This window comes from Phenylobacterium sp. (assembly GCF_030646615.1).
Taxonomy (GTDB): domain Bacteria; phylum Pseudomonadota; class Alphaproteobacteria; order Caulobacterales; family Caulobacteraceae; genus Phenylobacterium.
The window spans coordinates 1-57671 of sequence record NZ_JAUSLG010000092.1; the positions used below are offsets into that span (position 1 = coordinate 1).

Annotated in this window: 45 protein-coding genes, 3 pseudogenes and 2 riboswitches (1 of these 50 running past the window's edge); of the genes and pseudogenes, 26 read left to right on the plus strand and 22 right to left on the minus strand. The window is 70.3% G+C overall.

Translation table 11 applies throughout. From position 1 onward, the window contains the following. A partial coding sequence (locus tag Q7S93_RS16240; RefSeq protein WP_304715098.1) for a hypothetical protein occupies window positions 1-546 on the plus strand: 546 nt, incomplete at its 5' end. Window positions 547-716: 170 nt separating this feature from the next. Here Q7S93_RS16240 and Q7S93_RS16245 read toward each other — a convergent pair. The 3 genes from Q7S93_RS16245 to recF all read right to left on the minus strand — a co-directional run bounded on the left by Q7S93_RS16245 (window position 717) and on the right by recF (window position 5825). Continuing rightward, the gene (locus Q7S93_RS16245) at window positions 717-2144 is read right to left on the minus strand and encodes an amidase (protein ID WP_304715099.1); all 1428 of its coding nucleotides are present in this window, start codon (window positions 2142-2144) and stop codon (window positions 717-719) included. A gap of 89 nt (window positions 2145-2233) precedes the next feature. Then, the gene (gene gyrB / locus Q7S93_RS16250) at window positions 2234-4672 is read right to left on the minus strand and encodes a DNA topoisomerase (ATP-hydrolyzing) subunit B (RefSeq protein WP_304715101.1); all 2439 of its coding nucleotides are present in this window, start codon (window positions 4670-4672) and stop codon (window positions 2234-2236) included. 10 nt (window positions 4673-4682) lie between these two features. Next, the gene (gene recF, locus Q7S93_RS16255; protein WP_304715103.1) at window positions 4683-5825 is read right to left on the minus strand and encodes a DNA replication/repair protein RecF; all 1143 of its coding nucleotides are present in this window, start codon (window positions 5823-5825) and stop codon (window positions 4683-4685) included. A 110-nt stretch (window positions 5826-5935) separates the two neighbouring features. Then, a riboswitch (cobalamin riboswitch) is annotated at window positions 5936-6149 on the plus strand. A 285-nt stretch (window positions 6150-6434) separates the two neighbouring features. On the opposite strand from recF, the gene metE reads away from it, so the two are divergent. Continuing rightward, the gene (metE, locus tag Q7S93_RS16260; protein ID WP_304715104.1) at window positions 6435-8747 is read left to right on the plus strand and encodes a 5-methyltetrahydropteroyltriglutamate--homocysteine S-methyltransferase; all 2313 of its coding nucleotides are present in this window, start codon (window positions 6435-6437) and stop codon (window positions 8745-8747) included. Between the two features lie 4 nt (window positions 8748-8751). Here the strand turns inward: metE and dnaN are convergent, their stop codons facing one another. From dnaN to hrcA, 3 genes are all read right to left on the minus strand, one after another. Continuing rightward, window positions 8752-9870, minus strand: a complete 1119-nt coding sequence (dnaN, locus tag Q7S93_RS16265) for a DNA polymerase III subunit beta (protein WP_300574756.1) — start codon at window positions 9868-9870, stop codon at window positions 8752-8754. Between the two features lie 128 nt (window positions 9871-9998). Then, the gene (gene grpE, locus Q7S93_RS16270; RefSeq protein WP_304715113.1) at window positions 9999-10619 is read right to left on the minus strand and encodes a nucleotide exchange factor GrpE; all 621 of its coding nucleotides are present in this window, start codon (window positions 10617-10619) and stop codon (window positions 9999-10001) included. Window positions 10620-10629: 10 nt separating this feature from the next. Beyond that, window positions 10630-11700, minus strand: a complete 1071-nt coding sequence (gene hrcA, locus Q7S93_RS16275; RefSeq protein WP_304715209.1) for a heat-inducible transcriptional repressor HrcA — start codon at window positions 11698-11700, stop codon at window positions 10630-10632. Between the two features lie 158 nt (window positions 11701-11858). On the opposite strand from hrcA, the gene rph reads away from it, so the two are divergent. Continuing rightward, on the plus strand, window positions 11859-12575 hold the full coding sequence (rph, locus tag Q7S93_RS16280; RefSeq protein WP_304715115.1) for a ribonuclease PH: 717 nt from the start codon (window positions 11859-11861) through the stop codon (window positions 12573-12575). Window positions 12576-13074: 499 nt separating this feature from the next. On the opposite strand, the gene Q7S93_RS16285 is transcribed toward rph, so the two are convergent. Next, complete coding sequence (locus Q7S93_RS16285; protein WP_304715117.1) at window positions 13075-13317, minus strand: helix-turn-helix domain-containing protein; 243 nt, start codon at window positions 13315-13317, stop codon at window positions 13075-13077. 10 nt (window positions 13318-13327) lie between these two features. After that, window positions 13328-13859, minus strand: a pseudogene (locus tag Q7S93_RS16290) (DUF2975 domain-containing protein). Window positions 13860-14265: 406 nt separating this feature from the next. Here Q7S93_RS16290 and rdgB point away from each other — a divergent pair. The 7 genes from rdgB to Q7S93_RS16325 all read left to right on the plus strand — a co-directional run bounded on the left by rdgB (window position 14266) and on the right by Q7S93_RS16325 (window position 20911). Next, the gene (gene rdgB, locus Q7S93_RS16295; RefSeq protein WP_304715123.1) at window positions 14266-14868 is read left to right on the plus strand and encodes an RdgB/HAM1 family non-canonical purine NTP pyrophosphatase; all 603 of its coding nucleotides are present in this window, start codon (window positions 14266-14268) and stop codon (window positions 14866-14868) included. Continuing rightward, window positions 14865-16022, plus strand: coding sequence for a radical SAM family heme chaperone HemW (gene hemW, locus Q7S93_RS16300; RefSeq protein ID WP_304715124.1), 1158 nt, complete (start codon window positions 14865-14867; stop codon window positions 16020-16022). Before rdgB ends, hemW begins: the two co-directional genes overlap by 4 nt. 46 nt (window positions 16023-16068) lie before the next feature. Then, entirely contained in the window at window positions 16069-16944 is an 876-nt protein-coding gene (gene rsmI / locus Q7S93_RS16305) for a 16S rRNA (cytidine(1402)-2'-O)-methyltransferase (RefSeq protein WP_304715127.1), read from the plus strand. Then, window positions 16941-17339 (plus strand): YraN family protein, encoded by a 399-nt coding sequence (locus tag Q7S93_RS16310; RefSeq protein WP_304715130.1) that lies wholly within the window; start codon window positions 16941-16943, stop codon window positions 17337-17339. Before rsmI ends, Q7S93_RS16310 begins: the two co-directional genes overlap by 4 nt. Before the next feature lie 13 nt (window positions 17340-17352). Next, window positions 17353-18171 carry a SirB1 family protein gene (locus tag Q7S93_RS16315; protein ID WP_304715134.1) on the plus strand — a complete coding sequence of 273 codons (819 nt, stop codon included), beginning with the start codon at window positions 17353-17355 and terminating at the stop codon, window positions 18169-18171. A gap of 100 nt (window positions 18172-18271) precedes the next feature. After that, a complete protein-coding gene (gshB, locus tag Q7S93_RS16320; RefSeq protein ID WP_304715135.1) occupies window positions 18272-19219 on the plus strand; it encodes a glutathione synthase in 948 nt (315 codons plus the stop codon). A gap of 159 nt (window positions 19220-19378) precedes the next feature. Continuing rightward, a complete protein-coding gene (locus tag Q7S93_RS16325; RefSeq protein WP_370652189.1) occupies window positions 19379-20911 on the plus strand; it encodes a YifB family Mg chelatase-like AAA ATPase in 1533 nt (510 codons plus the stop codon). Here the strand turns inward: Q7S93_RS16325 and Q7S93_RS19085 are convergent. The 4 genes and pseudogenes from Q7S93_RS19085 to Q7S93_RS19090 form a co-directional block, all read right to left on the minus strand. Beyond that, window positions 20866-21312, minus strand: a complete 447-nt coding sequence (locus Q7S93_RS19085; protein WP_370652190.1) for a hypothetical protein — start codon at window positions 21310-21312, stop codon at window positions 20866-20868. The genes Q7S93_RS16325 and Q7S93_RS19085 overlap by 46 nt on opposite strands. A 97-nt stretch (window positions 21313-21409) precedes the next feature. Further along, complete coding sequence (locus Q7S93_RS16330; protein ID WP_304715137.1) at window positions 21410-21766, minus strand: hypothetical protein; 357 nt, start codon at window positions 21764-21766, stop codon at window positions 21410-21412. Between the two features lie 212 nt (window positions 21767-21978). After that, window positions 21979-22341 (minus strand): hypothetical protein, encoded by a 363-nt coding sequence (locus Q7S93_RS16335; protein ID WP_304715139.1) that lies wholly within the window; start codon window positions 22339-22341, stop codon window positions 21979-21981. 142 nt (window positions 22342-22483) lie between these two features. Next, window positions 22484-22669: pseudogene (locus Q7S93_RS19090) on the minus strand (response regulator transcription factor); the annotation flags it as partial. 110 nt (window positions 22670-22779) lie between these two features. Here Q7S93_RS19090 and Q7S93_RS16340 point away from each other — a divergent pair. From Q7S93_RS16340 to Q7S93_RS16350, 3 genes are read left to right on the plus strand one after another with little or no spacing between them, the layout of a single operon-like run. Then, window positions 22780-23175, plus strand: coding sequence for a helix-turn-helix domain-containing protein (locus Q7S93_RS16340; protein WP_304715140.1), 396 nt, complete (start codon window positions 22780-22782; stop codon window positions 23173-23175). Between the two features lie 49 nt (window positions 23176-23224). After that, entirely contained in the window at window positions 23225-24778 is a 1554-nt protein-coding gene (locus Q7S93_RS16345) for a response regulator (protein WP_304715141.1), read from the plus strand. Between the two features lie 35 nt (window positions 24779-24813). Beyond that, window positions 24814-26586 carry an AmpG family muropeptide MFS transporter gene (locus Q7S93_RS16350; RefSeq protein ID WP_304715142.1) on the plus strand — a complete coding sequence of 591 codons (1773 nt, stop codon included), beginning with the start codon at window positions 24814-24816 and terminating at the stop codon, window positions 26584-26586. 104 nt (window positions 26587-26690) lie between these two features. On the opposite strand, the pseudogene Q7S93_RS16355 reads toward Q7S93_RS16350, so the two are convergent. The 3 genes and pseudogenes from Q7S93_RS16355 to rlmN form a co-directional block, all read right to left on the minus strand. Then, window positions 26691-27512, minus strand: a pseudogene (locus tag Q7S93_RS16355) (S1 family peptidase); the annotation flags it as partial. A gap of 7 nt (window positions 27513-27519) precedes the next feature. Further along, window positions 27520-27948, minus strand: a complete 429-nt coding sequence (locus tag Q7S93_RS16360) for a DUF350 domain-containing protein (RefSeq protein ID WP_304715144.1) — start codon at window positions 27946-27948, stop codon at window positions 27520-27522. 68 nt (window positions 27949-28016) lie between these two features. Further along, window positions 28017-29204 carry a 23S rRNA (adenine(2503)-C(2))-methyltransferase RlmN gene (gene rlmN / locus Q7S93_RS16365; protein WP_304715147.1) on the minus strand — a complete coding sequence of 396 codons (1188 nt, stop codon included), beginning with the start codon at window positions 29202-29204 and terminating at the stop codon, window positions 28017-28019. A gap of 194 nt (window positions 29205-29398) precedes the next feature. Here rlmN and Q7S93_RS16370 point away from each other — a divergent pair, with 194 nt between their 5' ends. The 7 genes from Q7S93_RS16370 (at window position 29399) to Q7S93_RS16400 (ending at window position 39205) form a co-directional block, all read left to right on the plus strand. Then, a complete protein-coding gene (locus Q7S93_RS16370) occupies window positions 29399-30400 on the plus strand; it encodes an NADPH:quinone oxidoreductase family protein (protein ID WP_304715148.1) in 1002 nt (333 codons plus the stop codon). Window positions 30401-30531: 131 nt separating this feature from the next. After that, window positions 30532-31404 (plus strand): SDR family NAD(P)-dependent oxidoreductase, encoded by an 873-nt coding sequence (locus Q7S93_RS16375; protein WP_304715150.1) that lies wholly within the window; start codon window positions 30532-30534, stop codon window positions 31402-31404. 70 nt (window positions 31405-31474) lie between these two features. Next, on the plus strand, window positions 31475-32350 hold the full coding sequence (locus tag Q7S93_RS16380) for a DMT family transporter (protein ID WP_304715210.1): 876 nt from the start codon (window positions 31475-31477) through the stop codon (window positions 32348-32350). A 197-nt stretch (window positions 32351-32547) separates the two neighbouring features. After that, window positions 32548-34491 (plus strand): TonB-dependent receptor domain-containing protein, encoded by a 1944-nt coding sequence (locus Q7S93_RS16385; protein WP_304715152.1) that lies wholly within the window; start codon window positions 32548-32550, stop codon window positions 34489-34491. A 1-nt stretch (window position 34492) separates the two neighbouring features. Continuing rightward, on the plus strand, window positions 34493-38443 hold the full coding sequence (gene cobN / locus Q7S93_RS16390; RefSeq protein WP_304715154.1) for a cobaltochelatase subunit CobN: 3951 nt from the start codon (window positions 34493-34495) through the stop codon (window positions 38441-38443). Then, on the plus strand, window positions 38430-38900 hold the full coding sequence (locus Q7S93_RS16395) for a MotA/TolQ/ExbB proton channel family protein (RefSeq protein WP_304715155.1): 471 nt from the start codon (window positions 38430-38432) through the stop codon (window positions 38898-38900). Before cobN ends, Q7S93_RS16395 begins: the two co-directional genes overlap by 14 nt. Beyond that, a complete protein-coding gene (locus tag Q7S93_RS16400) occupies window positions 38900-39205 on the plus strand; it encodes a DUF2149 domain-containing protein (protein WP_304715156.1) in 306 nt (101 codons plus the stop codon). The genes Q7S93_RS16395 and Q7S93_RS16400 overlap by 1 nt, the downstream gene beginning before the upstream one ends. 50 nt (window positions 39206-39255) lie before the next feature. Here the strand turns inward: Q7S93_RS16400 and Q7S93_RS16405 are convergent, their stop codons facing one another. After that, window positions 39256-39690 carry a YkvA family protein gene (locus Q7S93_RS16405; RefSeq protein ID WP_304715157.1) on the minus strand — a complete coding sequence of 145 codons (435 nt, stop codon included), beginning with the start codon at window positions 39688-39690 and terminating at the stop codon, window positions 39256-39258. A 57-nt stretch (window positions 39691-39747) separates the two neighbouring features. Between Q7S93_RS16405 and Q7S93_RS16410 the strand changes: the two genes are divergently transcribed. Together Q7S93_RS16410 and Q7S93_RS16415 are read left to right on the plus strand one after the other, a co-directional pair. Beyond that, on the plus strand, window positions 39748-40530 hold the full coding sequence (locus Q7S93_RS16410) for an SDR family NAD(P)-dependent oxidoreductase (RefSeq protein ID WP_304715160.1): 783 nt from the start codon (window positions 39748-39750) through the stop codon (window positions 40528-40530). 92 nt (window positions 40531-40622) lie between these two features. Further along, on the plus strand, window positions 40623-42938 hold the full coding sequence (locus Q7S93_RS16415; protein ID WP_304715163.1) for a PAS domain-containing protein: 2316 nt from the start codon (window positions 40623-40625) through the stop codon (window positions 42936-42938). Window positions 42939-42955: 17 nt separating this feature from the next. On the opposite strand, the gene Q7S93_RS16420 is transcribed toward Q7S93_RS16415, so the two are convergent. Further along, window positions 42956-44449, minus strand: a complete 1494-nt coding sequence (locus tag Q7S93_RS16420; RefSeq protein WP_304715167.1) for a helicase HerA-like domain-containing protein — start codon at window positions 44447-44449, stop codon at window positions 42956-42958. Window positions 44450-44813: 364 nt separating this feature from the next. Here Q7S93_RS16420 and Q7S93_RS16425 point away from each other — a divergent pair, with 364 nt between their 5' ends. Then, on the plus strand, window positions 44814-49682 hold the full coding sequence (locus Q7S93_RS16425; protein WP_304715170.1) for an NAD-glutamate dehydrogenase: 4869 nt from the start codon (window positions 44814-44816) through the stop codon (window positions 49680-49682). 69 nt (window positions 49683-49751) lie between these two features. Here the strand turns inward: Q7S93_RS16425 and purH are convergent, their stop codons facing one another. The 4 genes from purH to Q7S93_RS16445 all read right to left on the minus strand — a co-directional run bounded on the left by purH (window position 49752) and on the right by Q7S93_RS16445 (window position 55298). Beyond that, a complete protein-coding gene (gene purH, locus Q7S93_RS16430) occupies window positions 49752-51365 on the minus strand; it encodes a bifunctional phosphoribosylaminoimidazolecarboxamide formyltransferase/IMP cyclohydrolase (RefSeq protein ID WP_304715172.1) in 1614 nt (537 codons plus the stop codon). A 25-nt stretch (window positions 51366-51390) separates the two neighbouring features. After that, window positions 51391-51473: riboswitch (ZMP/ZTP riboswitch) on the minus strand. A gap of 62 nt (window positions 51474-51535) precedes the next feature. Then, the gene (locus tag Q7S93_RS16435; RefSeq protein ID WP_304715178.1) at window positions 51536-53275 is read right to left on the minus strand and encodes a heparinase II/III family protein; all 1740 of its coding nucleotides are present in this window, start codon (window positions 53273-53275) and stop codon (window positions 51536-51538) included. A gap of 11 nt (window positions 53276-53286) precedes the next feature. After that, window positions 53287-53949 carry a ribulose-phosphate 3-epimerase gene (gene rpe / locus Q7S93_RS16440; RefSeq protein ID WP_304715181.1) on the minus strand — a complete coding sequence of 221 codons (663 nt, stop codon included), beginning with the start codon at window positions 53947-53949 and terminating at the stop codon, window positions 53287-53289. A gap of 65 nt (window positions 53950-54014) precedes the next feature. Continuing rightward, entirely contained in the window at window positions 54015-55298 is a 1284-nt protein-coding gene (locus Q7S93_RS16445; protein ID WP_304715186.1) for an RsmB/NOP family class I SAM-dependent RNA methyltransferase, read from the minus strand. Between the two features lie 116 nt (window positions 55299-55414). Here Q7S93_RS16445 and Q7S93_RS16450 point away from each other — a divergent pair, with 116 nt between their 5' ends. Both Q7S93_RS16450 and Q7S93_RS16455 read left to right on the plus strand, forming a co-directional pair. Continuing rightward, the gene (locus Q7S93_RS16450) at window positions 55415-55615 is read left to right on the plus strand and encodes a DUF1674 domain-containing protein (protein WP_304715189.1); all 201 of its coding nucleotides are present in this window, start codon (window positions 55415-55417) and stop codon (window positions 55613-55615) included. Window positions 55616-55724: 109 nt separating this feature from the next. Then, window positions 55725-56465, plus strand: a complete 741-nt coding sequence (locus tag Q7S93_RS16455) for a hypothetical protein (RefSeq protein WP_304715191.1) — start codon at window positions 55725-55727, stop codon at window positions 56463-56465. Between the two features lie 12 nt (window positions 56466-56477). Here the strand turns inward: Q7S93_RS16455 and pyrF are convergent, their stop codons facing one another. Beyond that, a complete protein-coding gene (pyrF, locus tag Q7S93_RS16460) occupies window positions 56478-57197 on the minus strand; it encodes an orotidine-5'-phosphate decarboxylase (protein ID WP_304715193.1) in 720 nt (239 codons plus the stop codon). 184 nt (window positions 57198-57381) lie between these two features. Here pyrF and Q7S93_RS16465 point away from each other — a divergent pair, with 184 nt between their 5' ends. Then, a protein-coding gene (locus tag Q7S93_RS16465) for a MarC family protein (RefSeq protein WP_304715199.1) crosses the window boundary here: on the plus strand, window positions 57382-57671 show its 5' portion. The gene runs 397 nt beyond the window's last position; the window shows 290 of its 687 coding nt (coding positions 1-290); its start codon is at window positions 57382-57384; its stop codon lies off the right edge, out of view.

Genomic DNA, 57671 nt, shown 5'->3' on the forward strand with positions numbered 1-57671 from the left:
GCCGCCCGCTCGCACCCGGCGCCGACCCGGCAGGCCCGGGCCAAGCCGGCGCCGCGCAGGCCTGCGCCCGCGCCGCGGGACTATGCCCAACGCGGTCCTGCGCCGTCGCAGGGCGAGGGCTATCGCCGCTACCAGGGTCCCGACATCGCCACCCGCGGGGGCTATGAGCGCCGCCAGGAGCAGTATGCCGGCGGCTATCAGGACCAGCACCAGGGCCGATATCAGCAGCCGTATCGCGAGCAGCACCAGGGCCAATACCAGGAACAGTATCGCGAACATCGTCAGGAGCAGTATCAGGCGCGTCGCCAAGAAGAGCAGCGCTACGCCTATGCGCCGCCGCCCCCGCCGCCGCCCCATGTGAGCGGCCGGGTGGAGCAGTACGACGCCTATAGCGAACAGCGCAGCTATTCCCAGCAGTCCAGCGGCTACGTCCAGGGCGTGCCGGCCGGCCCCTGCTGCGGCGCGCCCCGGGTCCAGGCCGCCGGCCGTGACGCCGGCGGCTATCTCACCTGGCCCGGCAAGAGCGCGCCTGCGCCTTACTACTGAGCCGCAGGGCTCACCCATCCATCTCAAATCCCGGGGGGGAGATTATGAGAATGCGTTCGCCGAGCGGACCTCGCTTCAAGTGGTACGAACTGGCCGCCGCCGTGGTCTTCGCCAGCCTGGCCCTGGTGATGGCCAGGCTCGGGATCGTCTACTGACCACCTGGCCGGGGTTCAGTTCCAGATCGGCGGGCGGCGGTCCTTCCAGGGCTGTTCCTTCTCCAGCTGGCCGGCCAGCCGATAGAGGGTCGCCTCGTCGGCGAAGCGGCCGGTGAACATCATCCCCACCGGCAGGCCGTCCTGCGACTGCCAGAGCGGCAGGGACACCGATGGCTGGCCCGTGAAGTTGGCCGGCGGGGTGGTCCCGTAGGTGGCCGCCTGACGTTTGTCGAACTCGCGGGTGTCGTCCATGTTCGGGTTGAGCCAGTCGATCCGGGGGGCCGGGGTGCTCATCACCGGGGTCAGATAGACATCGAAGTCCTCGAAGGCCGAGAGGATCTGGCGGTTCATCACCCGCAGCTGCTGGAAGCCCCAGAAGGCCTGCTGGCCGTTCAGGCGCTGGCCGGCCTCATAGCCGCGCCGGGCCAGGGGGCCCAGTTCGTCCGGCTCCGGTTCGCGGCCCAGCTTCTCCACCCAGCGGGCCACATTGGCCGAGAAGTTCGAGGCGCTGGCCAGACCCTGGGCGCGGTAGAGCAGCCGGTAATCGATGCCGAGGCCCTGCTCGAACACCTCGTGGCCCAGGCCTTTCAACAGCTCGACGGTGCGCAGCAGGTGGCCCAGCATCTCATCGGGGATCGGCCGGCCGCTGGGGGTCTCGGCCGACCAGGCGATGCGCAGGCGGCCGGGGCTCTTCTCCACCTCGGCCAGATAGGGCCCGTCCTTGGCCGGCGCCTGGAAGGGATCGCCGACCTGGGCGTAGCCGGTGGCGTCCAGCATGGCGGCGGAGTCCCGCACGGTGCGGCTGACCACATGGTGGACCGAGAAGCCCAGGGCGCCGTCCACCACCTCGCAGATCGGCGTCCGGTCCCGGGTGATCTTCATCCCCACCAGGCCGCAGCAGGCGGCGGGAATGCGGATCGAGCCCAGGCCGTCGCTGGCGTGGGCCAGGGGGACCATGCCGGCCGCTGTCGCCGAGGCCGCCCCGCCGGACGAGCCGCCGGAGATGTGGTCGGGGTTCCAGGGATTGCGGCAGGCGCCCAGCTGGTCGGAATTGGTGACGCCGGGAATGCCGAATTCCGGGGTGTTGGACTTGCCCAGCAGGACGACGCCGGCGGCGCGATAGCGGGCCACCAGTTCGCTGTCGGCGTCATCGGCGGCCACCTGGGCGAACCGGCTGCCGGACGTGCGGGGCCAGCCCTGCACCTGGGCGCCCAGGTCCTTGATCAGGAAGGGCACGCCCTTGAACGGCCCGTCGGGCAGGTCGCCGTCGGCGGTGGCGCGGGCCTCGTCATAGGCCTTGTGGACGACGGCGTTCAGCACGCCGTTGTGCCGCTCGATCCGCTCGATGGCGGCCTCGACCAGTTCAGCCGGGCTGACCTCGCCCTTGGCGACCAGGGCGGCGAGCCCCAGGCCGTCATGCTCGGCATATTCGGTGAAGGCCATGGCCCAACTCCCTGCCGGTGTCCGGCTCTCGTTTCCTCAGGAGCCGAAGAGTTCAGGAGTTGCCGCGGCCTGTCCAGGGCCTGGGGGCGCTAGACGTCCACCTCGGCGTCCAGGGCGTTCTCCTGGATGAATTCGCGGCGGGGCTCCACCAGATCGCCCATCAGGCGGGTGAACATGCCGTCGGCGTCGTCGGCATGGGACACCTTGACCTGCAGCAGGGTGCGGGCCTCCGCGTCCAGGGTGGTCTCCCACAGCTGGTCGGGGTTCATCTCGCCCAGGCCCTTATAGCGCTGGATGGCCAGGCCGCGGCGACCGGCCTCCATGACGGCGTTGAACAGGTCCAGGGGGCCACGGACCTGGGTCACCTTGTCCCGGCGGGCGAAGCTGGCCGGGTCTGCGAAGGTCTCGGCCATGGCCGCGGCCCGTTCGGCCAGGCGCAGGGCGTCGGCGGCGTGCAGCAGCAGGTCGTCCAGCACCACGCGTTCGGACACGCCGCGGCGGACCCGGCTGAAGACATAGCCGCCGGTGGCCGCGATCTCGCCGCTCCAGGGGCCGTCGCCCTCCTCGGCGTAGAGGTTCAGGCGCTTGGCCGCCAGTTCGAGGTCGCCGTTCTCGCCCAACAGGCCGGCCAGGGCCGCCTGCTCGATGGCGAAGGCCGGCGCCCGGGAGGACAGGCGGTCCACATTGGCCTTGGCGCCCCGGGCGGTCTGGATCAGGGCGTGCAGGTCGGAGCCGGCCAGCTGTTCGCCGGATGCGAGGGTCAGGGTGGCGCCATCGACGCCCTCATTGACCAGGAAGGCCTCAAGCTCGGGGTCGTCCTGCAGATAGCGGATCGACTTGCCCTTGGTCGCCTTATAGAGCGGCGGCCGGGCGATATAGAGATAGCCCCGCTCGATCACCTGCGGCATCTGCCGGTAGAAGAAGGTCAGCAAGAGGGTGCGGATATGGGCGCCGTCCACGTCGGCGTCGGTCATGATGACGATCTTGTGGTAGCGGATCTTGTCGATGTTGAAGTCGTCGCGGCCGATGCCGGCGCCCAGCGCCGTGATCAGGGTGCCGATCTGGTCTGAGGACAGCATCTTGTCGAAGCGGGCGCGCTCGACGTTCAGGATCTTGCCGCGCAGGGGCAGGACGGCCTGATTGTCCCGGTTGCGGGCCTGCTTGGCCGAGCCGCCGGCGGAGTCCCCCTCCACCAGGAATATTTCGGACTTGGCCGGGTCCTTCTCCGAACAGTCGGCGAGCTTGCCGGGCAGGGAGGTGATGTCCAGCGCCGACTTGCGCCTTGTCAGATCGCGGGCCTTGCGGGCCGCCTCGCGGGCGGCGGCGGCCTCGGCGATCTTCTGGATGATGATCTTGGCCTCGTTCGGATGTTCCTCGAACCAGGTGGACAGGCCCTCGGACACCAGACCCTCGACGGCGGGGCGCACCTCGGACGACACCAGCTTGTCCTTGGTCTGGGACGAGAACTTGGGATCAGGCACCTTGACCGACAGGACGCAGGTCAGGCCTTCGCGGGCGTCTTCGCCCGACAGGGAGACCTTCTCCCGCTTCGTCGCGCCGGAGCTTTCCGCATAGGAGGTGATCAGCCGGGTCATGGCCGAACGGAAGGCCGCCAGGTGGGTGCCGCCGTCCTTCTGCGGGATGTTGTTGGTGAAGCAGAGCACGTTCTCGTGGAAGCCGTCGTTCCACCACAGCGACAGGTCGATCTCGACGTTCTCGCGCCGGCCGCGGATGACGATCGGGTCGCCGAGCAGGGGCGTCTTGGCCTTGTCCAGGTGGCGGACAAAGGCCTCGATGCCGCCCTCATAGGACATCATCTCCTCGAAGGGCTCGGCCCCGCGGAAGTCCTTCAGCCAGATGGTGACGCCGGAGTTCAGGAAGGCCAGCTCCCGCAGGCGGTGCTCGAGCGTCTTCCGGTCGAAGTCGATGAAGGCGAAGGTGGTGGTCGAGGGATAGAAGGTCAGCTCCGTGCCCGAGAGCGGCAGGCCGTTCTCGCGCATGGGCGCCTCGCCGGTCTCCACCAGGGGCGAGACGGTGTCGCCGCGGCGGAACTCGATTTCATAGGCCTTGCCGCCGCGATAGATCTTGAGCTTCAGCCAGTCCGACAGGGCGTTGACCACCGAGACCCCGACCCCGTGCAGGCCGCCGGAGACCTTGTAGCTGTTCTGGTCGAATTTCCCGCCGGCGTGCAGCTGGGTCATGATGACCTCGGCGGCCGAGACGCCTTCGCCCTCGTGCATGTCCACCGGAATGCCGCGGCCGTCGTCGGTGACGGTGACCGAGCCGTCGCCATTGAGGATCACCTCGACCCGGCTGGCATAGCCGGCCAGGGTTTCGTCGATGGCGTTGTCCACCACCTCATAGACCATGTGGTGCAGGCCAGACCCGTCGTCGGTGTCGCCGATATACATGCCCGGCCGTTTGCGCACGGCGTCGAGGCCCTTCAGCACCTTGATGGATTCGGCGCCATATTCGGCCTGGCCGTTGCTCTGCGGCGCGTCGCCGGCGCCTTGGGTCTCGTCGCTCATGAGGTTCTTCTTACGCGTCCAGTTGGGCCAGGCCCGAAGCGTCCACCCGGACGCCCTGGGCTCGGCCACGAAGGTCTTCGAACAGGTGCTCGTCGGTTCCGGTCAGGAAGGCCTGCAGGCCGAGCGCCTCGATTTCGTCGAACAGGGCCCCCCGCCGTCGGCGGTCCAGGTGTGCTGCGACTTCATCCAATAACAATATAGGGTTTGGGGCTGATTCTGCACGCGAAAGTCTCGCCGCCTGGGCCAGGACCAGGTTCAGGATCAGGGCCTTCTGCTCACCGGTCGAGCATTCGGCCGCCGGGCGGTCCTTCTCCAGGTGGATGACCGCCAGATCCCCCCGGTGCGGGCCGGTCAGGGCGCGGCCGGCGCCGGCGTCCCGGTCCCGCGCCGCAGCCAGGGCGGCGACCAGGCGCGCCTCGATCTCGCCGGTCTCGACCCCGTCCCTCGCCATCTGCTCCCACTCGCCGGTGAGGCTCAGCCGCGCCTGGGGGAAGGGGCGCGCGCCGCGGCTGTCGATCTCGGCCTGCAGGTCGGCCAGCGTGGCGGCCCGGGCGCTGGCCATCTGCGCGCCGGCCAGGCCCATCCGGGCCTCCAGGGCGGCGAGCCAGGCGGGATCGTTGGGGCCGTCGGTCAGCAGGCGCATGCGCTCGCGCTGCGCCTTCTCATAGCTGCTGGCCTGGGCGGCGTGTCCTGGCCGGGCGGCATAGACCAGGCGGTCGAAGAACCGGCGGCGTTCGGCGGCGCCCTCCAGGAACAGGCGATCCTGGGCCGGGGTCAGCCAGACCTGGCGCTGCAGGTCCGACAGCCGTCCGGGGGTCACGGTCTCGCCCTCCAGCCGCACGGTGCGTCGGGCCGCGCCGGCGACGTCCGTTCCGGTGCCGACCCTCAGGGTCTCCTCGCCCAGCCGGATTTCGGCGGCCACCGCCCAGGCGCGTCCGCGGGGTTCGCCGGGCAGGCGTCGGCCGATCTCGGCCATGGGCGCGCCGCGCAGGCCGCGGCCTGCGGTGAGCAGGGAGACCGCCTCCAACAGGTTGGTCTTGCCCGCCCCGTTGGGTCCGGCCAGCACGACCGGGCGCCCATCCATCTCCAGCTCGGCGCGGATGTACGAACGGAAGTCGGTCAGGGTCAGGCGGGTGAGGGCGGCGGAGATCACGCAAGGCTCATAGCCGGTTTCCGCATCCGGAGCGAAGTCTCCGGTCGGTCACGGCGCATAATCACATAAGGATATCTTTATGCGACCCTTGACACGGGTTCCGTTCTCGGCTTAGGTGACAGGGTCGCGGTTCTGCGGGTCTTCGGGCCCGGAGCTAAGAGGGAATCCGGTGAGGGTCTTGCCATGCCCCGACTCCGGAGCTGTCCCCGCAACTGTAAGCGGCGAGCGGCTGTCGATCGTGTCACTGACGGAAACCCCGTCGGGAAGGCCAGACAGCCGCTTCGACCCGTGAGCCAGGAGACCTGCCGCGTCAGATAACGTCCTCGGGCGGGGGGTCCCGGCGGGTCGCATCGTGCGCACGCCCGGACTCTCGTCTTGCGGCGATCCTGCGCTCGTCCGCACCTGCCGCAAAAGCCTCCGTCCTGTCCTTGACCTGAACGGGAGGCCGCCGTGGCGCCTTCGCCAGAGCCGAAGCTGATCCCGACCCCACGTCGAATGCGATGGGGCCGTCGGCGTCCTTAAGCCGTCGGCCCGCCGCGTCCAGACCTCCCTCCAGATCCCAAACTTCAAAATCCCGCCTGCGCGCGCTGCGCCGGCGAAGGAGATCCCATGCCTGCTGCTCAACCCGTCCTGGTCGCCAATCTCGGCTTTCCCCGCATCGGTCCCCGCCGCCAGCTCAAGACCGCCCTCGAACGCTTCTGGTCCGGCCGCCTGGACCCGGCCGGCCTTTTGCAGACCGCCGCCGACCTCCGCCGCGAAGGCTGGGCCCGGCAGGCTGAACTGGGGGTCGATATCCTGCCCAGCAACGACTTCTCCCTCTACGACCAGGTGCTCGACGCCACCCTGATGGTCGGCGCCGTCCCGCCGCGCTTCGCCGGCGCCCAGGGGCTGGAGCTTTATTTCGCCATGGCCCGGGGGGCGAGGTCGGGCGAGCAGGAGACCGGCTGCTGCGGCCAGGACGCTGTGGCCTGCGAGATGACCAAGTGGTTCGACACCAATTATCACTATCTCGCCCCCGAGGTGGCCGCCGGCCAGACCTTCGCCCTGGCCTCCACCAAGCCGGTGGATGACTTCCTCGAGGCCCGCGTCCAGGGCCATCACACCCGGCCGGTGCTGATCGGCCCGGTGACCTGGCTGAAGCTGGCCAAGGCCCGGGACGGCTCGGACCCCCGCGACCTGCTGGACGCCGTGACGCCGGTCTATGGGGAGATCCTGCGGCGGCTGGCGGCGGCCGGCGCCGACTGGGTGCAGATGGACGAGCCGGCCCTGGCGCTGGACCTCGACGAGATCGACCGGGCCGCCTTCGCCCGCGCCTATGCGGCGCTGGATGAGGCCGCCCCGGGGCTGAAGCTGATGCTCACCCCCTACTTCGCCGCCCTGGACGACAATCTCGACCTGGCCCTGTCCCTGCCCGTGGCGGGGCTGCATCTCGACCTGGTGCGGGGGCCGGGCGATCTGGATCAGGCGTTGGCCAAGGCCCGTCCCGATCTCGTCCTGTCGCTGGGGGTGGTGGACGGGCGCAACGTCTGGCGCGCCGACCTCTCCGCCCTGCTGGACCAGCTGGAGCCGGTCGTGGCCAGCGGCCGGCCGATCCTGCTGGCGCCGTCCTGCGCCCTGCTGCACGCCCCCATCGACCTGGGCGCCGAGACCAGGCTCGATCCCGAGGTGGCCAGCTGGCTGGCCTTTGGCGTGCAGAAGCTGGAGGAGCTGGCCCTCCTCGCCCGCGCCCTGAACGAGGGCCGGGCGGTGGTCGCCGACGCCCTGGCCGCGTCGGACGCCGCCCAGGCCGCCCGCCGGACCTCGCCCAGGGTGCGCGATGGGGCGGTCCAGGCGCGGATGGCGGCGGTGACGCCACAGATGGCCGACCGGGCCGCGCCGGTGGCCGAGCGCCTGGCCCTGCAGGCCAAGGCCCTGAAGCTGCCGCCCTATCCTACCACCACCATCGGCTCCTTCCCCCAGACCCAGGCGGTGCGCAAGGCCCGGGCCGATGAGGCCAAGGGACGCCTGGAGCCCGGCGCCTACCAGGCCTTCCTGGAGGATGAGACCCGCATGGCGATCCGCTGGCAGGAGAGCGTCGGCCTCGACGTGCTGGTGCATGGGGAGTTCGAGCGCAACGACATGGTGCAGTATTTCGGCGAGCAGCTGTCGGGCTTCGCCTTTACCGAACATGCGTGGGTGCAGTCCTATGGCTCACGCTGCGTACGCCCGCCGATCATCTATGGGGATGTGGCCAGGCCCCGTCCGATGACCGTCGACTGGTGGCGCTACGCCCAGTCCCTGACCACGCGGCCGATGAAGGGGATGCTGACCGGGCCGGTGACCATCCTGCAGTGGTCCTTCGTCCGCGACGACATTCCGCGCCAGGAGACCTGCCGCCAGATCGCGCTGGCCATCCGCGACGAGGTGGCCGACCTGGAGGCGGCCGGCGCGGCGATCATCCAGATCGACGAGGCGGCCCTGCGCGAGGGCCTGCCGCTTCGCCGGGCGGCGCAGGCTGCGCATCTGGACTGGACGGTGGCCTGCTTCCGCCTCAGCGCCGCGGTGGCGGGCCCTGCGACCCAGGTCCACACCCACATGTGCTATTCAGAGTTCAACGAGATCATCGACGCCATCGGCCAGATGGACGCCGACGTCATCTCCATCGAGACGGCGCGCTCACAGATGGAGCTGCTGGAGGCTTTTGCGGATTACCGCTACCCGGCCCAGATCGGGCCTGGCCTCTATGATATCCACTCGCCCCGCGTGCCGTCGGCAGGGGAGATGGCCGATCTGCTGCGCCTGGCTGGCCAGCGCCTGTCGGCCGAGCAGCTGTGGGTCAATCCCGACTGTGGCCTGAAGACCCGCGGCTGGGCCGAGGTGAAGCCCGCCGTGGCCGCCATGGTCGAGGCGGCCCGGCGTCTTCGGGCCGAGGCCGAAGCCTAGAGCTCTAGACCCGCAGGGGCATCAGCACATACTGGACGTCGCCGTCGCTCGGATCGAGCACCAGGGCTGGATCGTTGGGGCCGCCGAAGCGGAACTCGGCCTCCGGCGCGGTGATCTGGTCGGTGACGTCCAGGATGTAGCGGGCGTTGAAGGACAGCTCGAAGGATTCGCCGGAATAGTCGGCCTCGATCTCCTCCACCGCCTGGCCGGCCTCCATGTTGCGGACGGTCAGGATGATGCGGCCGGGCTCGATGGCCATGCGCACCGAGCGGCTCTTTTCGGCCGAGATGGTGGCCACCCGGTCGACGGCCTTGGCGAACAGCTTGTTGTCCACCCGCAGGATGCGGTCGTTGTCCTTGGGGATCACCCGCCCATAGTCGGGGAAGGAGCCGTCGATGACCTTGGAGGTCAGCGCCGTGGCGCCCAGCTCGAACCGCACCTTCTGGGGCGAGAGCTGCAGGTCGATCTGCTCGCCGGCGTCGTCCAGCAGGCGACGGGCCTCGCCAATGGTCTTGCGCGGCACGATCACGCCCGGCGCGCCCACCGAGCCTTCCGGGGCGGGCATTTCGGCCAGGGCCAGTCGGTGGCCGTCGGTGGCCACGGCGCGCAGCTTCTGGATGCCGCCGTCATTGACCACGTGCAGATAGAGGCCGTTGAGATAGTAGCGGGTCTCCTCGGTGGAGATGGCGAAGCGGGTCTTGTCGATCAGGCGGATCAGCTCGTTCACATCGACGCCGATACGGGCCGACAGGCCTTCGGCCGACATGACCGGGAAGTCGCCGGCCGGCAGCACCGGCAGGTTGAAGCGCGAGCGTCCGGCCTGGACCGTCAGGCGGGGATCCTCGCCGGTGAAGCTCAGGGAGACGTCGGCCCCCTCGGGCAGCTTGCGGACGATCTCATAGAGGGTGTGGGCCGGCGCGGTGATCTGACCGGGCTGATCGACCTGGGCCAGGGCCTCGTCGATGATCTCCAGGTCCAGGTCCGTGGCCGAGAAGCTCAGCCGCTCGCCCTCGGCCGAGAGCAGCACATTGGACAGGATCGGGATAGTGTTGCGGCGCTCGACGGCGCTCTGCACGTGACCCAGCGCCTTCAGGAGCGCCGCCCGTTCGATGGTAAGCTTCATGTTGCGGTCCGAACCTCCATGCGCCGGAAGGGCGATTCCCCGGCGCCCCCCGATGGAAGGGACTTGGGACTTTACTCATTTGCTGGGCAGGCGAAAGCCCCTGGCGCTTGGACCAGGAGCTTATCCGGTCAGGCCTTGGTGTCGACGGAACCGCCAGCCTCGCCGCTGTCGCTCGCCGCATAGGGATTGCCGCCGGCGCCATCACCCTGCGGGGCGCCAGCCTCGGGGCCGGAGCCCTTGGCCGCCACCACCACCATGGCCGGGCGCACGATGCGGCCAAACAGCTCATAGCCGGTCTGCAGCACCTGCAGGACGCCGCCGGCGCCGATGTCCTCGGCGGACTGCTCCATCATCGCCTGGTGCTTGTGGGGGTCGAACTTCTCGCCGCGGGGCGGGTCGATCTTTTTCAGGCCATTGCCTTCGAAGGCGGTCTGCAGGGCCTTCTCGGTCATCTCGACCCCGAGCACGAAGTTCTTCACCGCAGGATCGTCAAGATCGGCCGGCGCCGCGGCGGTGGCGCGCGACAGGCTGTCGGCGGCGCTCAGCAGATCGCGGGCGAACTTCTGGATGGCGTAGGCCCGCGCATCGTTGGCCTCGCGCTCGGCCCGGCGCTTGGTGTTCTCGGCCTCGGCGGCGAAGCGGAGCACCTGCTCCTTGAGGGCGGCGTTCTCGGTCTTCAGGGCCTCCATCATCTCGATGGCGGCGTCGGCGACGGCTTCAGTTTCGGCCGGCGTGTGATCGTCGGACATGCTTCTTTCCTTACGCGTTCATCACCTGGCCCAGAACCTTGGCGGTGTAGTCCACCAACGGAATGATCCGGGCGTAGTTCAGGCGGGTCGGGCCGATCACCCCGATCGCGCCCAGAACCTTCTGTCGGCCCGTCATATAGGGTGCGGCGATGACGGAGGAACCCGAAAGCGAGAAGAGTCGTGTTTCGGCGCCGATGAAAATGCGCACGCCCTGGGCCTCGCGCACCCCGTCCAGCAGGCCGATCAGCTGTTCCTTCTGCTCCAGATCATCGAACAGCATCCGGACCCGCTCCAGATCCTCAAGCGCCTCGCGGTCGCCCAGCAGATTGGCCCGGCCCCGCACGATCAGGGCGCGGTCGGAGCCCTCGCCCCCGCCCCAGGCGGCCAGGCCGTCTTCGACCAGCCGGGCGGTCTTGGCGTCCAGCTCCCGGCGGGAGCGGTCCAGGTCCAGGCTGACCTCGCTGCGGGCGTCGTCCAGGGTCTTGCCGCGCAGCTTGGTGTTGAGGAAGTTGGAGGCCTCCTGCAGGGAGGAGGGCGTCACCCCGGCGCCGAGCGCCATCAGGCGGTTCTCCACCACCCCGTCCTCGAAGACCATGACCGCCAGGGCCTGGTCGCCGCCCAGCGCCACGAACTCCACATGCTTGACCTCGGCGTCGCGCACCGGCGTCACCACCACGCCGGCCCCGCCGGCCAGGCCCGACAGCAGGGACGAGGCCTCGTTCAGGGCCTCCTCGAAGCTGCGGCCCTGCACCCGCAGGCGCGTCTCGATCAGCCGCCGCTCATCCTCCCCCACATCGCCGACCTCGAGCAGGCCGTCGACGAACAGGCGCAGGCCCGCATGGGTCGGCAACCGCCCGGCGCTGATGTGCGGCGCACCCAACAGGCCGAGCTGTGTCAGGTCCTGCATGGTGTTGCGGATGGAGGCGGGCGACAGGGAGACGCCGCCCCGGGACAGGGTGCGCGAGCCCACCGGTTCACCGGTCTCCAGATAGCTCTCGACGATGCGGCGGAAGATGTCGCGCGCCCGCTCGTCCAGTTCGGCGAGCGAAGGCCCGCGGGAGAGCAGTGGTGTGTTCACGATCGGCGGCCAGGGCCTTGTGTGATGTGAGCGAGTTGCGGGCGGCCCATGGACGGGCCGGTTGGTTTTTAGGATAAGCGCGCGCCACGTCCGTGCAAGTCGCGCCGCGCCTGTGCGGCCTCGATACCACGTCCGATACGACCTCAGGAAAGGTTCTCGCCATGCGTCCTTCGCAACGCGCCCCCGACATGCTGCGCGCCGTCACCCTGGAGACCGGGGTGAACCGCTATGCCGAGGGCTCCTGCCTGGTCAGCTTCGGCCACACCAAGGTGCTGGTCACCGCCAGCCTGGAGGAGGGCGTGCCCCCCTTCCTGCGCGGCCGCGGCCAGGGCTGGGTGACGGCCGAGTACGGCATGCTGCCGCGGGCCACCCACACCCGGGGCCGCCGCGAGGCCGCCCAGGGCAAGCAGTCGGGCCGCACCCAGGAAATCCAGCGCCTGATCGGCCGCTCCCTGCGGGCCATCACCGACATGAAGGCGCTGGGCGAGCGGCAGATCTCCATCGACTGCGATGTGATCCAGGCCGATGGGGGCACCCGCACCGCCTCCATCACCGGCGCCTGGGTCGCCCTGCGCCTGGCCACCCGCTATCTGATGGACGAGGGCGTGATCACCGCCGACCCCATCCTCGACCAGGTGGCGGCCGTCAGCTGCGGCGTCCACCAGGACCTGCCAGTGCTCGACCTGGACTATGAAGAGGATTCCGACGCCGAGGCCGACGCCAACTTCGTACTGACCGGGGCCGGCGACATCGTCGAGATCCAGGCCACCGGCGAGAAGCGCGGCTTCACCCAGGGGGAGTTCGACGCCCTGTTCGGCCTGGCCCGCAAGGGCATGGGCGAACTGTTCGAGATGCAGCTGGCCGCCGTCGCCCGCTGAGGGGCAGGTCGGCGGGGACTCCCGTCCTCGCGACCCTACCCCCGTCACCCTCGGACTTGATCCGAGGGGCCATGCGCACGGCGTCCGGCTCGGTGTTCATGGATGGTCGGGTCAAGCCCGACCATGACGGGGGTAGGGAGCTATGCGCCTCAGCCCCCCGAAATGCAGAACGGCCGGATGCGGGGTGCGCATCCGGCCGTTCTTCTGTCTCGGGTCGTCCGTGGGCGCTGGAGCGCGCTCAGGCTTAGAAGCCGATCAGCAGGTTCCGCTGGGCGGTGGCCGGGATGCGGGCCAGCTCGTGGGCCAGCGGAGCCATGAAGCGGGCGATCAGGCGTTGAATCTTAGCGAACATGTTCTGCCCCTTTCAGTGTGCAGTGCAACAATGTTGCATCGCATATAGGGCCAGAGCCCTAGCCCGGCAACGGCGGATCGCAAATTTCTGACAGCCGTGACGCAATGTCACGGGAATGTGTTGTGGCAATGCAACACGAGCCGGGGCTCAGGTCTCTTCATCGTCCTCGAACCCCGTATCGGCGGGGCCGGGCTCGTAGTGCAGGATGTCGCCAGGCTGGCAATCCAGCTCCCGGCAAAGGGCCGCCAGGGTGGAGAAACGCACCGCCCGGGCCTTGCCGGTCTTGAGGATCGACAGGTTGGCGATGGTCACCCCCACCCGGTCGGCCAGTTCGGTGAGCGACATGCGTCGCTCCAGCAGCACGCGGTCGAGAAGCACTCGGATCGGCACGGTCGGCTCCTCAGATGGTCAGTTCGGCTTCGCGGCGCAGGCGGGCGCCTTCGCGAAACACCTCGGCCAGGACGAAGACCACCAGCACCGAGAACCAGGCCGTCAGGCTCAGCGTTGGCTCGACGGCCTCCGAAGCCGGCAGGATCCAGCTCGACAGCGCCCAGAAGGCGTAGCGGCCCAACTCCAGGCCCGCGAGGATCAGGCCCACCACCCGCAGCCGCCGGACATTGTCCGGGTGGAATGGATCGCCGGCGGTGAGGGTGGCGAAGATGCGCCGCAGCTGGGCGACGATCACCAGCACCCCGCCCATATAGAGCCCCGCCGCCAGCAGGCCCACAGCCACCACCGGGCCGCGGTTGACCACCTCCTGGCCCCCCGGCGGTGACCGAGATGTCGGCCAGCAGGTCGGGATTGAACGAAAAGAGCAGGGCCGCCAGCATCAGGACGCCGGCGACGCTGACCCCGATCCACAGGCCCACGAAGACCACGTCGAGGATGATTTTCAGAAAGCTCGAAACCGAGCCTGGCCCCAGCGCCCGCATGGCTACGCCCCCTTGGATTGGCCCGATGGCGTCAGACTAGAGGATTGAGGCGCCGGCCACCACGGTCAGGATCGGCAGGGCGGCGAGGCAGAGGGCGCAGGCCAGGGCGAGACGGTCGAAGGCGTTGGAGGCGCGGAAGGTGTTCATGGGGAATCTCCAGGTTTCTGCCAGGTTCTGTAGGTCGCCTTGCGGCGGGAAAGTGCGGCGGAGCGCCTTGGCTCCATGTCGGTATTCGATATGGGCATGCCGTTTTTCGATCAAGGACATTATCGAAAAACGATATTAAATCGGCGTAACGATGTGACGGATCGTTCATCTGGAGGTGAGCCTTGAGGCGGCCGTCGCCGGGGTTTGCCGGCGCGCAGGCGGGCGCCTATGCTCCGCGGCCTCATTCGAAAGGACGGCCATGGCCCTGAAGCTCGAACCCGGCGCCCGGCTGGTGGTCGCCACCCACAATCCCGGCAAGGCGCGGGAGCTGGCGGCGATCCTGGAAAACCGCTTCGATCTGGTCACCGCCGGCGAACTGGGCCTGCCCGAGCCCGAGGAGACCGAGACCACCTTTGTCGGCAACGCCCTGTTGAAGGCCCGGGCCGCCGCCCAGGCCTCGGGCCTGATCGCGCTGGCCGATGATTCCGGCCTGAGCGTCGCCGCCCTGGACGGCGCGCCCGGCGTCTATTCCGCCCGCTGGGCGGGTCCGGACAAGGACTTCGGCCTGGCCATGGCCAAGGTCGAGGAACGCCTGCAGGCCACCGGCCTGGAGGATTGCGCCGCCTGGTTCACCTGCGCCCTGGCCGTGGCCTGGCCCCACGAAGGGCCGGCCCTGGTGGTCGAGGGGCGGGTGGACGGCCAGCTCACCTTCCCCGGGCGGGGCCGGCGGGGGTTCGGCTATGACCCGATCTTTACGCCAGACGGCGGCGCCCTGACCTTTGGCGAGATGGAGCCCGCGGCCAAGGACGCCATGAGCCACCGGGCGCGGGCCTTCGAGAAGCTCAAGGCCGCCCTGCTTTGACCAAGCCAGGGTCACCGCCCCTGGGGGTCTATGTCCACTGGCCCTATTGCGCGCGGATCTGCCCCTATTGCGACTTTAACGTCTATCGCGATCGCGGGCGTGCGCCTGAACAGGCCGCCCTGGTCGAGGCCATCGTCCAGGACCTGACCGCCCAGGCGGCGCTGACGGGGCCGCGCACCCTGGTTTCGGTCTTCTTCGGCGGCGGGACGCCGTCGCTGATGGATCCGGACGCCGTGGCCCTGATCCTGGAGACCGCCCGACGCCTGTGGACGCCGGCGGCGGACCTGGAGGTCAGCCTGGAGGCCAATCCTACGGACGCCGAAACCCAGCGCTTTTCGGCCCTGGCCCTGGCCGGCGTCGACCGCCTGTCCCTCGGCGTCCAGGCCCTGGACGACAGCGCGCTGCAGTTCCTCGGCCGTGATCATGATGCGGCGACGGCCCGCCGGGCCCTGGAGGTGGCCTCGCAGACGTTTGGCCGGGTGTCCCTCGATCTGATCTATGCCCGCCCCGGCCAGACGCCGCAGGCCTGGGCGGCCGAGCTGGAAGACGCCCTCGGCTACGGCGTCGAACATGTGTCGCCCTATCAGCTGACCATCGAGGCCGGCACCGCCTTCGACCGGGCGGTGCGCCGCGGCCAGCTCATCCCGCCGGACGATGAGGCGGCCGCCGTGCTGTTTGAGACCACCCAGTCGGTGCTCACCGCCGCCGGCTTCGAGGCCTATGAGGTCTCCAACCACGCCCGGGGGGCGGCGGCGCGGTCGCGGCACAATCTCGTCTACTGGCGGGGCTGGGACTATGTCGGGGTCGGCCCGGGCGCGCATGGGCGCATCACGGTCGCGGGCCGCCGCCATGCCACCGAGGGCCAGACGCGACCGGGCGCCTATATCCGACACGTGGCCGAATCAGGTCGTGGATTTCCAGAATTCGAGACGCTCTCGCCGGAGGCGGCGGCCGAGGAGCGGGTGTTGAGCGGTCTGCGGATCGAAGCCGGAGTCGCCTATTCTGAGCTGGTCGCCCTGGGCCTCTCGCCGGACCATATCCGGGTCAAAAGCCTTGTGGCGGACGGGCTGTTGCGGGCTGACAACTTTAAGTTGTCGGTCACCCCAGCGGGACGACTTGTGCTTGACCACGTGACGCGGCGGCTGCTGGTCTGATGGCCACGCTTGCCTTGCTCCTCCCGACCGGCGAACCCTGCCCCCCATGGCTTACCCTGTCGCCCTGCCGCCCCTGTCCGACCAACCCCTGTCGCCGGGGCTCTACATCGTCGCCACGCCGATCGGGAACCTTCGCGACATCACCCTGCGCGCCCTGGATGTGCTGTCGGCCGCCGACCTGATCCTGGCCGAGGACACCCGGGTGACGGGCAAGCTGCTGGCCGCTTTCAAGATTTCCGGTCGCATGGAGCGACATGACGAGCACGCCGCCGAACGGGCGCGGCCCAAGGCCCTGGCGGTGCTCGAACAGGGGGGGCGGGTGGCCCTGGTGTCCGACGCCGGCACCCCGCTGATCTCCGATCCTGGCTACCGGCTGGTGCGAGAGGTCGCCGCAGCCGGCTTTCCCATCCATCCGATTCCCGGCGCCTCGGCCCTGCTGGCGGGGCTGTCGGTGGCGGGCCTGCCCTCGGATCGGGTGCTGTTCGCCGGCTTTCCGCCGCCGAAAAGCGCCGGACGCCGGGCCTTCCTGCAGGAGGTGGCGGGCATCCGCGCGACCCTGGTCTTTTTCGAAGGCGCCTCGCGCCTGGGGGACAGCCTGGCCGACATGGCCCAGGTGTTCGGCCCGCGGGAGGCGGTGGTGTGCCGCGAACTGACCAAGCTCTATGAGACGGTGGTGCGCGGTCCCCTGGACGTGCTGGCCGCCGATCCCTCGCTGGCCGCGCCCAAGGGCGAGATCGTGATCCTCGTGGGCCCTGGCCGGGAGGAAGAGGCCACCGCCGATGACGCCGACCGGGCGCTCACCGAAGCCCTCTCGCGGCTGAAGCCGGCGGAAGCGGCCGGGGAGGTCGCCCGGGCCCTGGGCCTGTCGCGCCGGGACCTCTATCGCCGCGCCCTGGAACTGAAGTCGGAGCAGGCGGAGTGACGAGGCCGGCGCCGTCGACCCGCACGGCCGCGCGGCAGGTCCGCGGCGCCCTGGCCCGACGTTCAGGGCGCAGGGCCGAGGCCTGGGCCGCCCTGTGGCTGATGGCCAGGGGCTATCGCATCCTGGGCTTTCGCCTGCGCACCCGTTTGGGCGAGATCGACCTGCTGGCCCAGAAGGGGCGCGTCCTGGCGGTGGTCGAGGTCAAGAGCCGAACGACCCTGGAGGCGGCCCTGGCCGCCGTTACGCCGGAGCAGCGCGACCGCCTGCGCCGGGCTGGACAGGCGGCGGCCGGCGCGCGACCACGGCTCAAGGACCTGGCCGTCCGGCTGGACCTGATCGCGCTGGCGCCGGGCCGCCTGCCGCGCCACCGGCCCGACGCCTGGAACGGCGCCTGATGGACCTCCGACGATGACGCGGGCCGAGGCCGAGGCGGTTCTGCTCCAGGCCGGGGCCACGGAGGACGAGAACGCCTTCCCCCTGCTGGAGGCGGCCATAGCCTGCGCCCTGCACGAGGACCCCACCCGCGACCCCCAGGCCGTCCGCGATCTGGCGCAGGCCGGCGTCCAGCGCCTCAAGGCGCGCCTGCGCTGGGAGAGCCCGGAAGAGGCCCTGGCCGAGGCCATGTCCGGCGACCTTCGCCTGTCCGGCGACCTGTTCACCTATGAGCATCCGGACAATACCGACGTCATCGCCCTGGCGCAGCGGCGCAAGGGTATGCCCGTGGCCCTGGGCATCTTCTATCTGCATGTGGCCAAGCAGGGGGGGCTGAACGTCAAGGGCGTCGATTTCCCCGGACACTTCCTGCTGCGGATCGAGACCCGCGAGGGACCCCTGGCCCTGGACCCCTTCAGCGAGGGGCGCGTGGTCCTGCCCTCCGAACTGACCCGCCGGGCCCTGCATGCGGGACTGACCCCCAATGTCGCCGACCGACTGGACCTGCTGATGGCGCCGGCGGACGACCGGCAGGTCCTGATCCGGCTGCAGAACAACATCTTCGCCGCCGCCGCCGCCGCCGGGGACTTCCCCCGCGCCGAACGCTCGGCCCTGCGGCGGGCGCTTCTGGACCCCAAGGATCATCGCCCCTGGCTGGATGTGGCGACGGCGCGGGAGGGCCAGGGCGCCCTGGCCGGCGCGATGGAGGCGCTCGCCCGGGCCAGCGAACTGGATCACGGGGCGGCCCTGGCGGCGCGGACCCAGCGGGAGCGCGTGCGCCTGAAGATCAACTGAGGCCGGTTGATCGCGCATCGGCGTCTGGCGTTCGCCGCCTGGCCCGCCTATGTCCGTGGTCAGGTCGCCCAAGGCCAGAATTCTTGAACCGGAGCTCGCCATGGCCTTGAAGGTCGCCGTCCAGATGGACCCGCTCGAATCGATCAACATCGCGGGGGACACGACCTTCCTGATGATGCTCACGGCCCAGGCGAGGGGGCACAGCCTCTGGGTCTACACGCCCGACCGTCTGTCGCTGGACAGCGGCAAGGCCATGGCCCGGGGGCGTTCGGTCAAGGTCCAGGACGTGCAGGGCGACCACGCGACGTTCGGGGAATGGGAGCGTCGGGACCTGGCCGAGATGGACGTGGTCCTGCTGCGCCAGGACCCGCCCTTCGACATGGCCTATATCACCGCCACCCACATCCTCGACGCCATCCACCCGAAGACCCTGGTGGTCAACAATCCCACCGAGGTCCGCAACGCCCCGGAAAAGCTGTTCGTCACCAGCTTCCCCGGCGTCCAGCCGCCGACCCTGATCACCTCGGACATCGAGGCCATCTACGACTTCCGCGCCCAGCACGGCGACATCGTGCTCAAGCCGCTCTATGGCGGCGGCGGCTCCGGCGTGGCCCGCCTGCTGGCCGACGATCCCAACCTCGACGCCCTGCTCGAACTGCACGCCCTGATCGGCCGCGAGCAGGTCATCGCCCAGAAGTTCATCCCCGCCGTCTCCAAGGGCGACAAGCGCATCCTGCTGGTGGACGGCGAGCCGGTGGGGGCGATCAACCGGGTGCCCGGCGCTGGCCAGATCCGCTCGAACCTGCGGGTCGGCGGCCGCGCCGAGGCGGTCGAGCTGACCGCCCGGGATCGCGAGCTGTGCGACATCATCGGCCCGGAGCTGAAGGCCCGCGGCCTGCTGTTCGTCGGCATCGATGTGATCGGCGATTATCTTACCGAGATCAATGTGACCTCGCCCACCGGCGCCCGCCAGCTGCAGAAGTTCACCGGCGTCGACGCCACCGAACGGATGTGGGCGCGGGTGGAGGAGATCCGCGCGCAGGCATAGTATAGCCGCGAAAGCGTAACCTTGAGTTTAGGGATTGCGCTTCATTCTCCTTAGGTTCTATCTTCGTTCCTTGTTTGAGCCGCACCCTGCGGCGCTCTGTGGATAAATTCGCCCCTGACGACGCCCTTTGGCGCAGGGGATGGGGACGGGAGATGCGCCGTGGCGGGGGTTGTCACAGTCGCCTTCGAGGGGGTTGAGGCCCGGCGGGTGGATGTCGAGGTCCAGCTTACCGGCGGGGCGGTGGCCTTCGTGGTGGTGGGCCTGGGCGACAAGGCCGTCGCCGAAAGCCGCGAGCGGGTCCGCGCCGCCTTCGCCGGCCTGGGCCTTGCCCTTCCCGCCCGCCGCATCATCGTCAATCTGGCGCCGGCCGACCTGCCCAAGGAGGGCAGCCACTATGACCTGCCCATCGCGCTGGCGGTCATGTCGGCCATGGGGATCATCCCGCCCGACGCCCTGAACGGCTGGGCCGCGGTGGGGGAGCTGTCCCTGGACGGCCGTATCGTCCAGGTGGCGGGCGCCCTGCCCGCCGCCGTCGCCGCCGGGGGCTTGGACCTGGGCCTGATCTGTCCGGAGGCCTGCGGGGCCGAGGCCGCCTGGTCCGGCGAGACCCGCATCCTGGCTGCGCCCTCGCTGATCGCCCTGGTCAACCACTTCCGCGGGACCCAGATGCTGGCCCCGCCCAGCGCCGGCCCGGTGGTGGAGGGCGAGCGCGCGCCGGACCTCCGTGACGTGAAGGGGCAGGAGAACGCCAAGCGCGCCCTGGAGATCGCCGCGGCCGGGGGCCACAACCTGCTGTTCATGGGGCCGCCCGGATCGGGCAAGTCGATGATGGCCGCCCGTCTGCCGGGCCTGCTGCCGCCCCTGTCCCCGGCCGAGCTCCTTGAGACCTCGATGATCCATTCGGTGGCGGGTCTGATCGCCAAGGGCGAGCTGACCCGCCAGCGCCCGTTCCGCACCCCGCACCACTCGGCCAGCATGGCCGCCCTGACCGGCGGCGGCCTGAAGGCCAAGCCGGGCGAGGTCTCCCTGGCGCACAATGGCGTGCTGTTCCTCGATGAGCTGCCGGAGTTCTCGGCCCAGGCCCTGGACAGCCTGCGTCAGCCGCTGGAGACCGGCGAGGTGGTGGTGGCCCGCGCCAACGCCCATGTCCGCTATCCCGCCCGCTTCCAGCTGGTGGCGGCGATGAATCCCTGCCGCTGCGGGGTCGGGGGACCCGGCCGCGGCGCCTGTGGCCGCGCGCCCCGCTGCCAGAGCGACTATCAGCGCAAGATCTCCGGCCCCATGATGGACCGCATGGATCTGGTGGTGGAGGTTCCCCCGGTCACTGCCGCCGACATGGCCCTGCCGCCCCCGGCGCAAGGCACGCCCGAGGCCGCCGCCCGGGTGGCCCAGGCCCGGCAGGTGCAGCTGGTCCGCGCCGGCGAGGCCGGCGAAACCGCCGCGCCCCTGAACGCCCAGGCCTCCGGCGACCGGCTCGACGCCATCGCCAATCTCGACGCCCCGGCCCGGGCCCTGTTGTCCAAGGCCGCCGAGGCCGCCGGCCTCACCGCCCGCGGCTGGACCCGCACCCTGCGCCTGGCCCGCACCATCGCCGACCTGGAAGGCGCCGCCGACGTCCGCCGGGTCCACCTGGCCGAGGCGCTGATCTATCGTCGCGTAGGGCTGGAGACGGCTTCGGCCCTGAGCGGGTGACGTCGGTGGATGAGGGTCCCCACGCCGAGGGCGGCCAGGACCAGATAGCTCCAGATCACCAGGCCCCAGCGATAGGGCAGGGCGGGCACGTTGCTGTCGGCCGCCATGGCCAGGTGGGTGAGGATGCCCAGCAGCTGGAAGGCGGTGGCGAACAGCAGCCACAGCCGGTTGGTGGTCAGGGCCAGCCACAGCAGATAGCCGAGGAAGAGGGCGTCCACCCCGAGCACCCCCCACTGGAGGCCCGGCGCGTCGGCGTCATAGGTCAGGGGGGTCAGGAACCAGGCGGCCAGATTGGCCACCGCGGCCTGCTTCTCCGGCGCGCCCCCGCGCCACAGGGCCGCGCCCGACACCAGGACCATGGCCGCGAACCAGATCTGTTGAGGCAGGACGGCGAAGTACAATCAAAGGTCCCCGGGCGACGGCGGTCGCGCCAGGGTGGCAGAGGCCGGCGGCTCGGGAAAGGCGCCGGCCTCTTGTCGCTGTCTGGCGCGCGGCCGATCAGGCGGCGTTGACGTCACCAACCGCCCGCAGGCTCGGGGCGCGGGCAGGCTCAGCGGGCTTGGGCGCGCCGTCGCCATACATCACCGCCCCGAGGCCGATCTGCTTCTGGGCGAGGCTGAGCTCCTTGTGGGCTTCGATCACGGCCCGGCGGGCCTCGGCCAGGGCGGTGATAGAGCGGCTGGTCCACTCCACGGCTTCCTGGCCGATCAGGGCCGAGAGGCCGGCCTGGGCGCGCAGGCCCGGCATGACGCCGGCCAGGGCGGCGGTCTTGGCCAGGGCGAGATCAATGGCGGTCTCGGCCTCGAACAGGCTGGCGGCGACCTGATCGGCGTATTGGCGACGTTGCTTGAGCATGGGGGATCTCCTTCCCGCGCGCAGACGCCGCGGGTCATGTGGGCTCGATGGGGGTCTTGAAGGTCTTGAGGGTCGAGGTGGTCCGCCGCCGGGGATGGCGGCGCGGCCTCAGACCAGAGCGCTGAGGGCCTGAAGCCCCGCCAGGACGCCCCCGAAGGCGAGGGCCGAACCGATGGCGATGGCGAGGATCAGGCCGATCCGCGCTGCCGATCCTAGGCCATCTGTGCGTCCGCTTCGCCAGGGTGGAAGTTCTCGTCCAGCAGCACCCAGGTGATGCAGAGGATTTCCCTCATGACCATCTCGGGGGGCTTGAAGGCCGCCAGCTTGCGGGTGGCTGAGATCAGGTGCGTGACCATGTCGGCCTGGGTCGGCGAGGCCGCCAGATCGGTCAGCTGGCGCTCGAGCTGGGTCCAGCAGAAGCTCGGCATTGACGCCCCCCGCGGCGAGGGTGTCGGCCACCTTGTCTCGAACGCTTCGATTTCGCGTCTCAGATGGATGGCCCGGCTCACCGCCGCGCGGTTCGCTGCGGTCTGCTCGTCCTCCGGTCGTCCGTACTGGCCGTTCCAGTGTTTCATGGGTCTCGCCTCCGGTTGAGGCCAGATCCGACCATGGGCCGGCCGCGGCGTCTGTCCTGACTGTGTCCTGTCCTGACGCGGTCAGGACAGGATCGCGCCCCATCTGCGAGGCCCGCTCATGGTCGGCCAGCAGGCGGGCGGCATGATAGCGGTCGCCTACCCCCAGCTTGGCGCGGGCGCGGTCGCAATAGGTGTCCACCGAGGTCTTGGACATGCCGAGCTCTCGGGCGATCTGCTTGGAGCTGAAATGCCGGTCCACGAGGCGCAGGCACTCCCGCTCCCGACCCGTCAAAAGTTCCACCTGTCCCGTCATGCCGTCCATTCCCATAGATCGGAAATACTACACGCCAAGGTTTGGTCTGCGTCCACCGTGCTTTCGTGTCCGTACAGCGACAGGAGACAATCGCTCAGAGGTTGAGCGCCAGTATGGAGCCGAATATGGGTTTGCGTGAGGTCGATTTCGTGGATACCGCCGACCGGGCCATCGGCGCCCGGGTGCGGGCGCGCCGCCGCTTCCTGGCGCTCAGCCAGTCCGGTCTCGCCGATCACCTCGGGGTGTCCTTCCAGCAGGTCCAGAAATACGAGCGCGGCGCCAATCGTATCTCCGGCTCGACCCTGGTGGCCGCGGCCCGCGCCCTGCAGACCACGGTGAGCTGGCTGGTGGGCGAGGAGGCCGGTGGCGACAGTCCCCCCGATGAGGCGTTTTCAGCCCTCATGACCCCAGGCGCCATGGAACTGCTGGAAGCCTATCGCGCCATCCCCCGGCCCCGGGCGCGGCAGGCCCTGCTGGCGCTCGCCCGCGAGATGGGCCGGGACGAGGCGGAAGACGGCTAGGCCCGCCCTTTGACAGGCCGTTAAAGGCTCCGGACCTAGGGTGGGGATCATGCCAAGCCCAGTCACCGACCCCATAGCCGTCGATCCTGCCGGCGAGCAGATCAGCACCGAGCAACTGGCCGCGCTGAGCCACGAGTTCCGCACGCCGCTCAGCGGCGTCCTGGGGATGGCGCGCCTTCTGGAGGGGACGCGGCTCAGCGCTGAGCAGCGGGCCTATGTCAGCGCCATGCGCGACTCTGGCGAGCACCTGCTGGGCCTGGTCAACGAACTCCTCGACTTCGCCCGCCTGGGGGCCGGCAAGATCGAGCTGCGCGAGACCCCCGTGGAGATCGACGCCCTGCTGCGGGCGGTCTGCGAACTGCTCAGCCCGCGGGCCCACGAAAAGGGCCTGGAGATCGCCTGGGCCTCGCCCGCCGCCGGCGCCGTGGTGATGGCCGACGAGAGCCGCCTGCGTCAGATTCTGCTGAACTTCGCCGGCAACGCCGTGAAATTCACCGCCGACGGCGGCGTCTTGCTGGACGCCGCGCCGGTCGCCGAAGGCCGCTGGCGCTTTACCGTCGCCGACACCGGACCGGGGGTGAGCGACGCCGCCAGGGACCTGATCTTCGAGGCCTTCGCCCAGTCCGAGGCCAGCCACCAGCTCACCGGGTCGGGCCTCGGCCTGGCCATCGCCCGACGTCTGGCCCTGGCCATGGGGGGAGATGTGGGGGTGGAGGCCGGCGCCGACGGCGGCGCGGTCTTCTGGTTCGAGGCGCCCCTGGCGACCCAGGCGCCCCGCGCCCGCGGGCCAGCCCCCCTGGCGGGCCTGCAGGTGGGGGTCGCCTCGCCCAATCCGATCATCCGCCAGGCCGCCGCCCGCCAGATCGAGGCCTGCGGGGCGACCGCTGTCACCGCCGCCGATGTGGAGGCCCTGCTGCCGCTCACCGGCCCGCACGATGTCCTTCTGCTCGACCACGCCCTGGCGCGGGGCGGGCGAAAGGTCCGCCGCCCCTTCGACCGGCCGGCCATCATCCTGCTGGCGCCGGAGGAACGCGACCGGATCGCCCGCTATCGCGCGTCCGGGTTCGGCGGCTATCTGATCAAGCCCCTGCGCCGGGCCTCCCTGGCCGAGCGGGTCCTGGCCGCCCTGCAGGCCGCCCCCGACCAGACCCACGGTCCGGAGGACGACCGGGTGGCGCCGGCCGCAACCCCAGGCGCCCGGGTGCTGCTGGTGGAGGACAATCCCGTCAATGCGCTGCTCGCCCGCACCCTGCTGACCCGGGAGGGCTGCAGCGTCGACCACGCCATGACCGGCCATGAGGCCCTGGCCGCCCTGAAGGTCGGCGCCTATGACCTGGTGCTGATGGACATGCGCCTGCCCGACATTCCGGGCGAAGAGACCACCCGCCGCCTGCGGGCGGCCGGTATCGAAACCCCTGTGGTGGCCCTGACCGCCAACGCCTTCCAGGAAGACCGGGAGGCCTGCATGGCGGCGGGCATGAACGATTTCCTGGTCAAGCCCCTGGCCGCCGACGCCCTGCGACAGGCCCTGTCCCGCTGGGCGCGCAAGGCCGCCGACGGCGCGGTCTGGACGGAACCTTCCGGGCGCGCCAAGTTCGGCTGACTCGGCGGGGCGTCCCGCCGTCCGGGGGAGACGCCATGAGCCAGCCAGACGCCGAGCCGAAGCGCGCGCCCCAGCCGGTGGCCGAGGCCGCCGCCAGGCCCAGCCTGTGGTCGGCCCTGACGGTCTATGGGGAGCGTCGCGCCCTGATCATGCTGGCCCTGGGCTTCGCCTCGGGCCTGCCCAACCTGTTGATCTTCGACACCCTCTCGGCCTGGCTGCGGGAATCGGGCCTGTCGCTGCAGGTGATCAGCATCTTCTCCCTGGCCACCCTGGCCTATTCCATGAAGCTGCTCTGGGCGCCCCTGGTGGATCGCACCAAGATCCCCTGGCTGACCGACCGGCTGGGCCATCGCCGATCCTGGATGCTGGTCTCGCAGGTGGCGATCATGATCGGCCTATGGCTGGTGGCGGGCGGCGATCCCGTCCGCAATCTCGGCATGATGGCCCTGCTGGCGGTGCTGGTGGCCTTTTCCGGCGCCACCCAGGACATCGTCATCGACGCCTGGCGCATCGAGGCGGCCGGCGAGAACCGCCAGGGCGCCCTGGCGGCGGCCTATCAGTGGGGTTACCGGATCGCCATCATCGTGGCCGGCGCCGTGCCCCTGATCCTGGCCCAGCAGTACAGCTGGAACGTCTCCTATCTGGTGATGGCCGCCCTGATGCTGGTGGGCGTGGCGGGCGTGCTCGGCGCCCCGCGGGAGGCCCAGCACATCATCCGGCCCATCAATCTCGAAGGCGTGCCGGCGCGGCCGGGGCTGGAGCTTCCGGAATGGCTGGCGCGGCTCAGCCTGGTGGTGGTCGGCGCCATCATCCTCGGCTCAGGGCTGGCCGGCTCGGCCGACCTCCTGGCCGGCGCCCTGACCAGCCTCGGCCAGGCCCAGGCCGCGGAGTCGCTCTCCACCGCCTGGACCACGAGGCCCTGGAACGCCTTCCTGCAGGTAGGCGCGGTGCTGGTCGGCGGCGGGCTGATCGTTCTGGCGGCCTTTCCCCTGCCGGGCCTGCGGACAAGGCCCGGCGTCTATCTGTCGGCCGCCCTGTTTGACCCGTTCATCGACTTCTTCGACCGCTACCGGGGCAGCGCGGCCCTGATCCTGGCGCTGATCTGCCTCTATCGGCTGGCCGACTTCGTCCTCAACATCATGACGCCCTTCTATCTGGACCTGGGCTTCACCCTCACCGAGATCGCCGAGGTGCGGAAGGTGTTCGGGGTGGCCATGTCCATGCTGGGGGTCTTCCTGGGCGGCCTGGCCGTGGCGCGGCTGGGGCTGATCCGGGCCATGCTGATCGGCGCCTTCGCAGGCCCCTTGAGCAATCTCGTCTTCGCCTGGCTGGCCGTCGAGGGCGCCTGGCTGCCGGCCCTGTTCGTCGCCATCGGGGTGGACAATGTGGCCGGCGGCTTCGCCGGGACCTGCCTGATCGCCTACATGTCGAGCCTCACCGGCTATGGCTTCACCGCCACCCAGTATGCCGTCTTCTCGTCCTTCTATTCCCTGCCGGGCAAGCTGCTGGCCTCGCAGTCGGGACGCATCGTCGAGAGCTCGGCGGCGGCGGCCGAGGCCGGCGGCGTGCTTGGTCCGCTCAAGGGTCTGTTCGTCAACCTGCCGGCCGACGCCTATGCCGCGGCGGTGGAGAAGTCCGGGGTGAGCGCCGCGGCCCTGGGCGCCGGCTACGTGCTCTTCTTCGTCTATTCCGCCCTGATCGGGGTGGTGGGGATTGTCCTGGCCTTCATGGTCGCGGCCCGTCAGCCCCGCCCGCCGGAAAGCGCGGAGCCCGAGACTCAGTCAACGGGAGAGACGGCGGCCGGCTGAGCTTCGCTGGCCGGTTCAGCCTCGTTCGCCGGCGCCGCCTGGGGCTGTGGCATGCCGACGGGGGATGGTTCGGGCGCCGGGGCTGCGCCCGCCTGATCGGTTTCCAGGCAGATCACCTGCGCCACCCGCAGGTCCCGGCGCAGGTTGTCGGCCACCCGGCCATAGTTCTCCGGCGTGACCGGCTCGCCGACCGCGTAGCTGGCCGCCCGATGGCCAGAGGCGGTGAGGGCGGTGAGCACGGTTTCCGGCGAGGTGGTGTAGATCCGCCCCCGACGGGGGGCTTCGGCGACGGTCACGCCGATGACCCGGCCCGCGCTGTCCAGGGCCGGGGCCCCGGACAGGCCCGCCAGGGTGCCGGAGAGGCCGTCGGTGCGCCCGGTCTCGGCCCAGACCAGCACGGATTCGGTGCGCGCGCCGCGGCCCCGGACCACCAGGTTCTCACGGCCCAACAGGCGCGAGGTGGCCTCGCCGGCCCGGCCCTGGGGATAGCCGGGGTGGAAGGCGCGGTCTCCCCGGCGCAGGGTGCGGTCGAGGCCGAGCGGCAGGGCCGGCGCCCCGCCCTCGGTGATCAGGATGGCGGCTTCGCCCCGGGGGTCGATGAACACCTGGGCGTCCACGCCACGGCCGTCGGCCACCATGATCGCGGCCTGGCGGCAGCCTTCGACCACATGGCGGGCGGTCATCCAGACGCCGTCGTCGGAGACCGCGAAGGCGGTGCCGGCCCCGGGCTCGGTGGTCTGCGGCACCTCGACCACCACGGCCGGATCGAAGGGCGAGGCCGGCCCCAGCGGCAGGCCTTCTTCGCCGGGCACCGGCGGCGGTGGCGGCGGGGCGGCGGCGTTCTCCTGTCTTCCGACCGCTGAGATCAGCAGGGCCAGGACGACCGCGGCATAGACGAGCCAGTCCGGAAGGCGGGGAAAGTGCATCAGGCGGTCAGGTCGCCACGGCCGCGGCGAGGATCAGGGAGGTGGCGAGCTTGGCGCCCACCAGCAGGGCGGCGGCGGCGACCTCGCCCTCCTGGATCCGCTGGGGCAGGCCGCGGAGCAACAGGTCCACCAGCCGGAAGACCAGCAGCTGCACCATCACCGTCGAGATGCCCCAGATGATGATCTCGATCAGCGAGGTGGAGGAGTTCAGGGACAGGGCCAGCGGCGCGGCCAGGCCCACCAGGACCCCGCCCAGGGAGACGGCGGCCGCGGCGTTGCCGTCGCGGATCAGGGCCACCTCCTTGTGGGGCGTCAGCAGGACGTAGAGGGCCGCGGCGAGAAACAGGATCAGCACCGCCACGGCGGCATGCAGCAGGGTGGTGGGAAAGCCGATGGCGAAGGCCTGGATTTCCGGAGACTGAAGGTCAGGGGGCATGCGGGCTCACCTCGGCAGTGGCGGGAGCGGCATGGTTAGCACGAGCGCCCGGCCGGCAAGCAAGCCGTTCAGGCGACAGGGGCGTCCTTCGCCTGCTGGGCGAGCGCCTCCTGGTCCAGACGCCGCCGCTCGCTGGCGCGCATCTTCTCGCTCTCCGACTTCAGCTGGCCGCAGGCGGCCAGGATGTCCCGGCCCCGGGGCGTGCGGATGGGCGAGGCGTAGCCGGCCCGGTTCAGCACCGCGGCGAAGGCCTCGATGGTCTTCCAGTCCGAGCAGGCATAGGGCGAGCCCGGCCACGGATTGAACGGGATCAGGTTGATCTTGGCGGGGATGCCCTTGATCAGGTTCAGCAGGGCCTTGGCCTCGGCGGGGCTGTCGTTCACCCCCTTGAGCATGACGTATTCGAAGGTCACCCGCCTGGCGTTGGACAGGCCCGGATAGGCGCGGATGCCGGCCATCAGCTGGTCCAGCGGGTATTTCCGATTGAGCGGCACCAGTTCGTCGCGCAGTTCATCGTTGGTGGCGTGCAGCGAGATGGCCAGCATGGCCTGGGTCTGGTCGCCGAGCGGGATCAGCTCCGGAACCACGCCGGAGGTGGACACCGTGATCCGCCGCCGCGAGATGGCGATGCCCTCATTGTCGGCGATGATGTCGATGGCCGCGGCCACATGGGGCAGATTGTAGAGCGGCTCGCCCATGCCCATGAAGACGATGTTGGACAGTCGGCGGTCTTCCTTGGGACTCGGCCATTCCTCCAGGTCGTCCCGGGCCACCTGCACCTGGGCGACGATCTCGGCCGCCGTCAGGTTGCGCACCAGGGCCTGGGTGCCGGTGTGGCAGAAGGTGCAGTTGAGCGTGCAGCCCACCTGGCTGGAGACGCACAGGGCGCCCGAGCGGCCCACATCGGGGATGTAGACCGTCTCGACCTCAATACCCGGGGCCATGCGGATCAGCCACTTGCGGGTGCCGTCGCGGCTGACCTGGCGCTCGACCACCTCGGGGCGGGAGAGGGTGAAGGCGTCCTCCAGGGCCGCGCGGGTCTCCTTGGCCACGTCGGTCATGGCCGCGAAGTCGGTCAGGCCATAGTGATGGATCCAGCGCCACAGCTGGGTGGCCCGCATCTTGGCCTTATCGGGCCGGACCACACCGGCCTCGATCAGGGCGGCGGCCAGCTGCGGCCGGGTCAGGCCCGACAGGTTCGGCCGGGTCGGCGCGGCGGCGGGCGCCGCGCGCGAAAGATCGAGGGTGACGCCCAAGGGTCTTAAACTCGCTGTCTGGAAGGTCCACCAATATAGGCGAGGCCGCGCGCGCTTCCAACTCGGGCGAGATGACGCTGGGGAAAGGCCGGCCTCCGATCCGTCTCAAACAAATGTTCGTCTGCGACCTTCCGCCGTCGCCGGGGCTGGGTTAGCGTCCGCGCCAACTGGAAAATCCGACCTGGGAGAACGACATGAAGGCTGTGCTGAGCAAGGTGACCGGCGGTCCTGAGACCCTGGTGGTGGAGGACATCCCCGCCCCGGAGGCTGGGCCCGGCCAGGCGGTGATCTCGGTCAAGGCGGTCGGCGTCAACTTCCCCGACGTGCTGATGATCGAGGACAAGTACCAGTCGCGGCCGCCGCGCCCCTTCTCGCCGGGCGGCGAGCTTTCGGGCGTCATCAAGGCCGTCGGCGAGGGCGTCACCCATGTGAAGGTCGGCGACCGGGTTCTGGCCAATACGGGCTGGGGCGGCATGGCCGAGGAGGTGGCCCTGCCGGCCAACCGCCTGTGGCACATCCCCGACAGCATGCCCCATGACGAGGCCGCGGCCTTCATCCTGACCTATGGCACCTCCTATCACGCGCTCAAGGATCGCGGCCGGGTGAAGGCCGGCGAGAGCCTGCTGGTCCTGGGCGCCGCCGGCGGCGTCGGCCTGGCGGCGGTGGAACTGGGCAAGGCCATGGGCCTGCGCGTGGTGGCCGCCTGCTCCAGCCAGGAAAAGGTCGATCTCGCCATCAAGCACGGCGCCGACGAGGGCGTGGTCTATGGCCGCGGCCCCTTCGATCGCGACGCCCAGAAGAAGCTGTCGGAACTGTTCAAGTCCAAGGCCGGCGAGGGGGGCTTCGATGTCATCTATGACGCGGTCGGTGGCGACTATGCCGAGCCCGCCCTGCGCACCATCGCCTGGGAGGGCCGCTATCTCGTCATCGGCTTCGCGGCCGGCGAAATCCCCAAGATTCCCCTGAACCTGACCCTGCTGAAGGGCTGCGAGATCGTCGGCGTGTTCTGGGGCACCTGGGCGGCCAAGGATCCCGAGGCCTTCGCCCAGAGCGTCAAGGAGCTGCTCGACCTCTATGCGGCGGGCAAGATCAAGCCGCATGTCTCCGAGCGCTTCCCCCTGGACAAGGGCGCCGACGCCATCGCCCACCTCGCCAGCCGCAAGGCCATGGGCAAGGTGGTTGTCACCGTCGACTGACCACCGGGCGCGTCAATGATGGGCGGGCGGGGCGGAAGCATCTTCCCCTCCCGTCCGTCGCACTCTAGTGATCGTCGATCACATAGACGAGGCGCCGACCCCTGTGCGTGCGCCCAAAGGGGAGATGCGTCATGGCCGGACGTCTTGAGGGCAAGGTTGCGGTGATCACCGGCGGATGTTCCGGCATCGGCCTGGGTGCGGTGGAGCTGTTCATCGCCGAGGGGGCTCGGGTCGTCGCCGCCGACATCCAGGACGAAAAGGGCGCCATGCTGGAGGCCCGCTTTGGCGACCAGGTCCGCTACGCCCATTGCGACGTCACCGCCGAGGCCGACATCGTCGCCGCCCTGAAGCTTGCCGAAAGCGCTTTCGGCGGCCTCGACATCCTGTTCAACAACGCCGGCATCTCCGACCGCATGGGGGCGATCACCGAGGTCACCGCCGAAGGCTGGGACTGGATCTTCGCCGTCCTGGTCCGCGGGCCGGCTCTGGGCATGAAGCACGCCGCCCCGATGATGATCGCCCGCGGCGGCGGCTCGATCATCAACACCGCCTCGGTCGCCGGCCTGCAGGCGGGCTTTGGCCCCATCGCCTATTCGACGGCCAAGGCCGGCGTCATCCATATGAGCCGGGTGGCCGCCGCCCAGCTGTCGCGCCAGAAGGTGCGGGTCAACGCCATCTGCCCCGGCCTGATCGCCACCTCGATCTTTGGCGCGTCCCTGGGCCTCCCCCGTGAGGTGGCCGACCAGATGGCCGCCCGGGTGGAGCAGAGCGCCGCCAGCGTCCAGCCGGTGCCCAAGGCCGGCTTGCCCGCCGATATCGCGCAGGCCGCCCTTTACCTGGCCTCGGACGCCTCGGCCTTCGTGTCGGGAACCCATCTGGTGGTGGACGGCGGCATCACCGTCGGCGGCCGCCACAGCTGGGACACGGCCTCGCCCTCGCCCTTCGTGCAGATGTTCGGCGAGGATTCGCCCTTCGCGCCGCCCCCCGCGCCGGCCGCGTCCTGAGGCGGGGCGGTTGAGCGAGGACAAGGCGTCCCGGCCGGCCCTGGCCCCCAATGTTCACGGCGCCCTGTGGATGGTCGCCTCGGCGCTCGGCTTCACCGTGATGACGACGCTGATCAAGTTCCTCGGCGACGACTATCCGGCCGCCCTGCAGACCTTCTACCGGCAGGTGGCGGGGTTCGTGATCCTGATCCCCTTCATCCTCAGCCGGCGGAAGGCGGCCTTCGCCACCACGCGGCCGGGCATCCTGCTGTTCCGCTCGGCGGCGGGCACGCTGGGGATGATCCTGTCCTTCTACGCCTTCCAGAAGATGCCGCTGGCCGACGCCAATGCGCTCTCCTTCACCCGCACCCTGTGGCTGGTGCCGCTGGCCTTCTTCGTGGTGCGCGAGCCGGTGGGACCGTTGCGGATCGGCGCGGCCCTGGTGGGATTCGCCGGCGTGCTGATCATGATCCGGCCCGGCGCCGGCGGCGAGTTCGCCATCGGCTGGCCGGCCGCGGCCATGCTGGCCTCGTCCTTCCTGTTTGCGCTCACCATCACCGGCATGAAGGTGATGACCCGCGACCACAGCCCCATGGTGCTGCTGGTCTGGTCGGCGACGCTCGGCCTCTTCTTCGCCCTGCCCGGCGCCCTGTTCGTCTGGCGCTGGCCCGAACCGTTCGACCTCTTCCTGCTCTGCGTCATGGGGGTGGTCGGCACCCTGACCCAGGGCTTCTACATCAAGGGCATGTCCATCGGCGACGCAGGCGCCATGGCGCCGATCGACTATATCCGCCTGGTGTTCACGGCCGCGGCGGGCTTCGCCCTGTTCAACGAGGTGCCGACCATCTGGACGCTCATGGGCGCGGCGGTGGTGGTGGTCTCGACCCTGTTCATCACCTGGCGCGAACAGCAGATTTCCAAACAGGCGCGGGCGGCCTCGGCCAAGACCCTGGCCAGCGAACCCTAGGGCATTGTTCGACCCGATAGCCGGTTCGCACCTATCGGAAAATGCTCAGCCATTCCTGAATGACCGTATGGATTAGGCGCACGGATCAAACTGCGCGCCATGTGGTCAGATGAGGCTTGACTCATAGATATGTTATAACGTTACAGGTCCTCCGCTCTTAGGGGAGGCCTTCTGTGTCGCTATCTGTGTCGCTATCTGTGTCGTCGTTCCTTCTGTCGCGTTCAAGCCGTCGCGCCGCCTGTCTCGCCAGCGCGGTCTTTCTCGTTCCGGCGGGGGCGGCCCTTGCGAACGACGCCACGGACCTGACCCAGGTGGTGGTGACGCCCATGGCGGCTCCGCAGGCGCTGCGGGACGCGCCGGCCACCATTTCTGTGGTCAGCCGGGCGGACCTGGACGCCCGCCCCATCGCCGACCTGTCCGACGCCCTGCGCAACGAGCCTGGCGTGACCATCACCGGGATCGGCATGACCCGGCGGGGGATCAGCCTGCGCGGCATGCCGGTGGAGCACACCCTTGTGCTGGTGGACGGACGGCGGATCAGCGCGGTGGGCGGCCTGGTGGCCCATGCGGACTACGACCTGGCCTGGACGCCAACCGAGGCGATCGAGCGGATTGAGGTGGTCCGCGGGCCCATGTCCTCCCTCTACGGCGCCGACGCCCTGGGCGGGGTGGTGAACATCATCACCCGCAGCGCCACCGACACCTGGCTGCGCAGCGCCACCCTGAACGGCACGATTCCCGAGCGGGGCGCCGGCCGGGCCTATCAGATGGGCGCCTATGCCGGCGGCCCCCTGGTGGAGGGGGTGCTGGGGCTGAGCCTCTATGCCGACGCCTCCGGGCGCGATCCCACCTATCAGGCGGCCGATCCCCGTCAGGCCGAGCTGGAAGGGCGCCGGGCCCTGAACGCGTCGGCCACCCTCAGCTGGACGCCTGACGAGTCCCAGCGGATCGATCTCACCTACGGGGCCGGGACCGACTTCCGCTACCGCGACACCGTCACGACCGGCGCGGCGCCGGTCTATTACCGCTTCAATGACGACATCACGCGGCAGCAGATCTCCGCCAGCCACCGGGGCGACTATGGCTTCGGCCAGACGCTCGCACGGGTCTATCGCAGCGAGGTCGAGCGGGTGAACACCCGCACGCAGAACCAGGCGCCAAGCGGCACGGTGCGGATCGTCGAGACCGTGGCCGACGGTCATGTGACCCTGCCGTGGGGGGCGCACATGCTGAGCGCGGGCGGCGAGGCCCGGCGCCAGGAACTGGAGAATCCTGCCGTCAATGCTCAGGGCCGCAGCGAGGCCGACCAGTATGGCCTGTTTATCCAGGACGCCTGGAGCATCACCGAGCAATGGTCCGTGGTGGGCGGGGCGCGGTTCGACCATCACGACGCCTATGACTGGCAGACCAGCCCCCGCATCTACACGGTCTTTCACCTCAATGACCGCCTGACCCTGAAGGGTGGGATCGGACGTGGGTTCAAGGCGCCCAGCCTCACCCAGCTATCCCCTGACTATCAGGTGTTGGCCGCCGGCGGCCGTTTCACGGTGTTCGGAAATCCGGACCTGAAGCCCGAGATCGGCACGACCTATGAGGCCAGCGCCGACTACGCCGGCGAGGGCTGGACGGCCCGGCTGGGGGTGTTCCAGAACGACCTCAAGGACCTGGTGGAGACCCAGTGCGTCAGTCTCTGCGGAATCCGCGGCCGGGAGGTGCGGATCTACGGCAACGTCGCCGAGGCGCGCATCCGGGGCCTGGAGCTCGGCGGGGATGTGGATCTGCCGGCCCATCTGAACCTCTCGGCCAACTACACCTGGATGGAGACGGAAAACCGCCAGACTGGCCAGGCCCTGCTGGAGCGTCCCGAATCCCGGGCCAACGCCACCCTGCGCTGGCGTCCCACCGACAGCCTGAGCGCTCAGCTACGCGGAGAATATGTGGGCGAGCAGACCGTCAGCACCGGCGGCCTGCCCGACTACAGCCTGTGGTCCATGGAGGCGAGCCAGCGGCTCACCGACATTCTCACCCTGCGGGTGGGAATTGAGAACCTCACCGATGAGCGGCTGGCCGAGAAGTCTGGCTCCTTCACCTATGCCGAGCCCGGCCGTCTCTATCACCTCGGCCTCAATCTGAGCTTCTAGGATGGGGCGAGCGCTCCGCCTCTGGCTCGCAGCCCTGGGGCTCTGGGCGGCGCTGGCAGGGACGTCCGCAGCCCAGGCTGAGGACCCCGTCGCGACGGCGCCGACCGTGCGGGTGATCACCACCGACTTCGTGCTGCCGGGCAAGCTGGCCCGACTGCGGGCCCTGGCGGAGGCGGAGGGACTGCGCCTCGACGGCCTGTGGGTGGAGACCGATCCCCGTCCGGCGGAGGACTGGCTGGCCGGCGCCGATCTGATCATTCTGGACACCCCCCGGGGCAATGACCTGGCCAAGGTGATGGGCGGGCTGGAGGGCCGGCTGGAGACCGCCGAGGTTCCCTGGGTGCGGGTCGGCGGCGGCCCGCCGGCCTTTGGCGGCGGCCTGGAGCCCAGGGCGGCGGCGCGGCTGTCGGCCTATTACGCCAATGGCGGAGCGGCCAATCACCGGGCGCTGTTCGCCTTTGCCGCGGCGGTCGTGTCGGGGTCCGAGCTGGCCGGGTTCCCGGATCCGGACGTGCTGCCGGCGTCTGGCGTCTATCATCCCGACGCCCCGCGGCCCTTCGCCGAGGTGGCGGACTACCTCGCCTGGGCCGAGCCCCGATGGGCGGCTGACGCCCCCCGGCTCGGGGTGATCACCTATGCGGGGGCCATCTCCAGCGGCGAGACGGCCCTGCTGGACGCTCTGGTCCGCAGCGCCGAGGCCAGGGGGGTCGCGCCGGTGGTCTTCTGGTTTGACGCCGCCAGGCCGGACGCCATCGAAGCCATCGCCAGGCCGGCGGGCCTCGATGTTCTGGTCAATCTCCAGCACCTGCAGAACGGGGCTGCCCGTAAGGCCGAGTTCGAGGCGCTGGGCCTGCCGGTCCTGTCCGGCTTTGTCTATCGGGAGGGGGACCTGGCCGCCTGGCGCGCCTCGCCCACGGGGCTGGCCGCCCAGACGACGGCGGTCCTGCTGGCCACGCCGGAGGCCTGGGGCGTCAGCGACCCCATCGTCCTGGCCACGGTCGATCAGGGCGAGACCCGCCCCATCCCCGCCCAGGTGGACGCTCTGACGGCCAAGGCCGCCCGCCTCGGCGCCCTGCGCGCCAAGCCCAACGCCGACAAGCGCCTGACCCTGATGTTCTGGAACCATCCCGGGGGCGAGAAGAACCTGGGCGCGTCAAACCTCAATGTGCCCCGCAGTCTGGCCGCCCTCACCGAGCGGCTGGCGGCGGAGGGCTACCAGGTTCCACCCAGCGATGAGGCGGCCCTGATCGCCCAGGCTCAGGCCCTCCTCGCCGGCTATTATCGCCCTGAAACCCTGGACAACCTCCTGGCCAGAGGCCTGGCCGCCACCCTGCCGGTGGACGACTATCGCGCCTGGCTCGACCGACAGCCGGCCCAGATCGGCGCCGCCGTTCGCGAAAGGTGGGGGGCGCCCGAGGACCACTGGGCGGTCCGCAACGTGGCCGGGCAGCGCCAGTTCGTCATCCCGCGCCTCAGCCTCGGCCATCTGACCCTGATGCCGCAACCCCCCAGGGCTGATCGGCCCGGGGAGTCCTATCACGACACCAAGGTCCCGCCCGGCCACCTCTATCTGGCCGCCTATCTTCTGATGCGCGAGCCTTTGGCCAGCGACGCCCTGATCCACTTCGGCACCCACGGGACCCAGGAGTGGACGCCGGGCAAGGATCGCGGCCTGTCGGTGGAGGATTATCCGTTCCTGACGGTCGGCGATGTGCCGGTCTTCTATCCCTACATTCAAGACAATGTGGGCGAGGCCATCCAGGCCCGCAGGCGCGGCCGGGCGGTCACCATCAGCCACCAGACGCCGCCCTTCGCGCCGGCCGGCCTCTATGACGAACTGCGCGACATCCACGCCCTGGTGCACGAATACGGACAGCTGGAGGACGGGCCGGTGCGCGATCGCACCGCTGACCAGATCGCCGACCTGACGCTCAAGGAGGGCATCGCCCAGGACATCGGTTGGGACGAGGCCGCCGTGGCGGCGGCCTTCCCGGCGTACATGATCGACCTACACGACCATCTGCACGCCCTGGCCGCCTCGGTGACGCCCCTTGGCCTGCACACCTTCGGCGAGCCCGCCGCTCCGGAGCAGCGCCTGATGACCGTGATGCAGCAGCTCGGCCGGCCCTATTACCTGCAGCTTGGACTCGACGCCGATGAGGTGTTCGCCGAAGACGCCGAGCAGATTCGTCAGAGTGAGCCCTATCTCCTGCTCTACAGACACCTGCGGGCGGCCGAGCCCCCCGAGGCCCTGGCCGGTGAAGCTCTGCGCGCCTACCTGACCCGGGCCGCCGAACTCGACCGTCACCTGGCCGAGACCGGGGAGATGGAGGCCCTCCTCGCGGGTCTTTCAGGGCGGTTCATCGCCGCAGGCCCCGGCGGAGATCCCGTCCGGAATCCCGACGTGCCCAGCGGCCGCAACCTGTTCAGCTTCGAGCCTGACAAGCTGCCCACCTTGGCGGCCTATGTCGCCGGCGGCGAGGCGTTCGAGAGCCTGCAGGCCGCCTATCTCGACACGCATGGGGAGCCGCTGCGCAAGCTCGCCTTCACCCTCTGGTCCGGAGAGGCCGTGAGGACGCTGGGGGTGGTGGAGAGCCAGGCCCTGCATGCGCTTGGTCTGCGCCCGGTCTGGGACCAGGGCGGACGGGTGGTGGACCTGGAGATCATTCCCGCCGCGGAGCTGGGGCGGCCCCGGGTGGACGTGGTCTTCCAGATCACCAGCGTCTATCGCGACCAGTTCGACGGCTTCATGCGCCTGCTCGGCGGCGCGCTCGCCCGGCTGGCGGCGCTTGATGAGCCCGGCAACGAGGTCGCAGCCAACAGCACCAAGGTGGAGGCCCAGCTGATCGCCGCGGGCCAGCCCGCCGACCAGGCCAGGCGCCTGTCGGCCATCCGCCTCTTCAGCAACGCCCCTGGCGACTATGGCAGCGGGGTCCCGGCGGCCGTGCTGGACTCTACGGCCTGGGAGTCCGACGGCGAGGTGGCCGACCGCTTCCTCTCGCGCCTGCAGTATGCCTATGGCGCCGACGCCTGGGGGGAGAGCGTCGAGGGCGCCAACCTGTTCGCCGCCCAGCTCAGCGGCGTCCAGGCCGCGGTCCTGTCCCGGTCGTCCAACCTGCACGGGGTGCTCTCCACCGACCATCCCTTCGAGTATCTGGGCGGCCTGTCCATGGCGATCCGCAAGCTGGATGGGGCGAGCCCGGACCTGTTCATCACCGATGCGCGGGGCGGCACGCCGCGGGTGCGGACAGCCGCCTCGGTCCTCTCCGATGAACTGCGCAGCCGCTATCTGAACCCCCAGTGGATCTCCGCCATGCAGGGGGAGGGCTATGCCGGCACGCTGGAAATCCTCGACGTCACCAACAACCTGTTCGGCTGGCAGGTCACCGACCCGGCCATGGTTCGTCCAGATCAGTGGCAGGCCATGCATGAGACCTTCGTCATGGACCGGCGCGAGCTTGGGCTGAACGCCTGGTTCGAGGCCCACAATCCCACGGCCCAGGCCCAGCTGATCGAGCGCCTGACCGAGACCATCCGCAAGGGCTACTGGACCCCGGACGCCGAGACGCTGGCGGAGCTGGCCGAGCGTTGGTCCGAGCTGACGGAGGCCGGCGCCATGGCGGGCGAGGCGACCACCACGGCGCTGCTGCGCAGCGGCTTTGGCCTGTCGGCCCAGGCGCCCGCCCCCGCCTCTGGACCGGCCGCAAGCGCCCCGGCGTCATCACAGATGACGCCGCCGCCAGCGGCTGAGCCTGAACCGGCGCCCCCTTCGCCCACCGTCCGGGGGCAGGTGCTGGAGAAGGTGCAGCCGCCCACCCCTGCCGCGCCGGTCTCTCCCTGGCGGGCGTTGCTGGGGCTCGCCGCCCTGCTGGTCCTTTCCCTGATCGGGGCGGCCAGCCAGGCCAGGCCCCGTTCCCGTTCCTTCCTGGAGTTGTCCCATGCACGGCCTTGAGGCGGGTCTGTTCGACCTCGCCCGACTGTTTCTGCTGCCGGCCCTGGCCCTGATCGTCATCGCCCTGGCCTATGCCTTCATCGCCCTGGGCGCCTTCCTGATGGAGTGGACGCAGCGGCGGTCGGGCGCCTACAGCTCGCGCCTGATCGCCCATCAGGCGGCCACGGGCGCCTCCAGCGAAGACCTGGAGCTATGGATCATGAAGCGGCTGGAGTGGCTGCGCATCACCTCGCGCAGCGCGCCGATGCTCGGCCTGGTGGCGACCATGATCCCCATGGGTCCGGCGCTGCTGGCCCTCGGCGAAGGCGATGGGCGGTCCATCGGCGAGAATCTCGTCGTGGCGTTTTCGGGGGTGGTCCTGGCCCTGATCGCCGCCAGCATCACCCATGTGATCCTCACGATCCGGCGGCGCTGGCTTCTGGAGGAACTCCGCAGCTATGAGCGGGGTCTGGCCTGATGCGCTTTTTGGAGGACGACGAGGCCGACGACCCGATCCTTTCGGTGGTCAATCTGATCGACGTCTTTGTGGTGGTGATCGCCATCCTGATGATCGTCATCGTCCAAAACCCGCTCAACCCGTTCAACACCGAGAACGTCGTCGTGGTGCAGAACCCCGGCGAGGCTGACATGACCATGATCATCAAGGAGGGCGAGGAACTGACCCGCTACGAATCCTCCGGCGCGATCGGCGAAGGTCAGGGCGTGAAGGCCGGGATCACCTACCGCCTGCCCGACGGCAAGATGGTCTACGTCCCCGAATAGTTGATCAGCGGCGAGACCGATGATGCGCCATCAGAGACGGGCGCACACGCCTAGCCCTCGTCGCTCGCCTGGCGCTGGCGTTCCAGGAAGGCCTTGGCCTCGGCCCGGTGCTGCGGCTTCAGGTGGCGTCCGACCACGGCCAGCAGGGCGGCGAACACCGCGGCGTCGTCGGTGAAGCCGACCACCGCCAGCACGTCGGGGATGGCGTCGGCCGGCATGACGAAATAGGCCAGGGCCGCCAGCATCAGGCCCTTGGCCGAACTCGGCGTCGCCGGGTCCTTGGCGCAGTACCAGACCGCCACGGCGTCCGAGGCGAAGGGAATCTTCGCCGCCGTGCTGACGATCTTGGGCCAGAATCCCTTGCGGACGCGGGTCTCATTCACCTTGACCACAGCGGGAACAAGGGCCCTGCGAGGGTCCAGCGCCCTGGCCGGATCAAAACCGCGATCCTTGACGTGGGGTGATGCTTTGGTCTTGGCGATCATCGGTTTAAGCCAGCTTCAGAGTGAGACCACATAAACGCATCAGGAGGCGAAGCGTCCATGAAACTTGATTCCACCGTCGCCGCCGTCGTCACCGGCGGCGCATCGGGCCTCGGCGAGGCCACCGTCCGCGCCCTGGCCGCCCATGGCGTCAAGGTCGCCATCTTCGATATGAACACTGACAAGGGCGAGGCGGTCGCCAAGGAAATCGGCGGCGTCTTCTGCAAGGTCGACGTCACCGACGACGCCACGGTTGAGGCCGGCTTCGAAAAGGCCCGGGCCGCCCATGGGCAGGAGCGTATCCTGATCAACTGCGCCGGCACCGGCTTTGCGGCCAAGACCGCCAGCCGGGACAAGACCACCGGCGAGGCCAAGTCCCACCCCATCGCCATCTTCGAGAAGATCGTCCAGATCAATCTGATCGGCACCTTCCGCTGCGTGGCCAAGTCCGCCCAGGGGATGCTCTCGCTGGAGCCGCTGGAGGATGGCGAGCGCGGCGTCATCGTCAACACCGCCTCGGTGGCCGCCGTCGCTGGCCAGGTCGGTCAGGCCGCCTATTCGGCCTCCAAGGGTGGCGTGGTCGGCATGACCCTGCCCATCGCCCGGGACCTGATGAACGACGGCGTGCGGGTCAACACCATCCTGCCGGGCATCTTCAACACCCCGTTGATGAACGCCGCGCCGGAGAATGTGAAGGCCGCCCTGGCCGCCTCGGTGCCCTTCCCCAAGCGCCTGGGAAACGCCGAGGAATACGCCTCCCTGGCCCTGGAAATGTGCCGTAACGGCTATTTCAACGGCGAACACGTCCGCCTCGACGGCGCCATCCGGATGCCGCCGCGGTAATTTGCCGGTCGCCATGGGTTTTCCCCGTTGCGACATTGCGCCACAGTGGGGGCTTGAGTAGCAAAAAGCCCTCACTGGGGGTGCGTCCAGCCATGATGGCCACCTGGGCCCAGCGTTTCGCCACCGCCGCCGAGCGGCCCGCGATCGCCTACGGGATCGTCATTGGGTCCGTGGCTGTCGCCACGAGTCTTCAGGGCTTGCTTGAGCTCGCCCTGACCTCGCCGCCCGCCTTCATGATCTATTATCCGGCCATCATCTTCGCCACGGTGGCCGCCGGGGCGCGGGGCGGCCTGACTGCGGTGGCCTTGAGCACCCTGGTCGCGACCCTGCTCTGGCCGGCCGAGGCCCGGGCCGGCGCGAGCCTGCCCGTGGCGGCGGGGCTCTTCATCCTCACCGGTGGGCTGACGGTCGCCCTGGCCAAGCCGCTGCGGGTGGCGATCCGCCGGGGCGCCACGGTGCAGGAGCGTTTTCGCATCGCCCAGCAGGGAGCGAAGGACAGCTTCGTCATCTTCGATCCCGTGCGCGAGCACGGCGCCATCATTGATTTCACCTGGATCTACGCCAATCCCGCCGCCGATCGCATGGCGCCGGCGGGGATCGAAAGCCTGGTCGGCCGCCGGGTGCTGGAGGTGTTCCCCGACGACACAGGCCGCGCCATGGTCGAACGGCTGAGCCGCGCCCTGGGGCAGGAGGAGGCCGACGATCTTGAAGTCTCTCGGGTGATCGACGGCAAGGAGCACTGGGTGCGCTCCAGCGCCGTGCGGGCCGGGGACGGCGTCGCCGTCATCTTCCGCGACATCACCGAGCAGCGGACCACGAACCAGGCCCTGCGCCAGGGCGAGGCCCGGGTGCGCGCCTTCATCGAATCCCTGCCCCAGCTCATGTGGGTCAGCGACCCACAGGGCGCCTGGACCTTCAGCAGCCCGCAATGGCTCGCCTTCACCGGCGGGGAGGCGGGGGACCCCCTGGGGGACGGCTGGCTCGGCTCGGTCCATCCCGAGGATTGCGACGCCGTGGCCGAAGCCTGGCGCCAGGCAGTTCAGGGGGCGCTGCCCTTCACTCCCCAGTTCCGCCTGCGTCGGGCCGATGGGGTGTGGCGGTGGTTCCATGGCCGCGCCTCGCCCCTGCGGGACGAGGATGGCGAGGTCCGTCGCTGGTTTGGTTCGGCCTCGGACATCACCGAGGTGATCGAGGCCCGTCAGGACCTCGAGATCCGGGTGGCCGAGCGCACCCGCGACCTGCAGGCCAGCCTCGAGGCCAAGGCCCGCACGGAGGCCGCCCTGGCCCAGGCCCAGCGCCTGGAGACGGTGGGGCGGCTGACCGGTGGGGTGGCCCATGACTTCAACAACCTGCTGACCGTCGTCATCGGCGGTCTCGACATGATCCTGAAGAACCCCGCCGATCAGGCGCGGGTGACCCGGCTGGCCGAGGCCGCCCTGTCGGCCGGCCGCCGCGGGGAGCGCCTGACCCGGCAGCTGCTGGCCTTTTCGCGGCGCCAGGAACTGCGCCTGGACAATCTGGATGTGGCCCCCCTGGTGGAGCAGATCGAGCCCCTGGTCCGCCGGGCCGTGGGCGAGGCGATCCATCTGGTCATCGACTGCGCCCCCGACGTCGGCGCGGCGCGGCTGGACGCCGCCCAGTTCGAGGCCGCCCTGCTGAACCTCGTGGTCAACGCCGCCGACGCCACCCCGACCGGCGGCGAAATCCGCATCGAGGCCGCCCGGATCACCCTGGCCGAGGGCGAGGTGCGCGAGGCCGCCCCCGGCGACTATGTCCGCATTTCCGTCACCGACACCGGCGCCGGCATGGCGCCCGATGTCCTCGACCACGTGTTCGAGCCCTTCTTCACCACCAAGGAGACCGGCAAGGGGACCGGACTGGGCCTGGCCCAGGTCTACGGATTTATCCGCCAATGCGGCGGGGCGGTGGATGTCCGCAGCGCGCCGGGGGAAGGCTCGACCGTCAGCCTCTACCTGCCGGCCTCCACCCACGCCGATCCCCTGGCGCCCGAGGCCGAGGTCGGGATCGAGACCATGATGGCCGGCCTGCGAATCCTGCTGGTGGAGGATGACGACGCGGTGCGGGCCGTGACCGAGAGCCTGCTGAGCGAGCTCGGCTGCCGGGTGGAGACCGCGATCAACGGGGTCGAGGCCCTGCGCCGGGTCGGACTTGGGGCCGACTTCGACCTGGTGCTGTCGGACATCGTCATGCCCGGCGGGGTCAGCGGGGTCGATCTCGCCCGGCGGTTGCGGGACGCCCATCCGGACCTGCCGGTGGTGCTCACGACGGGCTATAGCGGCGAGAAGCTCGACGACGCGCAGGAGGCCGAAGCCTGGCCGATCCTGCGCAAGCCCTTCCGGGCCGAACAGCTCAGCGCCGTGGTCCGCCAGGCGGCCGGCGCCGCCTAGGCTCTAAACTCAAAAGTCTAGCGGCGCCGCCGCAGGCCGCCCAGCATGCCGCGCACGATTTCGCGGCCGATCTGGCTGCCGACGGTGCGCAGGACCGACTTGGTGAAGGCCTCCCCCAGACCCTGGCGGCTCCCGCCGCCGCCGCTGCGCCGGGCGGGCGGGCGCGGCTCGGGCGCGGTCTTCGCGGGCGGGGCCGGCGCAGCCTGCGCCTGCGCCCGGGCTTGCAGCCGCTCATGGGCCGACTCCCGGTCGCGGACCTCGTCATAGAGACCCCGCACGGGGCTCTGGGCGATCAGGGCCGATCGTTCGGCCGTCGTCGCGGGGCCGAGCCGGGAGGCCGGCGGGCGGATCAGGGTCTTCTCGACCACGCAGGGCGCGCCCTTTTCGTCCAGCAGGGAGACCAGCGCCTCGCCCACCCCCAGGCCCTGGATCGCCTCGGCGGTGTCGAAGGCGGGATTGATCCGGAAGGACTGGGCCGCAGCCTTCAGGCCCCGCTGGTCGGCCGGCGTATAGGCGCGCAGGGCGTGCTGGATGCGGTTGCCCAGCTGGCCCAGCACGCTGTCGGGGATGTCGGCCGGGTTCTGGGTGACGAAATAGACCCCCACCCCCTTGGAGCGGATCAGGCGCACCACCTGCTCGACCTTTTCCAGGAGCCCGCGCGGGGCGTCGCGGAACAGGAGGTGGGCCTCGTCGAAGAAGAAGGCCAGGCGCGGCTTTTCGGGATCGCCAACCTCGGGCAGTTCCTCGAACAGTTCCGACAGCAGCCACAGCAGGAAGGTGGCGTAGAGCCGCGGGGAGTTGATCAGCCGGTCGGCCGCCAGGATGTTCACATGGCCCCGGCCCGCGCCGTCCACCCGCATCAGGTCGCTCAGGGCCAGGGCCGGTTCGCCGAAGAAGCTCCCGGCGCCCTGGTCCTCCAGCACCAGCAACTTGCGTCGGATGGCCGCCAGGCTCGGCTTGGCCACGGCGCCGTACCTCTGACTGATCTCGGCGGCGTTCTCGCCGACAAAGCCCAGCACCGCCTGCAGGTCCTTGAGGTCGAGCAGCAGCAGCCCCTCTTCGTCGGCGACCCGGAAGGCGACGGTGAGCACGCCCTCCTGGACATCGTTCAGCTCCAGCATCCGCGAGAGCAGCAGGGGACCCATCTCCGACACCGTGGCGCGGATCGGATGGCCCTGATCGCCGAACAGGTCCCAGAAGACCGTGGGCGCCGCCATGGCCGTAAGGTCGAGGTTCATTTTCGCAGCCCGGGCCAGCAGCTTTTCGTTCGGGGCGCCGGCCACGGCCACCCCCGACAGATCGCCCTTCACATCGGCGGCGAAGACCGGCACGCCGGCGTCCGACAGGCCCTGGGCCAGAATCTGCAGGGTTACGGTCTTGCCCGTACCGGTGGCCCCGGCCACCAGCCCATGGCGGTTGGCGCGGTCCAGCCGCAGGAAGAGCTGGCCGGCGCCCTCGCCCAGCCCCACCAGCACGTCCCCGTTTCCAGCCCCGTTCGCCGCCGTCGCCATGATCGGTCTCCTCCCCCGTGGAGGCTCAAGCTAGCCGGCCGACTCCCGCGCCGCCAGACGCATGACACGCCGCACGAAATGACAGGGCCGGCCCCTTGACCAGAGCGGCGTTTCAGGTCCGCCTTGGCCCTGTTCACCGCCAGGATTCGCGAATCAGCCTCCGGCATCGAGAGCAGGTCTTTTAATTGCCCCGTCCACACCTATCTGAAGACTTGCCGGGGCGTCCCCACCCCCGGCCTCAACGCGCCGCCCCGCAAGGGACGTCGGCGCCACGAGCCCCCCGCGCTTCGCTGACCCCCCTCGGCGGAGCCAGGCGCCGCCGGACCCTCTCCTCCGGCGGCGTTCTCGTTTTCAGGAGGGCCGCATGAGCGCGTCCGTGACCGAAGAGGCCGCCAAAGTCGGCCAGGACCTTTCCCGCAGGCTTCTGAGCCTTCTCCACGCCGAGGAGGATCCAGCCCTGGAGGCTTTCGCCGCCCAGGCGGCCGAGGATGTGGTTCCCGCCGAACTGCCGCAGTTCGACCTGGACGACCTGGCGACCAACCTTGCCGGTTTCTGGCGCTTTGCAGACAAGCGCCGCGGGCTTTCGCCCATCCTCCGGATCGCCCGCGCCACCCGGGCCGGCGCGGCGCCGGAGCCCGCCGAGTTCGACCTGGTGGAGATCGTCCAGGAGGACGCGCCCTTCCTGGTGGACAGCGTCATGGGCGAGATCGCCGACCAGGGCTTCCAGGTCCGCGCCATGTTCCACCCGGTGGTCGAGGTTCGCCGGGACGACAAGGGCCTGCGCCATCCCAAGGGCGAGCTTCGCCGGGAATCCATGATCCAGGTGGTGGTCGACCGCATCGGCCCCGACCGGGAGGATCAGCTCCTGGCCGGCCTGCGCACGGCCCTGGCCGACGCCCGGGCCGCCGTCGCCGACTTCCCGGCCATGCTGGACCTGATGTCCCGCACGGTGGCCGAACTGGAGGCGCTCAGCCCCGACACCCCGCGCCGGGACGAGGAGCTGGCCTTCCTGCGCTGGCTGCACACCGAGCATTTCGTGTTCCTCGGGGCGCGGATCTACGAATATCCCCGGGTCGAGGGCGGCGACTACGCGCCTGAGGAACCGCTGTTCCAGCCGCAGGATGGCCTGGGCGTGCTGCGCGATCCCGAGCAGCGGGTGCTGCGCCGGACCAATGAGCCCGCCGTGCTCACCGCCCAGCTGGCGCGGCGCCTGGAGGAGGACGCGGCCGTCACGGTGGCCAAGGCCAATATGCGCTCCCGCGTCCATCGTCGCGGCTACATGGATTATGTCGGCGTGCGCCGGTACGGCCCCGACGGGCGCCCCTCGGGCGAGGTGCGGTTTGTCGGCCTGTTCACGGCTGAGGCCTATGACCAGCCGGTCAGCGCCGTCCCGCTGGTGCGGGCCAAGGCGGCCGGGGCGCTGGCGCGGGCGGCCAAGGCGCCCGGCAGCCACAACGAAAAGCGTCTGAAGAACATCGTCGAGAACTATCCCCGCGATGAACTCTTCCAGATGACCGAGGACGAGCTGCTGTCCAATGCGCTGGGCATCCTCCATCTGTTTGACCGCCCCCGGGTGCGGCTCTTCGAGCGCCGCGATCCCTTCGACCGGTTCGCCTCGGTGCTCATGTTCGTGCCGCGGGACCGCTACGACTCCGACCTCCGCCGACGCGCGGGACAGTTCCTGGCCGAGGCCTATGGGGGCCGGGTGTCGGCCTATTATCCGAGCTTCTCGGAATCGCCCCTGGCCAGGGTCCATTTCATCATCGGCTTCACCCCGGGACGCGCCCGCGAGCCCGACCTGGGGATGGTCGAGGCGCAGATCGCTGACGCCACCCGCACCTGGGGAGATCGTTTTGAGGCCGCCGTGCGCGATCTCGACCGGCCGGCCGCCGCGACCGCTGACCTTCTCGCCCGCTATGCCGGGGCCTTCTCGCCGGGCTATCGCGATCGCTACGACGCCGCCGAGGCCCTGGCCGATATTGCGGTGATCGACGACCTGAAATCCGGCGAGGCCATCCGCGTTCGCGCCTTCCGCCGCAAGGGCGACACCGCCCGCCACTTCCGATTCAAGCTCTATCGCCCCCTGGAGCCGGCGCCGCTGGCAGAGGTGTTGCCGATCCTGGAGAGCATGGGCCTGAAGGCCATGGTCGAGCAGGGCTACGCCGTGCGCCCGGGCAAGGCCGATCCCGTCTGGGTCCACGAGTTCGAGCTGGACGATCCGCGGGGCGAACACCTGGTGTTCGAAGAGGTGAAGGGCTGTTTCGAGGCCGCCTTCGTCGCCGTCTGGACCGGCCAGACCGAGAATGACGGCTTCAACCGCCTGGTCCTGGAGCTGTCCATCGGCTGGCGCGAGGCCGCCCTGGTTCGGGCGCTCGCCCGCTATCGCCAGCAGAGCGGCCTCGATCCCTCCCAGCGGCTGCAGGAAGAGGCGCTGAGCCGCCATCCGGGGGTCACCCGCCTGATCCTCGACCTGTTCCGGACCCGGTTCGATCCGGCCGTGAAGGCCGACCTCGCTGGCCGCAAGGCCCAGGGCGAGGCGGTGATGGCCGAGATCACCGAGGCCCTGCAGGCCGTCCAGAGCCTGGATGACGACCGGGTGCTGCGGCGCGTGGCGCTGCTGGTGCAGGCGATCCTGCGCACCAGCTATTATCAGACGGATGAGGCGGGCCAGCCGGCCCCCTTCATCAGCTTCAAGGTGGCCAGCGAAAGCCTGGCCGACCTGCCGGCGCCCAAGCCCTATCGCGAGATCTATGTCTGGTCGACCACCGTGGAGGGGGTGCATCTGCGCTTTGGCCCGGTGGCCCGCGGCGGCCTGCGCTGGTCCGATCGCCGCGACGATTTCCGCACCGAGGTCCTGGGCCTGGCCAAGGCCCAGCAGGTGAAGAACGCCGTCATCGTGCCGGTGGGCGCCAAGGGCGGCTTCTATCCCAAGGCCCTGCCGGCCGGCGGCGCCCCTGACGTGGTGCGCGCCGCGGCCGTCGAGGCCTACAAGACCTTCCTCCGCGGCTTGCTGGACATCACCGACACCCTGACGCCCGAGGGCAAGGTCATCCCGCCCCAGGGCGTGATCGCCTATGACGGCGAAGATCCCTATCTGGTGGTCGCCGCCGACAAGGGCACGGCCACCTTCTCCGACATCGCCAACGAACTGGCTGAGTCCTACGGCTTCTGGCTGGGCGACGCCTTCGCCTCGGGCGGGTCGGCGGGCTATGACCACAAGGAGATGGGCATCACCGCCCGCGGCGCCTGGGAGGCGGTGAAGCGCCACTTCCGGGAGCTCGGCAAGGACATCCAGGCCGAGCCCTTCACCGTGGTGGGCGTCGGCGACATGTCCGGCGACGTGTTCGGCAACGGCATGCTGCTGTCGCGGCAGATTCGCCTCCAGGCCGCCTTCGACCATCGCCACATCTTCATCGATCCAGAGCCGGATCCCGAGACGAGCTTCGTCGAACGCGAGCGTTTGTTCGCCCTGCCGCGTTCGTCCTGGGACGACTATGACCGGGCGAAGATATCGACCGGCGGGGGGGTCTTCGCCCGCACCCAGAAGTCGATTCCCCTGACCCCCGAGATCCGCGGTCTTCTGGGGATCGAGGCCGAGGCCCTGACGCCCACCGAGCTGATCAGCGCCATCCTGAAGGCCAAGGCCGAGCTGCTCTATATGGGCGGCATCGGCACCTACGTGAAAGCCGCCGCCGAGAGCCACGCCGATGTGGGCGACAAGACCAATGACGCCCTGCGCATCAACGCCGAGGCCCTTCGCGTCCGCGTGGTGGGCGAGGGGGCCAATCTCGGTCTGACCCAGGCCGCCCGGATCGCCTTTGCGAAGGCCGGCGGCCGGGTGAACAGCGACGCCATCGACAATTCGGCCGGGGTCGATTCCTCCGACCACGAGGTCAATATCAAGATCCTCACCGGCATGGTCGAGCGGGCGGGGGACCTGAAGCGGCCCGACCGGGACAAGCTGCTGCGCTCGATGATCGACGACGTGGCCGACCATGTGCTGGAGCACAATTACGACCAGAACCAGGCCCTGTCCCTGCTGGAGCTGGACGCCGTGGGCGAGCTTGAGCCCCATGCGCGCTTCATGGCTCGGCTGGAGTCCATGGGCCGACTGGACCGTGCGGTGGAGGGGCTGCCCGACGCCGTGGCCATCGTCGAGCGGGCCGAGGCCGGCCAGGGCCTGACGCGGCCCGAACTCGCCGTGCTGATGGCCTATGGCAAGATCCAGCTGTTCCGCGAGATGGTCGAGACCGAGGTCCCCGACGATCCCTGGTTCGAGCAGGTGCTGGAGGGCTACTTCCCCGCGCCCCTGATGCGCTACGCGCCTGAGATGCGCCGCCACCGGCTGCGCCGCGAGATTATCGCCACGGTGGTGGCCAATGACGTGGTCAATCGCTGCGGCCCCAGCTTCCCCGGCCGCCTGATGGCCGCGGCGGGCTGCGACGCGCGGGCCTTCTTCGTCGGTTATGAGGCCGCCCGCGCCGTGCTGGACCTGGCCAGTCTGTGGGAATCCGTCGAGGCCCTGGACAACCAGATCCCGGCGCGGGCCCAGCTGCTGCTGCTGCGCCAGCTGGCCCGGCAGCTCCGCGGTCTGACCTTCTGGTTCGCCCGCCGGGCCTACCGCCAGGGCGAGGGCGTCACCGCCCTGATCGACCGCTACGCCAGGCCCGCCCAGGCCCTGAAGGCCCTGGCGCCGGAGGTGCTCACCCCGGTGGAGCGCGCCGACCTGGACGCCCTGGCTGAAAAGCTGATCACCGCCGGCGCGCCGGAGGACATGGCCAAGGCCGTCGTCGCCCTCCAGCCCCTGACCGTCGCCGCTGATCTCGCCGATCTGGCCGAGGCGTCCAGCTGGCCGGTGGAGAATGTGGCGCGTCTGCACCACAAGGTGGGCGAGGTCTTCGGCTTCGACCGCCTGCGGGCCGCCGCCGGCAGTCACTCGGCCGGCGACATCTTCGAACGGACCGCCGTCCGGCGGCTGGTGGAAGACCTGCTGGCCGAGCAGACGACCGTGGCCCGGGCGGTGATGGCCAAGGCGCGCAAGGCCAGCGCCGGCGCCGACGGCGAGGCGGCCGAGGCCGCCATCGCCAACTGGTCAGCCTCGGCGCAAGACGCCGTGGCCCAGGCCCGCCGGACCATGGCCGAGATCGAGTCCGCGCCTGGCGGCTGGACCTTCGCCAAGCTCACCATCGCCCACGGGGCCTTGCGCGAACTGGCGGTCCAGGCCGAGGGCTGAGCGGCTAGAGCGCGTTCCGATAAGTGGGAGCCGGTTATCGGACGAAACGCGCTCTCGACTTAGAGTGGCCTAGTGGCGGAAGACCCGCACCCCGGTGAAGGCCATGGTCAGCCCGGCCGCATCGGCGGCGGCGATGACCTCCTCGTCGCGGATCGAGCCGCCGGGCTGGATCACCGCCGTGGCGCCGGCCTCCGCCGCCTGGATCAGGCCGTCGGCGAAGGGGAAGAAGGCGTCCGAGGCGCAGGCCGAACCCTTGGCGAGCGACTCGGGCAGGCCGGCGGCCTCCGCGGCTTCGGCCGCGCGAATGGCGGCGATACGGGCCGAATCCTTGCGGTTCATCTGGCCCGCGCCGATGCCGGCGGTCTGGCCGCCCTTGGCATAGACGATGGCGTTGGACTTCACATGCTTGGCCACGGTGAAGGCGAACAGCATGTCGCGCAGCTCGGCCTCGGTCGGCTGGCGCTGGGTGACGATCTTCAGGTCGGCGGCGGTGATGTGGGCGGTGTCGCGGCCCTGGACCAGGAAGCCGCCGGCCACCTGACGCCAGGTGACGCCGGCCGCCCTGGGGTCGGGCAGGCCGCCGGTGAGCAGCAGGCGCAGGTCCTTCTTCTTCTTGAAGACCGCGATGGCCTCCTCGTCGGCCTCGGGCGCCACCACCACTTCGGTGAAGACCTTGACGATCTCCCGGGCCGCAGCTGCATCTAGCCGGCGGTTGACCGCCACGATGCCGCCGAAGGCCGAGACCGGATCGCACTGCAGCGCGCGCTGATACGCCTCGGTCAGGTCTGAGCCCAGGGCCACGCCGCAGGGGTTGGCGTGCTTGATGATGGTCACCGCGGCGCTGGCGGCGGGGTCGAACTCGGCGACCAGCTCGATGGCCGCGTCGGTGTCGGCGATGTTGTTGTAGGACAGCGCCTTGCCCTGCAGCTGGGTGGCGGTGGCGACGCCGGGGCGGTTCGAGCCGTCGGAATAGAAGGCCGCAGCCTGATGCGGATTCTCCCCATAGCGCATGGTCTGGACCAGCTCGCCGGCGAAGGCCCGGCGGCGCGGCGCCTCTTCGGCCAGCTCCTTGGCGAACCACTGGGAAATAGCCGCGTCATAGGCTGCGGTGCGGGCATAGGCCCGGGCGGCCAGGGTCTTGCGCAGGGACAGCGAGGTGGCGCCGCTGGTCTTGAGGGCCGCGATCACCTCGTCCAGGTCGGCGCGCTCAGTGCAGACGGCCACATAGCCGTGGTTCTTGGCGCCCGAGCGGATCATGGCCGGCCCGCCGATGTCGATATTCTCGACGCAGGCGGCGAAGTCGCCGCCGCCGGCCACCGTCTGTTCGAACGGATAGAGGGTCACATAGACGATATCGATGGGGCCGATGCCGTGCGCGGCCATGGCCTGGGCGTGGTCGGCGGCGTCCCGCACCCCCAGCAGGCCCCCATGCACCACCGGGTGCAGGGTCTTGACCCGGCCGTCCATCATCTCGGGGAAGCCGGTGAGGTCGGCGACGTCCTTCACGGCCAGGCCGGCCGCAGCGATGGCGGCCTTGGTGCCGCCGGTGGAGACCAGCTCCACCCCCATGTCGGACAGGGCCTTGGCGGCCTCGACCAGGCCGGTCTTGTCGGAGACCGACAACAGGGCGCGGACGGGTTTGACGGCGTCGGGGGCGGGGGGGAAATTCGGGGCTGCGGGCACGGCGGTCTCCTGGCGGGAAGGTGACAAGGCGTGCCCAGGCGAGCGGCGTATGAGGTCCTGGCTCCCCGGTGGTCAACCACCTCGATCTCGCCAGTCACACAGGACGGGGGTGTCCTAACGCCGGCCGGTCGAGGGAGTCAATGCAGCCCCCGCCCGGCCTCGGCCCGGCCTCAGCGCGGCGGCGGCCAGGGCTCGGCCGCGGTGAGCTTCCAGCGCAGGCGGGCGCCCACCTCCTGCCGCACCTGACCCCGCAGCACCACCTGGCTGGTGCGCCGCGCCTGGCCGTCCTGGAAGAAGACCGAGGACTCGATGGAGACCTCCATGGCGTCGTTGCGCAGCCACCAGCCGGTGTCTTCGCCCTCGCTCTTGATCAGCACGCTCTTGCCGTCCCGGGCCAGGGAGGCCCGCGCGTCGGGATGGATGTGGAAGCGGACCACGAAGGGGATGAAGCGCCGGGGATCTTCGCCGGCGGCGGCGTCGGTGACGGGGGTGAAGCGGTCCTCGCCCCGCAGCTCGTCGGCGGCGAGATCCAGATAGAGCCGGCGCTCATGCCGCAGGCCAAACCGGCGGACCCAGCCGTCATGGGACATTTCCAGCCACAGGGCGCCGTCGGCCTGTTGCCGTCTGGCGCTCACCGCCGCATCGGCGCCGATCAGCCGGGGGCCCAGGGCCCGGGCGCTCAGGCCGCGCACCGGCGCGCCGCAGGACAGATCGCCAAGCGAGGCGGTGGAGGCCGCGTCCCCCAGGCGCAGGGCCTCGGGTCCGACGGCGTCAGGGGACCAGCCGCAATTGGTGATCGCCCGGCGGCCGCTGATCAGGATTTCGAGGGCCAGCGGCTGGGCGCAGGCCGTGACGCTCCAGGCGCCCTCGGCCGGCGGGGCGGTGTCGGCCACCACCTGCAGGCTGCGGCTTTCGATGCGGTGATAGCCGTTGCGCGTCGCCGGCAGGGTGCGGGCGCCGTCGCTCTCGCTGGCCCGGGCGGCGGCCACCAGGTTCGGCCGCTGGGCCTCGCCCCCCTGGAAGACCGGCAGGGCGCCATCGGCCAGGGTGAAGAAGCGGACGGCGCCGATCAGCCGGTCGATGGCCCGCATCATCTCGTCGGGCGGCGCCAGGCCGCGCTGGACCAGGGCGGCGTCCAGGGTCTGCAGGTCGAGCAGCAGGCTGAGCGCCGCCTGGGGGGAGCGCGAGGCGTGGCCTCCGTCGGCCAGGACGGTGAGGGGCAGGGCCTTGGTCAGGCGCTCCAGGGCCTGGGTGGTCAGCCGATCGCCGGCCTCGCCGGTCAGGACGGCGCCGGCCAGGGCCGCGGCGCAGGCGCGCTCGGCGGCCTTCACCGGCCCGTCGATGGTGGAGAGCAGGTGGCGGCCCTGGCGGGCGAGGTCGAGGCTGATCAGGGCCGTCTCGGCGTCCGAGGCGCCGGCGCACAGGGTGGGGGCAGCGCAGGCCAGGTTGAACACCCGCCGCTCCAGCACCTCGGGATCCCAGGAAAAGGCGTTCCAGCGCCCGAAGATGCGCCGCCACAGCAGGGCCAGACGCAGGCCCTCGGCCGCCCCGCCCTCGCCCACCGCCAGCAGGTCGCGCAGCCAGTCGAACCGGTGCAGGGCGATGGCGAACCGGCGGCTGGGATTGGGGCGGTCCCAGGGATCGCCCTTGGGACCGGCGTGCAGGGTGGCGCCGGCGAAGGTGAAGTCCCCCAGCAGGATACGGCGGCCATTCTCCGCCCGGCCCGGCCTGGGATCGGCGGGCGCCGCGGTCAGGCCTTCGGGCCTGGGCCTCGCCAGCAGCCAGCGATGGGGCGGCGAGCCGCCCCATTCCCGGCGCAGCTGTCGGCGCAGCCCGACCATCAGGGCCAGGGCGGCCACCTGACCCGGCAGGCGCCTGGACGCCGGCGCCGGTGGGGGCTGTCCGGCCACGGGCGCCCCGCTCACCCGCCCCGGAGGGCGGTGATGTTGTCGGCGTAGACGTCAGGTCCGCCCCTGAAGACCGCCGTGCCGGCCACCAGTGCGGTGGCGCCGGCGTCGCGGCAGAGCCGGGCGGTGTCGCGGGTTACGCCGCCGTCCACCTCCAGGATGATGTCGCGGCCCGTGGTCTCGATCATCCGCGCCAGCCGCTCGATCTTCTTGAGCTGCGAGGTCATGAAGCTCTGGCCGCCAAAGCCGGGGTTCACCGACATGACCAGCATCAGGTCCACCTGGTCGAGGACCGATTCGACCGCCTCGGGCGGGGTCGAGGGATTGAAGACGACCCCGGCCTTGGCGCCCAGTTCGCCGATGCGCTGCAGGGTGCGCGACAGGTGCGGGCCAGCCTCGGGGTGGACGCTGATGATGTCGGCGCCGGCCTTGCGGAAGGCCTCCAGGAACGGATCGGCCGGGGCGATCATCAGGTGGACGTCGAAGGGGATGTCGGTGTGCGGCCGCAGGGCCGCGATGACGTCGGGGCCGATGGTCAGATTGGGCACGAAGTGGCCGTCCATGACATCCAGGTGCAGCCAGTCGGCGCCGGCGGCGGCCACGGCGCGGGCCTCCTCGCCCAGGCGGGCGAAGTCGGCGGCCAGCAGGGACGGGGCGATGATGGTCTTGCGGCTCATCGTCTGGACTTAACCCAAGCCGCCCGCGGGCCACAAGGACCCCGGGGCCGGCTGGCCCTGAAGGCTCAGCCCTGGCGCAGGAAGCGGGCGATATAGAAGCCGTCCGTACCGCCTGGGCTGTGGAAGGGCAGGATGCGCAGGGTCCCGTCCGGGCGCAGGCTATCGACCGGCGCGCCGCCTTCGCCAGGGGCCATGGGCTCCAGGACGAACTCGGGGTGACGGGCCAGGAAGCCTGCGGTCTGGCCCTCGCCCTCCTCGGGCTCCAGGCTGCAGACGCAATAGATCAGCCGGCCGTGGGCGGCGACCCGCGGGGCGGTGGCGTCCAGCAGGCGGGCCTGGGTCTCGGCCAGGCTGGCGATGTCCGCCGGCCGCGCCGCCCAAAGGACATCGGGGTGGCGGCGGAAGGTGCCGGTGGCCGAGCAGGGGGCGTCCAGCAGGACGGCGTCGAACAGGTCGGGCGCCTTCCACTCCGTGGCGTTGGCCGTCACGGTGGCGGCCTTCAGCCCCATCCGCTCCAGATTGGCCGCCAGGCGCTTGAGCCGTCCGGCGGAGCGGTCGAGCGCGGTGACGGAGGCGCCGGTGGCCGCCAGCTGCAGGGTCTTGCCCCCCGGGGCGGCGCAGAGATCGAGCACCTGCTGGTCAGGCCCGGCCTCCAGCAGGCGGGCGGGGATGGCGGCCGAGGCGTCCTGCACCCACCAGGCGCCGGCCTCGAAGCCCGGCCAGGCGGCCAGGTCGCCGCGGCGGGCGGTGCGCAGGCTGCCGCCGGGCAGGATCTCGGCCTCCAGTTCGGCGGCCAGGTCCTGCGCCGTCGCCGGATCGCGGATCGAAAGGTCGGTGGCCGGCTCGTCGGCGATCACCGCGGCGATCTTCAGCGCGGCCTCGGGGCCGTAGGCCGCGCTCCAGCGGGCCATCAGCCAGGGCGGCGGCAGGGCCTCGGGATCATCCAGGGCCGGCGGTTCGCGCAGCAGCCCCCGCAGCACGGCGTTGACCAGGCCCTTGAAGGGCGCAGTGTCCCGCCGCGAGGCGGCCAGATCGACGCTGGTGGCTACCGCGGCAAAGGGCGGGGTCTCCAGCAGGAAGGCCTGGGTCACGCCGATCCGCAGGATCTGGCGCACCCCATCCGGCGGCGACTTGGCCAGCTTGGCGTCCAGGGCCCGGTCGATGGGGCCGAGCCGGCGCAGGGTGGCCATGGCCAGGGCGCGGGCGAAGGCCCGGTCCCGGGGCGACAACGCGCTGAAGGCCGGCGTGGAGATCGCCTCCTCCAGGCCGGTGCGGCGCGCCAGGGCGGCGGTCAGGATGTCGAGGGCGGCGCCCCGGGCGGGGAGGCCAAGATCATTGTCTTCGTTCACCGGCTGCGACGTGCCCGCTCCGCAGGCCGCAGGCAAGGAAAGATCGCGCCCGCGGCGATTTGAGCGCGCCGTCCCGACGACTGGCGCTGGGGCGCTTGGCGTCCTAAATCAGGGCCATGACCGACGCTCTCCCGCCCCATGCGGCCCCCGACAAGCCCTTGAGCCCTGCGGCCCGCCGCGCCCTGGAAGAGGCCGAGGCCCGCCGTCAGGCCGAGGCCGAGCAGGCCGCCCTGGCCGCCGAGCAGGGTGGCCCCAAGGGGCTGGAGCCCACCCGGTTCGGGGACTGGGAGCGCAAGGGCATCGCCGTCGACTTCTAGCTCCGGCCATCGCGCCGTCCACGGCCGAGCTCGCGCAGGGCTTGCAAGGACTCGTGCCGACCCGCCTGGCGCGTTAGCGTTCCGTTAAGTTTTGTATCCGGAGCGTATGATGTCCTGGTCTTTCCGCCTGTTTGCGGGGTTCGCCCTCACCTTGGCGGTGGGCGGCGCGGCCGCCGCCTGCCCCTCCCAAAATCCCTGCGCCGTCCCCTATGCGGGCGGCTATGTCGGCGGCGGCTATTATGGGGCCTATGGCGCCGACCAGAGCTACCAGGCCTATCAGCGCAGTTCCGGCTACAGCGAAAGCTACGGCTATGAGCAGGCCTATGTGAGCGACGCCTACGGCACGCGGGGCTACGCCCAGGAATACGGCCCCTACCGCCAGGAATATGGCTATCCGCAAGGCCCGTCCCATGGCTACCCGCCGCCGCAGTACGGACCGCCGCAACATGGCCCGGCGCCCTATCCGACGCCGGACTACGGCCCGCCCAACGCCTATTATCCGCCCAGCCAATACTATCCGCCGGCCCAGGCGCCCGGCTACGGCCCGTGCTGCGCCCCTTGCGCCTCGGCCTGCGGTTCGCCCCACGGCCATGTCCTGCCCATGAGCTTCTTCGCGGACGCAGGCGGCGTCGGCCCGATCCCCTCCGGCGGCTATGGCGGGGGCGGCTATATGATCATCAACGGCGGCGGCTCGAGCCACAGCTCATCCTACGCCTCCTCCTCGGCGTCCGCCCGGGCCTCAGCCAACGTCTCGGTGCGCGGCGGCTACGCCTATGGCCACGGCGGCTATGGCGGCCATAAGGGCGGCCATGGCGGCAAGGGCGGTCACGGCGGCGGCAAGGGCCACTAGGCGGTTGCTCGCCTAGATCCCGGCCATCTCCGCAACGATCCGCAGGGCCGCAGCCTGGGGGTCGTTGGCGCCGGTGATCGGGCGACCACAGACGATGTGCGAGGCCCCGGCGCCTAAGGCCTGGGCCGGCGTCGCGGCGCGGGCCTGATCGTTCTTGGCTGACCAGTCGGGGCGCACGCCAGGCGTCACCACCAGGAAGTCCGGGCCGCCAATGGCGCGGGCCAGCTGCGCCTCATGCGGGCTGGCGATCACCCCGTCGCAGCCGGCGGCCACCGCATGATGAATGCGGCGCTCCACCAGCGCGCGCGCGCCTTCCGTAAAGCCCATCTCCAGAAGATCCTCGTCCGACAGGCTGGTCAGGACGGTGACGGCCAGCACCTTCAGTCCCGACCGCCCCCGGCCGCGCACGGCGGCGGCCATGACCTGGGGCTCCCCATGCACGGTGAGGAAGTCGCAGCCGGAGTCGGCCAGCACGGCGGCGGAGCGCTGCACCGTCGTGCCGATGTCGTGCAGCTTCCAGTCCAGGAAGACCTGCTTGCCCTGCGTCTTGAGGTCGCGGGCCAGGGTCATGCCGCCCGACGCGAACAGCTCCAGCCCGACCTTATAGAAGCTGACGGCCTCGCCGAGCGCCTCGACCATCGCCCGGGCCTGGTCGACGTCGGGCAGGTCCAGGGGCACGATCAGGCGCGGATCGGCGGCGGGGGCGGTCTCCAGGCGGGCGGCGGCGGTCATGGCGCAGGCTCCGGGCAGGTTTGCGCCGGTCCCGCCCCATAAGGGAGATCGGCGCCGCTTCGATTTTGGGCTAGAGCATTTTCAGCTGAAGTGGACACCAGTTCAGCGAAGAAAATGCTCATACTTCAAGGAGTGTTGAGCAAGATCCGATCCGGTCAATCGGATCTTGCTCGGGGAGCGAGGCATGAGCCAGGCTGAGTTCGCGGTCAACTTCTTCGTGGCGTTGTTCGCCCTGATCGATCCGATCGGGAATGTCCCCCTGTTCGGCGCCGCGACCCAGGGCAGCAAGGGGCGCGATGCGCGGCTGGTGGCCGTCTATATCGCCCTGTTCATCCTGGGCTTCCTGACCTTCTTCTACTTTTCGGGCCTGGCCCTGCTGGCCTTCTTCGGCATCTCCCTGCCGGCCTTCCGGATCGCCGGCGGCATCATCCTGTTCCTGCTGGGCCTGGAGATGGCCCGGGACGACTTCACCGC

Bases quoted from the DNA above. Each gene is read 5' to 3' on its own strand.
- Q7S93_RS16410 (WP_304715160.1), top strand. From the start codon at position 39,748: ATGAAACTTGATTCCACCGTCGCCGCCGTCGTCACCGGCGGCGCATCG.
- Q7S93_RS16395 (WP_304715155.1), top strand. From the start codon at position 38,430: ATGCACGGCCTTGAGGCGGGTCTGTTCGACCTCGCCCGACTGTTTCTG.
- Q7S93_RS16405 (WP_304715157.1), bottom strand. From the start codon at position 39,690: ATGATCGCCAAGACCAAAGCATCACCCCACGTCAAGGATCGCGGTTTT.
- Q7S93_RS16315 (WP_304715134.1), top strand. From the start codon at position 17,353: ATGACGCGGGCCGAGGCCGAGGCGGTTCTGCTCCAGGCCGGGGCCACG.
- Q7S93_RS16370 (WP_304715148.1), top strand. From the start codon at position 29,399: ATGAAGGCTGTGCTGAGCAAGGTGACCGGCGGTCCTGAGACCCTGGTG.
- Q7S93_RS16335 (WP_304715139.1), bottom strand. From the start codon at position 22,341: ATGAAACACTGGAACGGCCAGTACGGACGACCGGAGGACGAGCAGACC.
- Q7S93_RS16345 (WP_304715141.1), top strand. From the start codon at position 23,225: ATGCCAAGCCCAGTCACCGACCCCATAGCCGTCGATCCTGCCGGCGAG.
- Q7S93_RS16360 (WP_304715144.1), bottom strand. From the start codon at position 27,948: ATGCCCCCTGACCTTCAGTCTCCGGAAATCCAGGCCTTCGCCATCGGC.
- grpE (WP_304715113.1), bottom strand. From the start codon at position 10,619: ATGTCCGACGATCACACGCCGGCCGAAACTGAAGCCGTCGCCGACGCC.
- metE (WP_304715104.1), top strand. From the start codon at position 6,435: ATGCCTGCTGCTCAACCCGTCCTGGTCGCCAATCTCGGCTTTCCCCGC.
- Q7S93_RS16330 (WP_304715137.1), bottom strand. From the start codon at position 21,766: ATGCTCAAGCAACGTCGCCAATACGCCGATCAGGTCGCCGCCAGCCTG.
- Q7S93_RS16425 (WP_304715170.1), top strand. From the start codon at position 44,814: ATGAGCGCGTCCGTGACCGAAGAGGCCGCCAAAGTCGGCCAGGACCTT.
- rpe (WP_304715181.1), bottom strand. From the start codon at position 53,949: ATGAGCCGCAAGACCATCATCGCCCCGTCCCTGCTGGCCGCCGACTTC.
- Q7S93_RS16340 (WP_304715140.1), top strand. From the start codon at position 22,780: ATGGGTTTGCGTGAGGTCGATTTCGTGGATACCGCCGACCGGGCCATC.
- Q7S93_RS16420 (WP_304715167.1), bottom strand. From the start codon at position 44,449: ATGGCGACGGCGGCGAACGGGGCTGGAAACGGGGACGTGCTGGTGGGG.
- rdgB (WP_304715123.1), top strand. From the start codon at position 14,266: ATGGCCCTGAAGCTCGAACCCGGCGCCCGGCTGGTGGTCGCCACCCAC.
- Q7S93_RS16415 (WP_304715163.1), top strand. From the start codon at position 40,623: ATGATGGCCACCTGGGCCCAGCGTTTCGCCACCGCCGCCGAGCGGCCC.
- pyrF (WP_304715193.1), bottom strand. From the start codon at position 57,197: ATGACCGCCGCCGCCCGCCTGGAGACCGCCCCCGCCGCCGATCCGCGC.
- gshB (WP_304715135.1), top strand. From the start codon at position 18,272: ATGGCCTTGAAGGTCGCCGTCCAGATGGACCCGCTCGAATCGATCAAC.
- Q7S93_RS16380 (WP_304715210.1), top strand. From the start codon at position 31,475: ATGGTCGCCTCGGCGCTCGGCTTCACCGTGATGACGACGCTGATCAAG.
- cobN (WP_304715154.1), top strand. From the start codon at position 34,493: ATGGGGCGAGCGCTCCGCCTCTGGCTCGCAGCCCTGGGGCTCTGGGCG.
- rsmI (WP_304715127.1), top strand. From the start codon at position 16,069: ATGGCTTACCCTGTCGCCCTGCCGCCCCTGTCCGACCAACCCCTGTCG.
- rph (WP_304715115.1), top strand. From the start codon at position 11,859: ATGCGTCCTTCGCAACGCGCCCCCGACATGCTGCGCGCCGTCACCCTG.
- dnaN (WP_300574756.1), bottom strand. From the start codon at position 9,870: ATGAAGCTTACCATCGAACGGGCGGCGCTCCTGAAGGCGCTGGGTCAC.
- Q7S93_RS16245 (WP_304715099.1), bottom strand. From the start codon at position 2,144: ATGGCCTTCACCGAATATGCCGAGCATGACGGCCTGGGGCTCGCCGCC.
- Q7S93_RS16400 (WP_304715156.1), top strand. From the start codon at position 38,900: ATGCGCTTTTTGGAGGACGACGAGGCCGACGACCCGATCCTTTCGGTG.
- Q7S93_RS16450 (WP_304715189.1), top strand. From the start codon at position 55,415: ATGACCGACGCTCTCCCGCCCCATGCGGCCCCCGACAAGCCCTTGAGC.
- Q7S93_RS16350 (WP_304715142.1), top strand. From the start codon at position 24,814: ATGAGCCAGCCAGACGCCGAGCCGAAGCGCGCGCCCCAGCCGGTGGCC.
- Q7S93_RS16375 (WP_304715150.1), top strand. From the start codon at position 30,532: ATGGCCGGACGTCTTGAGGGCAAGGTTGCGGTGATCACCGGCGGATGT.
- Q7S93_RS16455 (WP_304715191.1), top strand. From the start codon at position 55,725: ATGTCCTGGTCTTTCCGCCTGTTTGCGGGGTTCGCCCTCACCTTGGCG.
- gyrB (WP_304715101.1), bottom strand. From the start codon at position 4,672: ATGAGCGACGAGACCCAAGGCGCCGGCGACGCGCCGCAGAGCAACGGC.